General features: G+C 71.9%; 49 protein-coding genes and 1 tRNA gene (1 of these 50 only partly in view). 33 read left to right on the forward strand and 17 right to left on the reverse strand.

The window, feature by feature from the left end; translation table 11 throughout:
• Positions 1-84: 84 nt before the first annotated feature.
• Together LWC33_RS15185 and LWC33_RS15190 are read right to left on the reverse strand one after the other, a co-directional pair.
• The gene (locus LWC33_RS15185; protein ID WP_233305029.1) at positions 85-3,813 is read right to left on the reverse strand and encodes a glycosyltransferase; all 3,729 of its coding nucleotides are present in this window, start codon (positions 3,811-3,813) and stop codon (positions 85-87) included.
• Between the two features lie 243 nt (positions 3,814-4,056).
• On the reverse strand, positions 4,057-4,992 hold the full coding sequence (locus tag LWC33_RS15190) for a sigma-54-dependent transcriptional regulator family protein (RefSeq protein WP_233305030.1): 936 nt from the start codon (positions 4,990-4,992) through the stop codon (positions 4,057-4,059).
• Between the two features lie 285 nt (positions 4,993-5,277).
• Here LWC33_RS15190 and exaC point away from each other — a divergent pair, with 285 nt between their 5' ends.
• Entirely contained in the window at positions 5,278-6,801 is a 1,524-nt protein-coding gene (exaC, locus tag LWC33_RS15195) for an acetaldehyde dehydrogenase ExaC (protein ID WP_233305031.1), read from the forward strand.
• On the forward strand, positions 6,801-7,223 hold the full coding sequence (locus tag LWC33_RS15200; RefSeq protein WP_233305032.1) for a DUF779 domain-containing protein: 423 nt from the start codon (positions 6,801-6,803) through the stop codon (positions 7,221-7,223). The genes exaC and LWC33_RS15200 overlap by 1 nt, the downstream gene beginning before the upstream one ends.
• Before the next feature lie 80 nt (positions 7,224-7,303).
• Here LWC33_RS15200 and LWC33_RS15205 read toward each other — a convergent pair whose 3' ends face one another.
• Together LWC33_RS15205 and LWC33_RS15210 are read right to left on the reverse strand one after the other, a co-directional pair.
• Entirely contained in the window at positions 7,304-8,119 is an 816-nt protein-coding gene (locus tag LWC33_RS15205) for an SIR2 family NAD-dependent protein deacylase (RefSeq protein ID WP_372476612.1), read from the reverse strand.
• Between the two features lie 25 nt (positions 8,120-8,144).
• A complete protein-coding gene (locus LWC33_RS15210; protein ID WP_233305033.1) occupies positions 8,145-8,453 on the reverse strand; it encodes an antibiotic biosynthesis monooxygenase family protein in 309 nt (102 codons plus the stop codon).
• 143 nt (positions 8,454-8,596) lie between these two features.
• On the opposite strand from LWC33_RS15210, the gene LWC33_RS15215 reads away from it, so the two are divergent.
• From LWC33_RS15215 to LWC33_RS15235, 5 genes are all read left to right on the forward strand, one after another.
• The gene (locus LWC33_RS15215) at positions 8,597-8,986 is read left to right on the forward strand and encodes an alpha/beta fold hydrolase (RefSeq protein ID WP_233305034.1); all 390 of its coding nucleotides are present in this window, start codon (positions 8,597-8,599) and stop codon (positions 8,984-8,986) included.
• A 406-nt stretch (positions 8,987-9,392) separates the two neighbouring features.
• Entirely contained in the window at positions 9,393-10,049 is a 657-nt protein-coding gene (locus LWC33_RS15220; RefSeq protein WP_233305035.1) for a sigma-70 family RNA polymerase sigma factor, read from the forward strand.
• A gap of 8 nt (positions 10,050-10,057) precedes the next feature.
• Positions 10,058-12,256, forward strand: coding sequence for a hypothetical protein (locus tag LWC33_RS15225; RefSeq protein WP_233305036.1), 2,199 nt, complete (start codon positions 10,058-10,060; stop codon positions 12,254-12,256).
• Positions 12,257-12,604: 348 nt separating this feature from the next.
• Positions 12,605-14,515 carry an ABC transporter ATP-binding protein gene (locus LWC33_RS15230; protein ID WP_233305037.1) on the forward strand — a complete coding sequence of 637 codons (1,911 nt, stop codon included), beginning with the start codon at positions 12,605-12,607 and terminating at the stop codon, positions 14,513-14,515.
• Positions 14,512-15,756 (forward strand): FAD-dependent monooxygenase, encoded by a 1,245-nt coding sequence (locus tag LWC33_RS15235; protein WP_233305038.1) that lies wholly within the window; start codon positions 14,512-14,514, stop codon positions 15,754-15,756. Before LWC33_RS15230 ends, LWC33_RS15235 begins: the two co-directional genes overlap by 4 nt.
• A gap of 24 nt (positions 15,757-15,780) precedes the next feature.
• Here the strand turns inward: LWC33_RS15235 and LWC33_RS15240 are convergent, their stop codons facing one another.
• Entirely contained in the window at positions 15,781-16,275 is a 495-nt protein-coding gene (locus LWC33_RS15240; protein WP_233305039.1) for a 2'-5' RNA ligase family protein, read from the reverse strand.
• Positions 16,276-16,307: 32 nt separating this feature from the next.
• Positions 16,308-17,222: an iron-sulfur binding domain-containing protein gene (locus LWC33_RS15245; RefSeq protein WP_233305040.1), complete on the reverse strand. Its 915-nt coding sequence runs from the start codon at positions 17,220-17,222 to the stop codon at positions 16,308-16,310.
• 144 nt (positions 17,223-17,366) lie between these two features.
• On the opposite strand from LWC33_RS15245, the gene LWC33_RS15250 reads away from it, so the two are divergent.
• On the forward strand, positions 17,367-18,290 hold the full coding sequence (locus tag LWC33_RS15250) for a hypothetical protein (RefSeq protein ID WP_233305041.1): 924 nt from the start codon (positions 17,367-17,369) through the stop codon (positions 18,288-18,290).
• Here LWC33_RS15250 and radA read toward each other — a convergent pair.
• Positions 18,271-19,683: a DNA repair protein RadA gene (radA, locus tag LWC33_RS15255; RefSeq protein WP_233305042.1), complete on the reverse strand. Its 1,413-nt coding sequence runs from the start codon at positions 19,681-19,683 to the stop codon at positions 18,271-18,273. The two genes, LWC33_RS15250 and radA, sit on opposite strands and share 20 nt — an antisense overlap.
• Before the next feature lie 41 nt (positions 19,684-19,724).
• A complete protein-coding gene (locus LWC33_RS36035) occupies positions 19,725-20,330 on the reverse strand; it encodes a copper chaperone PCu(A)C domain-containing protein (protein ID WP_233305043.1) in 606 nt (201 codons plus the stop codon).
• 230 nt (positions 20,331-20,560) lie between these two features.
• Here LWC33_RS36035 and LWC33_RS15265 point away from each other — a divergent pair, with 230 nt between their 5' ends.
• The 3 genes from LWC33_RS15265 to ispF all read left to right on the forward strand — a co-directional run bounded on the left by LWC33_RS15265 (position 20,561) and on the right by ispF (position 22,313).
• Entirely contained in the window at positions 20,561-21,052 is a 492-nt protein-coding gene (locus tag LWC33_RS15265; protein WP_037045267.1) for a CarD family transcriptional regulator, read from the forward strand.
• A gap of 77 nt (positions 21,053-21,129) precedes the next feature.
• A complete protein-coding gene (gene ispD / locus LWC33_RS15270; protein WP_233305044.1) occupies positions 21,130-21,846 on the forward strand; it encodes a 2-C-methyl-D-erythritol 4-phosphate cytidylyltransferase in 717 nt (238 codons plus the stop codon).
• The gene (gene ispF, locus LWC33_RS15275) at positions 21,843-22,313 is read left to right on the forward strand and encodes a 2-C-methyl-D-erythritol 2,4-cyclodiphosphate synthase (RefSeq protein ID WP_233305045.1); all 471 of its coding nucleotides are present in this window, start codon (positions 21,843-21,845) and stop codon (positions 22,311-22,313) included. The genes ispD and ispF overlap by 4 nt, the downstream gene beginning before the upstream one ends.
• 82 nt (positions 22,314-22,395) lie before the next feature.
• Here the strand turns inward: ispF and LWC33_RS15280 are convergent, their stop codons facing one another.
• The gene (locus LWC33_RS15280) at positions 22,396-22,830 is read right to left on the reverse strand and encodes a VOC family protein (protein ID WP_233305046.1); all 435 of its coding nucleotides are present in this window, start codon (positions 22,828-22,830) and stop codon (positions 22,396-22,398) included.
• 97 nt (positions 22,831-22,927) lie between these two features.
• Here LWC33_RS15280 and cysS point away from each other — a divergent pair, with 97 nt between their 5' ends.
• From cysS to LWC33_RS15295, 3 genes are all read left to right on the forward strand, one after another.
• The gene (gene cysS, locus LWC33_RS15285; protein ID WP_233305047.1) at positions 22,928-24,337 is read left to right on the forward strand and encodes a cysteine--tRNA ligase; all 1,410 of its coding nucleotides are present in this window, start codon (positions 22,928-22,930) and stop codon (positions 24,335-24,337) included.
• A gap of 17 nt (positions 24,338-24,354) precedes the next feature.
• Positions 24,355-25,317, forward strand: a complete 963-nt coding sequence (rlmB, locus tag LWC33_RS15290) for a 23S rRNA (guanosine(2251)-2'-O)-methyltransferase RlmB (RefSeq protein ID WP_233305048.1) — start codon at positions 24,355-24,357, stop codon at positions 25,315-25,317.
• Between the two features lie 72 nt (positions 25,318-25,389).
• Positions 25,390-26,166, forward strand: coding sequence for a maleylpyruvate isomerase family mycothiol-dependent enzyme (locus LWC33_RS15295; RefSeq protein WP_233305049.1), 777 nt, complete (start codon positions 25,390-25,392; stop codon positions 26,164-26,166).
• 7 nt (positions 26,167-26,173) lie between these two features.
• Here the strand turns inward: LWC33_RS15295 and LWC33_RS15300 are convergent, their stop codons facing one another.
• From LWC33_RS15300 to LWC33_RS15310, 3 genes are read right to left on the reverse strand one after another with little or no spacing between them, the layout of a single operon-like run.
• A complete protein-coding gene (locus LWC33_RS15300; RefSeq protein ID WP_233305050.1) occupies positions 26,174-27,016 on the reverse strand; it encodes a metal ABC transporter permease in 843 nt (280 codons plus the stop codon).
• Positions 27,013-27,885 (reverse strand): metal ABC transporter ATP-binding protein, encoded by an 873-nt coding sequence (locus LWC33_RS15305; protein WP_233305051.1) that lies wholly within the window; start codon positions 27,883-27,885, stop codon positions 27,013-27,015. The genes LWC33_RS15300 and LWC33_RS15305 overlap by 4 nt, the downstream gene beginning before the upstream one ends.
• Positions 27,886-27,896: 11 nt before the next feature.
• Positions 27,897-28,877, reverse strand: coding sequence for a metal ABC transporter solute-binding protein, Zn/Mn family (locus tag LWC33_RS15310; protein WP_233305052.1), 981 nt, complete (start codon positions 28,875-28,877; stop codon positions 27,897-27,899).
• A gap of 125 nt (positions 28,878-29,002) precedes the next feature.
• Here LWC33_RS15310 and LWC33_RS15315 point away from each other — a divergent pair, with 125 nt between their 5' ends.
• Positions 29,003-30,106, forward strand: a complete 1,104-nt coding sequence (locus LWC33_RS15315) for a LacI family DNA-binding transcriptional regulator (protein ID WP_233305053.1) — start codon at positions 29,003-29,005, stop codon at positions 30,104-30,106.
• Positions 30,107-30,160: 54 nt separating this feature from the next.
• On the opposite strand, the gene otsB is transcribed toward LWC33_RS15315, so the two are convergent.
• Genes otsB through LWC33_RS15330 form a run of 3 tightly spaced genes read right to left on the reverse strand, consistent with a single transcriptional unit; the run spans position 30,161 to position 33,886 of the window.
• Positions 30,161-30,958, reverse strand: coding sequence for a trehalose-phosphatase (gene otsB, locus LWC33_RS15320; RefSeq protein ID WP_233305054.1), 798 nt, complete (start codon positions 30,956-30,958; stop codon positions 30,161-30,163).
• Positions 30,951-32,378: an alpha,alpha-trehalose-phosphate synthase (UDP-forming) gene (locus LWC33_RS15325; protein ID WP_233305055.1), complete on the reverse strand. Its 1,428-nt coding sequence runs from the start codon at positions 32,376-32,378 to the stop codon at positions 30,951-30,953. The genes otsB and LWC33_RS15325 overlap by 8 nt, the downstream gene beginning before the upstream one ends.
• A gap of 56 nt (positions 32,379-32,434) precedes the next feature.
• Positions 32,435-33,886, reverse strand: a complete 1,452-nt coding sequence (locus LWC33_RS15330; RefSeq protein WP_233305056.1) for a threonine/serine exporter family protein — start codon at positions 33,884-33,886, stop codon at positions 32,435-32,437.
• Positions 33,887-33,951: 65 nt separating this feature from the next.
• Here LWC33_RS15330 and LWC33_RS15335 point away from each other — a divergent pair.
• From LWC33_RS15335 to LWC33_RS15350, 4 genes are all read left to right on the forward strand, one after another.
• Positions 33,952-34,023, forward strand: a tRNA-Thr gene (locus LWC33_RS15335).
• Positions 34,024-34,115: 92 nt separating this feature from the next.
• Positions 34,116-35,624: a tyrosine-type recombinase/integrase gene (locus LWC33_RS15340; RefSeq protein ID WP_233305057.1), complete on the forward strand. Its 1,509-nt coding sequence runs from the start codon at positions 34,116-34,118 to the stop codon at positions 35,622-35,624.
• A gap of 964 nt (positions 35,625-36,588) precedes the next feature.
• Positions 36,589-40,185 carry a P-loop NTPase fold protein gene (locus tag LWC33_RS15345; protein WP_233305058.1) on the forward strand — a complete coding sequence of 1,199 codons (3,597 nt, stop codon included), beginning with the start codon at positions 36,589-36,591 and terminating at the stop codon, positions 40,183-40,185.
• Between the two features lie 247 nt (positions 40,186-40,432).
• Positions 40,433-40,849 carry an NUDIX hydrolase gene (locus LWC33_RS15350; protein ID WP_233305059.1) on the forward strand — a complete coding sequence of 139 codons (417 nt, stop codon included), beginning with the start codon at positions 40,433-40,435 and terminating at the stop codon, positions 40,847-40,849.
• On the opposite strand, the gene LWC33_RS15355 is transcribed toward LWC33_RS15350, so the two are convergent.
• Complete coding sequence (locus LWC33_RS15355) at positions 40,835-41,938, reverse strand: helix-turn-helix domain-containing protein (protein ID WP_233305060.1); 1,104 nt, start codon at positions 41,936-41,938, stop codon at positions 40,835-40,837. The two genes, LWC33_RS15350 and LWC33_RS15355, sit on opposite strands and share 15 nt — an antisense overlap.
• Positions 41,939-42,153: 215 nt before the next feature.
• On the opposite strand from LWC33_RS15355, the gene LWC33_RS15360 reads away from it, so the two are divergent.
• The 8 genes from LWC33_RS15360 (at position 42,154) to mobF (ending at position 51,001) form a co-directional block, all read left to right on the forward strand.
• Entirely contained in the window at positions 42,154-42,393 is a 240-nt protein-coding gene (locus tag LWC33_RS15360) for a helix-turn-helix domain-containing protein (protein ID WP_233305061.1), read from the forward strand.
• The gene (locus LWC33_RS15365; RefSeq protein WP_233305062.1) at positions 42,393-42,620 is read left to right on the forward strand and encodes a hypothetical protein; all 228 of its coding nucleotides are present in this window, start codon (positions 42,393-42,395) and stop codon (positions 42,618-42,620) included. The genes LWC33_RS15360 and LWC33_RS15365 overlap by 1 nt, the downstream gene beginning before the upstream one ends.
• Positions 42,617-43,012 (forward strand): WhiB family transcriptional regulator, encoded by a 396-nt coding sequence (locus LWC33_RS36530; RefSeq protein WP_372476614.1) that lies wholly within the window; start codon positions 42,617-42,619, stop codon positions 43,010-43,012. Before LWC33_RS15365 ends, LWC33_RS36530 begins: the two co-directional genes overlap by 4 nt.
• A complete protein-coding gene (locus tag LWC33_RS15380; protein WP_233305063.1) occupies positions 43,009-43,530 on the forward strand; it encodes a hypothetical protein in 522 nt (173 codons plus the stop codon). The genes LWC33_RS36530 and LWC33_RS15380 overlap by 4 nt, the downstream gene beginning before the upstream one ends.
• On the forward strand, positions 43,530-45,344 hold the full coding sequence (locus LWC33_RS15385; RefSeq protein WP_233305064.1) for a type IV secretory system conjugative DNA transfer family protein: 1,815 nt from the start codon (positions 43,530-43,532) through the stop codon (positions 45,342-45,344). The genes LWC33_RS15380 and LWC33_RS15385 overlap by 1 nt, the downstream gene beginning before the upstream one ends.
• The gene (locus LWC33_RS15390; RefSeq protein ID WP_233305065.1) at positions 45,341-45,958 is read left to right on the forward strand and encodes a hypothetical protein; all 618 of its coding nucleotides are present in this window, start codon (positions 45,341-45,343) and stop codon (positions 45,956-45,958) included. The genes LWC33_RS15385 and LWC33_RS15390 overlap by 4 nt, the downstream gene beginning before the upstream one ends.
• Positions 45,955-46,641 (forward strand): helix-turn-helix domain-containing protein, encoded by a 687-nt coding sequence (locus LWC33_RS15395; RefSeq protein ID WP_233305066.1) that lies wholly within the window; start codon positions 45,955-45,957, stop codon positions 46,639-46,641. Before LWC33_RS15390 ends, LWC33_RS15395 begins: the two co-directional genes overlap by 4 nt.
• Before the next feature lie 97 nt (positions 46,642-46,738).
• Positions 46,739-51,001, forward strand: coding sequence for a MobF family relaxase (mobF, locus tag LWC33_RS15400; RefSeq protein WP_233305067.1), 4,263 nt, complete (start codon positions 46,739-46,741; stop codon positions 50,999-51,001).
• A 5-nt stretch (positions 51,002-51,006) separates the two neighbouring features.
• Here the strand turns inward: mobF and LWC33_RS15405 are convergent, their stop codons facing one another.
• A complete protein-coding gene (locus LWC33_RS15405; RefSeq protein ID WP_233305068.1) occupies positions 51,007-51,423 on the reverse strand; it encodes a hypothetical protein in 417 nt (138 codons plus the stop codon).
• Between the two features lie 76 nt (positions 51,424-51,499).
• Between LWC33_RS15405 and LWC33_RS15410 the strand changes: the two genes are divergently transcribed.
• The 6 genes from LWC33_RS15410 to LWC33_RS15435 all read left to right on the forward strand — a co-directional run.
• On the forward strand, positions 51,500-51,991 hold the full coding sequence (locus tag LWC33_RS15410) for a bifunctional DNA primase/polymerase (RefSeq protein WP_233305128.1): 492 nt from the start codon (positions 51,500-51,502) through the stop codon (positions 51,989-51,991).
• Positions 51,988-52,905, forward strand: a complete 918-nt coding sequence (locus LWC33_RS15415; protein WP_308190951.1) for a bifunctional DNA primase/polymerase — start codon at positions 51,988-51,990, stop codon at positions 52,903-52,905. The genes LWC33_RS15410 and LWC33_RS15415 overlap by 4 nt, the downstream gene beginning before the upstream one ends.
• Positions 52,906-52,980: 75 nt before the next feature.
• Positions 52,981-54,249: a tyrosine-type recombinase/integrase gene (locus LWC33_RS15420; protein ID WP_233305070.1), complete on the forward strand. Its 1,269-nt coding sequence runs from the start codon at positions 52,981-52,983 to the stop codon at positions 54,247-54,249.
• A complete protein-coding gene (locus LWC33_RS36040; protein ID WP_233305071.1) occupies positions 54,246-56,519 on the forward strand; it encodes a tyrosine-type recombinase/integrase in 2,274 nt (757 codons plus the stop codon). Before LWC33_RS15420 ends, LWC33_RS36040 begins: the two co-directional genes overlap by 4 nt.
• A 2-nt stretch (positions 56,520-56,521) precedes the next feature.
• The gene (locus LWC33_RS15430) at positions 56,522-56,980 is read left to right on the forward strand and encodes a DUF6262 family protein (RefSeq protein WP_233305072.1); all 459 of its coding nucleotides are present in this window, start codon (positions 56,522-56,524) and stop codon (positions 56,978-56,980) included.
• A gap of 114 nt (positions 56,981-57,094) precedes the next feature.
• A protein-coding gene (locus LWC33_RS15435; protein ID WP_233305073.1) for a bifunctional DNA primase/polymerase crosses the window boundary here: on the forward strand, positions 57,095-57,201 show its 5' end (the start). It continues 472 nt past the right edge of the window; the window shows 107 of its 579 coding nt (coding positions 1-107); the start codon lies at positions 57,095-57,097; its stop codon lies beyond the right edge, outside the window.

Here is a 57,201-nt window from a genome sequence, read left to right on the forward strand (position 1 = left end):
CGACTCGCGGGAGCCCACAGCGCGACTCGCGGGAGCCCACAGCGCGACTCGCGGGGCCGGAACTACCGACTCGCGGGACGGGGCTCAGCTACGACGTTGTGGCGGGGGCCACTCCTGCGCCCGAGTGCGGGGCTGGGGGTTGCCCCGGCGGGGCCGCAGAGAGTCCTGAGGCCGGTCCTGCGGGCCTCCGGGCCACTCCTGTGGACCGGCGTCCCAGCCTCGAGGAGCGGGCCGCCTGGGACCGGGCACGGTGTCCATCCGTGTGGCGCCAGGATCGGCGACCCGGACGCCGCTGGGCACCGGTGCCGGCGCCCCCTGCTGCGGCGCCCCCTGCTGTGGCACTCCCTGCTGCCGCGCTCCCTGCTTCGGCACCACCGGCAGCACCTCGGTCGCCGGCAGCTCGGCGATCCGGCGGGCGGTGGCCTCGGCGAGCGTCCGCGGCCGCAGGACCGGGCCCTGGGGCACGGCTTCGTCGGCCTTCTTCCGCCGGGCCGCCGCGGCCCGCTTCCCGCCGGGCAGGATCTGCAGCGGCCGTCGGGCGGCCAGGTCCTCGACCCAGCCGAAGCAGGCCACCCCGATCAGGACGACCACCACCGCGCTGAGGATCAGCCAACCGTTCGAGTCGGGGAGGCCGAGCTTGTCGTTGGCCCAGGCCGCGATGTCGATGGCCGGGTTGTTCAGCAGGTAGATCGTGATCGCCCGCGCGTTGACCACGGAGATCAGCCGGCCGAGCCCGGGCACCTTGTCGACCCAGCCCATGGCCGGGTTGACCCGCAGCGCCAGCAGTACGAACCCGGCGGAGACGAGGGCCTGTGCCATCGGGATCTCGTTGAGGTCCAGCCCCGCCTCGGCCGACGGGTGCCCGACGGCCCAGAACATGCCCGCCGCGATGCCGGCCGCGGCGAGCCCGAGCAGGGCGGGCAACGGGAGCTTGCGGATCATGCCCTCGCGGTGCGCGAAGCCGAGCATCCAGCAGGCGCCGAAGGTCACGAAGTCGAGCAGTCCGGCGCCGAGCCCGCTGGCGCCGGACAGCGGCGACCCGAGCAGGCCGTCGCCGACGACGAGGACGAGCGGGACCAGCACGCTGATCACCGGTCTCTTCCGGAAGGCCGCGAGCATCACTGGCGTGAGCAGCACGAACCACAGGTAGGCGCGCAGGTACCAGAGCACCTCGACGGTGTCGAAGCCCCACTCGCTGCCCGGCGGGTCCATGATCGGGAAGACCCAGAAGACCAGGTCGCTCCACGGCACGCCGTTGCCGGCAGTGCCGGCGTCGGCGCCCTCGGAGCCCCAGCCCTGCCACACCATGAGCGGCACGAGGACCACGGCCATCAGCCACAGCGGCGGCAGGAGGCGCCGGATCCGCTGCCCGATGACGTCGATCGCGGGGGTCTTCCGCATCGACTGCACCATCAGTGACCCGCCCAGCGCGAACATCACGCCCATCGACGGGAAGGCGATCGACAGCCAGCCGAGCCCCAGCGCGTGGTAGACGACCACGCGGACCAGCGCGAGCCCGCGCAGGGAGTCGAGCCACCGCTCCCGGCCCCGCGGTCGCGCGACGGGGGCGGGGAGCGGTGACCCGGGGTCGTCGGCGGCCCGGGGCACGGGGGCGACGGCGGTGGGGGCGGGGCCGGCCACGGCCGGCATGCTCGGGAACGACGGGTGCCGCTCGGCCGTCCCCGGCGGCGGGACCGGTGCGGGGGACGCCTGCGGCGAGAGCAGCGCATCGACTGCGCCGGTGCGCTTGAGCTTCTGCCAGCGCACCCGGACGCCGCTGATGGCGCTCACGACGGACTGCACGAGCACCACGTACATGAGCTGCCGGTAGACGAACTGCTGCACCGGCAGCACCCACAGCGCGCCCTTGGGCTCGCCATCGACGTGGAAGGCGTAGATGCCGCCTGTGACCTGCAGCCCCATCATCAGGGTCCAGAGCAACAGCGTGGTCGCCGGATCCTCGAACAGCAGCCCGTAGAGCAGGAAGATGTCGACCAGCGGCGCGGAGAGCGGCAGCATGATCTGGAACAGCATCACGTGGGCCAGGCCCAGCCAGCCGAACGAGCCGGGCTCGCGCACCGCGCGCCGGTGCTTCCAGATGGCCTGCATGGTCCCGTAGCTCCACCGGTACCGCTGCCGCCAGAGCTGGCCCGCGGTGGCCGGCGCCTCGGTCCAGGCCAGCGCGCGCTCCTCGAACACGACCTTCCACCCGGACCGGCCCAGGGCGATGGTGAGGTCGGTGTCCTCGGCGAGGGTGTCGTCGGACAGCCCGCCGACCTCGCGCAGCGCCTCCTTGCGGAAGGCGCCGGCGGCACCGGGGATCGTGGTGATCGACGACGTCGTGTCCTGCACGCGGCGGTCGATCCCGAAGCCGACGACGTACTCGACGTGCTGCAGCCGGCCGATCAGGGTGTCGGTGTTGGCGACCTTGACGTTGCCCGCGACCGCGCCCACCCGCGGGTCGGCGAAGGGCTGGGCGAGGTGGCGCACGGTGTCCGGCTCGAAGACCGTGTCGCCGTCCATCATCACGACGACCTCGTACCGCGCGTTCGCCGTGCCGGTGTTGAGCGCCGCCGGCTTGCCCGCGTTGAGCTGCCGGATCACCCGGACGTTCGGCAGGTTCAGCGACTCGACGAGCTCGGCCGTGCCGTCGGACGAGCCGTCGTCGACGACGATCACCTCGAGCGGATGGTCGTTCGCGAGGATCGACCGCACGGTCGCCTCGATGTTCTTCGACTCGTTGTACGCCGGGACGATCACCGAGACGGGCTGGGTGTACGTCGGCCCCCAGGCCCAGTCGGGGTCGCGGCGCCGCTTGTCGTGCCTGCGGGCGGCGATGAGCATCAGGACCAGCCGCAGGATGACCAGCGCCGCGACCCCGGCGAGCAGCCAGCGCGCGGCGTCGGAGATCCACCAGGCCGCGCCGATGACCCCGAGCAGGAGCTTCCCGAACATGACGTCCGTGCTGCTCGCGGCCGGCGCGGGCGGCAGGTTCATCGCCTGCTCGACGGTCTTGAACGTGTAGCCGGAGGCCTGCAGCTGGGGGATCAGCTTGTCGAGCGCGGCGATCGTCTGGGTCCGGTCACCGCCGGAGTCGTGGAGCAGGATGGTGCCGCCCGTGCCGTCCTTCGGGGTGGCGTTGCGGACGATCTGGTCGACCCCGGGCCGCTTCCAGTCCTCGCCGTCGACGTCCGTCAGCACGGTCAGGTAGCCCATGGCCCCGACCCGCTTGACGGTCTGGTAGTCGATGTTGTCCAGCGCCCCGGCGCTCGAGGAGTACGGCGGCCGCATGAGGTAGCTCGAGGTGCCGGTGGCGCCCTGGATCACGAGCTGGGCCTCGGCCATCTCGCGCTCCACCCGCCAGGCGGGCGACGTGCCGAGGTCGGGGTGCGAGAAGGAGTGCACGCCGAGCTCGCCGCCGGAGTCGTGGATCTCCTTGACCAGCTCGGGGTAGCGGCTGGCCATCGAACCGACGACGAAGAAGGTGCCCGGGACGTTGTGCTTGCGCAGGATCGAGAGGACCTGCGGCGTCCATGTGGGGTCGGGCCCGTCGTCGAAGGTGAGGACGACGGTTCCCTTCGGGATGCTCGTCGACCGCACCGGGTCGTGCTGACCGTCGATGATCGGGCCACCCGTGAGGATGTCCTCGGGCACCTGATCCGACGAGACCGCCTCGTGGGCGCCGACCGCGTCGTTGCCGATCTTGCCGGCGGTCAGGCCGCAGACGACGAGCACGACGAGGAAGGCGGCGAGGAGCGAACCGACCAGCAGCCACGACGGCGCGGGCCGGACCGTCGCACGAGGGCGGGGCACGGCGAACCTTTCCCGACAGGGGGGAGCGCCGCGCCGGCGGGGTCCGGGCAGCGGCCTGTCATTCGGCTGTCGACGGCCCGCCGTGCCTTGTTACAGGCCGTGACCTGAATCCCGCCGGAGCTGCGCCGGACAGGCGAGTGCTTCTGGTCCGTTCCGCGGTCAGGGCGAGAGCGAACTGGACAAATCAGTCACCAAGCGTGGGGCGACGACGGTAGGCGTGACCGGTGGCCGACCTCGCAGGCCTCACCGAGGGTCGAGCCCGAGCCCTGCCAGGGTCCGGCGCGGGTCGCCGCCGGGCAGCAGCACCGCGAGCCGCTCCCGCACCTCCTCGTCCGTCCTCCCCTCCTCGGTGCGGGCGTAGGACCACAGGGCCTCGGCGTCGCCGCTGCGCAGCACGAGCGACCGGAGCGCAACGGCGAGGGCGTCGCGCTCCTCGCGGACGGCCGGGGCCTCGGAGGCGGGCAGGAGCTCGCCCCGGTGCAGGTCGGCCGCCCGGCGGGCGCGGCCGAGACGCAGGGCCTCGCGCAGGGCGAGGAAGTCGGCGTCGACGGCGGCCTGGAGGCGGTAGGGCTGGGTGCGCACGATCCCGGCGTCGAGCTGCACCCGCAGCCGGTGCATCTCCGCCCGGACCGTGACGGACTTGCCGGCGTCGCCGTAGAGGGCGGTGGCGAGCCGGTCGGCGGTGAGCCCCTCCGGGTGCAGCGCCAGCAGCATGAGCAGCTCGGCGTGCCGCGAGGAGAGCCGGATCGCCCGGCCGTCGAGCCGCGCGACGGGGCGCTCGGCCCCGAGGAAGCGCAGCGCCAGCGAGGGCCGGCGGCGGGCGCCGGGGCGGTGCAGGCGCAGCAGGTAGCCCTCCGCCAGCTGCTCCAGGACGCCCTCCCCGCGGGCGCCCAGCGCCACCCGCATTCCGTCGGCGGGGTCGAGGCCGAGGTCGACGCGCTCGGCGAGCCAGCCGTCGGGCTGGGCGGCGAGGACGCGCCCGCGCGGGCTCAGGAGCGCGCCGGGTTCGTCCCGGAGCCCGACCAGGTGCGGCAGGTTGCGGACGAGCAGCCGCTCGTCGCGCACCGCGATCCGCGTCTCGAGGTGCTTCTCGGCCAGCTTCGCCGCCGCGCCGACCAGCGCGAGGGTGGTCGGGTGGAAGGTGCGGGCGGGCCCGGTGATGTCGACGGCGCCGATCATCTCGCCCGAGTCGGGGCAGCCCGTGGTCGGGATCCACCCGGGCCGCGTTCGAGCGGCGCCACGAGTCCGACACCACATCACGGACCTGCTCGCTCATGTCCGCCCTCCGCCGACGCGTCGTCCCTCTCGATCGTCCTCCCACCTGCGAGGGCAGGCAACCCAAAGGCGTCTCCGCCCGTTCGGACTATCCGATCGGAGAGGTCCGCATCTGCGTGCAACGCGGCTGCAACCCTCAGGTTCCTAGTGTCCGGCGTCACGAGCTCGACCCAATGTGGAAGGACGGACATGGCCAAGTACGCCAACCCCGGGCAGCCGGACAGCGTCGTCAGCTTCAAGCCGCGCTACGACCATTTCATCGGCGGCGAGTACGTGGCCCCTGCGAAGGGTCAGTATTTCGAGAACCCGACTCCCATCACGGGGCAGACGTTCACCGAGGTCGCGCGCGGCACGTCCGAGGACGTCGAGAAGGCCCTGGACGCGGCGCACGCCGCCGCTCCGGCGTGGGGCAAGACCTCCGTCACCGAGCGCGCGAACATCCTCAACAAGATGGCCGACCGCATCGAGGCCAACCTCGAGAAGATCGCCGTCGCCGAGTCCTGGGAGAACGGCAAAGCGGTCCGCGAGACCCTCGCCGCGGACATCCCGCTCGCCATCGACCACCTGCGTTACTTCGCGGGGTCGGTGCGCGCGCAGGAAGGCAGCATCTCCCAGATCGACGAGGACACCGTCGCCTACCACTTCCACGAGCCGCTGGGCGTGGTCGGCCAGATCATCCCGTGGAACTTCCCGATCCTGATGGCGATCTGGAAGCTCGCGCCCGCCCTGGCGGCCGGCAACGCGGTCGTCCTCAAGCCGGCGGAGCAGACCCCGGCGTCGATCCACGTGCTGCTCGAGACGGTCGCCGACCTGCTGCCCCCGGGCGTGGTCAACATCGTCAACGGCTTCGGCGTCGAGGCGGGCAAGCCGCTGGCCTCGTCGAACCGGATCCGCAAGATCGCTTTCACCGGTGAGACCACGACCGGCCGGCTGATCTCGCAGTACGCGTCCGAGAACCTGATCCCGGTCACCCTCGAGCTGGGTGGCAAGAGCCCCAACATCTTCTTCAACGACGTGGCCTCGGCCAACGACGCCTTCTACGACAAGGCGCTCGAGGGCTTCGCGATGTTCGCGCTCAACCAGGGCGAGGTCTGCACCTGCCCGAGCCGCGCGCTCATCCAGGGCGGCATCTACGAGGAGTTCCTGCAGCAGGCCGTCAAGCGAACCGAGCAGATCAAGCAGGGCCACCCGCTCGACACCGACACGATGATCGGCGCGCAGGCCTCGAACGACCAGTTCGAGAAGATCCTGAGCTACATCGACATCGGCCGTCAGGAGGGTGCGAAGGTCCTCACCGGTGGTGACCGGGCCGACCTCGGTGGCGAGCTGTCCGGCGGGTACTACATCAACCCGACGGTGCTCGAGGGCAACAACGCGATGCGCGTCTTCCAGGAGGAGATCTTCGGGCCGGTCGTGTCCGTCGCTCGCTTCGAGGACTACGACGACGCCCTCAGGATCGCCAACGACACGCTCTACGGCCTCGGCGCCGGCGTGTGGTCGCGCGACGGGTCCGTGGCCTACCGCGCCGGCCGCGACATCCAGGCGGGTCGTGTGTGGGTGAACAACTACCACGCCTACCCGGCGCACGCGGCGTTCGGTGGCTACAAGCAGTCCGGCATCGGTCGCGAGAACCACAAGATGATGCTCGACCACTACCAGCAGACCAAGAACCTGCTGGTCAGCTACTCGCAGAACGCCCAGGGCTTCTTCTGATGGGTCAGTCCGCCGCGGAAGCAGCCGAGGTCCCGGGTTCCGGCACCGAACGCGTCGCCCTGACGCAGGCGGCGGCGGATCTCCTGGTCAGGCTCACCGAGGTCCACGGCCCGTTGATGTTCCACCAGTCCGGCGGGTGCTGCGACGGCAGCGCGCCGATGTGCTACCCGGACGGGGACTTCAGGATCGGCGGGCAGGACGTCCACCTGGGCGACCTGACCGTCGAGGGTCTGGAGAAGCCGGTCGGTTTCTACATGTCGGCGTCGCAGTACGAGTACTGGAAGCACACGCACCTCACCGTCGACGTGGTGAAGGGGCGCGGGAGCGGGTTCTCGGTCGAGGCGCCGGAGGGCGTCCGGTTCCTGATCCGCTCCCGGCTGTTCAGCGACGAGGAGTACGAGCGGCTCAGGGCCGAGCCGTGACCGTCTGAGAACCCATCGGCCACGGAAGCCCGAGGCCCCTTCGGGCGGAGGGGGCAATTCGCCGATTCCCTTCAAAGACGTCAGAGGAGGGCGTCGAGTCCACGCAACGTGGTCTCGGCGCCCTCTGCTATCCCCACCCCGCGACCGTGCCGGACCTGAGGCTCGCGGACGTTGATCCTGATCAGCGCGCCCGTCGCGGCGCTCGCCAGTTCGGCCTCGCGGCGCACCGTGGGCACGGCCGTGCCCGCCCCGATCTCGACGACCGCGAGCTCGCGGCGGTGCGCGCGAAGCCATTCGTGCAGGTCCTGGAGGACGGGCCCGGAACGGGTCGGGTCCCAGCCCCAGTCCCCGAACATGAGGATGTTCGGCCTGGCCAGGGCACCGCAGCCGGGGCAGCTCGGCAGCGGGTCACACGCCCGCATCGACTCCTCGTCGATCTCGGGGACGGGACCGGCGGGCCAGATCTCCTGCCCGCAGCCCGCGAGGCACTGCAGGTGGTGGATCGAGCCGTGCACCTCGGCCACGTCGTGGACGGCGGAGAACCCGGCGAGCTGGAACTGCCCGTCCACGTTCGAGGTGAAGACGCGGACCGGCATCCGGTCCGCCCACCGGCGCAGCACGGCGAACCCCGCGTGCGGCACCGTCCGCCGGTACAGCGCGAGCCGGTGGCCGTAGAACCCCCACGCCAGCGCGGGGTCGTCGGCGAAGTGGGCCGGATCGGCCAGCTCCTCGAACCGCAGGCCCAGACGCGCGTACGGCGGGTACGCGCGCCAGAAGCCCTCGGTGCCGCGGAAGTCCGGCAGGCCGGAGTCGACGCCCATGCCGGCGCCCGCGCAGACGAGCAGGGCGCCGGCGCCGCGGATCAGCTCCGCGGCCTCCTTGAGAGGGTTCAGCACCGGGCGTTCGCTCCGCGAGCTCCGCTCAGAGATCCACGACCTCGAACTCGAGCAGGTCCGCCCCGTGCGCGACGGGCTTGCCGCCGGCGTCCGGGGCACGCGAGCCGGCGTGCGCCTCGACGGCCGGGCCCGTGCGCCACGCCTCGAACGCCTCGTCCGACTCCCAGGTGGTGACGACGAAGTAGCGGTCGTCCCCCTTCACCGGGCGGAGCAGCTGGAAGCCGAGGAAGCCGGGCTGGTTGTCCACCGCGTGCTTGCGGTTGGCGAATCGCTTCTCGAGCTCGGGGCCCGCGTTCTCGGGCACGTGGATTGCGTTGATCTTCACGACGGCCATGTGCCCACGTTAGCCTCACCGGCGATGGAGGGGCGGCGATCGGTGCGGACGTCCGACGGGACCTCCCTCGCGGTCGTCGAGTTCGGGGGCGAGGGCCCACCCGTCCTGCTGCTGCACGGGCTCATGGGCCGCGGCTGGCGGACATGGCCGCATGGTTCGGGGCCGTGCCGCAGCCGTTCCCCTGTCGCGAGGCCGTGCGGGAGGCGTTCGGGCACCCCCGCCCGGAGCTGGGCGACTACATGGCCGAGTGCGTGGACGAACGGGCAAACGGCCTGCACCTGCTCACCCGGGTCCGCGACGCCCTGGAGATCGCCACCGGTTGGACGCGCGAGGCCCGGTGGGCCGACCTCGACGCCGTCCGTTCTCCCGCGCTGCTGGTCGAGGCCGAGGAGTCCGTCGCCCCGCCGGGGCAGATGGCGGCGATGGCGGAGCGGCTGGGGGCCGAGCACCGGCTGCTGCCCGGAACGGGACATCTGGTGCACGCGGACGAGAAGGAGTTCCTCGAGGTGGTCGAGCCCTTTCTCACCCGATGACGGTGACGCCCGGATCGGCGGGCACGGAGCGTTTCGGCCGACCTCGTCCCGTCGGTCGTTCCGGGGCTCTGCTCCGAACGGCGGTTCCTGAAATACGTACGTGGGGTTCACGACCATTTCGATCATTGTTTCCGCAGGTCACCTAGATTTTCGTTGCCGAAAGTGACTCCGGTTCACCGCATCGTCACCGGCTTGCTGAGACACACTCAGAAATGGCCTTGTGGGTCGCGTCGGCGCTGTGCAAGCCTCTGGCCACTCCATTCGGGAGCCGCGAATCCGCCGGGGCGCAGGCGAATTCCGGGTACAACGTCGAGAGCTGCGCGCCGCCGGCCAACCCGCCGACGAGGAGCGGGGTCCCGGGTCGCCGAGCCGGGACACCGGTGGGGGACGCGCCCGAGGTGTGGGGATGTACCAGGAGCGGAGAAGCGTCCTGGCCGCGGATGATGCGCCCGCGGCGGAACCGGACCGGGCCGGGGGGCCCGGGGCCCGGATCGACGAGCTGGTCGCGCCGGCCCGCCGGGGGGACGAGCGCGCACTGACGGAGCTGCTCGAGCTGGTGCGGCCGCTCGTGCTGCGGTACTGCGAGAACCGGCTGCACGGGTCGGCGGTCTCGGCCGAGGACGTCACGCAGGAGGTCTGCATCGCGCTCCTGCGGTCGTTGCCCTCCTACCGGGACCGCGGTCGGCCGTTCCTCGCGTTCGTGCACACGGTGGCCAGCCACCGGATCGCGAGCGCGTGCACCACGGCGGTCCGCACGCACGAGCGGGCGGTGGCCGAACCGCCGGAACCGGGCGGCGGGTGCGAACGCCGCGACCAGCCGGAGCTCAGCGCCCTCGACCGCGCGGCCGCCGCGGAGGTCGACGTGCTCTTGCGCCGGTTGCCCGGGCAGGCCCGGGAGATCCTGCTCATGCGGGTGGTGTGGGGGCTGTCGGTGCGGGAGACGGCCGACCATCTGGCACTGAAACCGGAGTCGGTGCGGCTGCACCAGCACCGCGCCCTCCAGGCGCTGCGCCGGATGCTCGCAGGCGGCGCGGCCTGGCAGCTCCGGCCGGAAGCGGGCTGAGCCACACGATGACCCCCGACGGCGACGGCACTCCCGCCGGCCGCCGGCCCCTCGACGAGGAGCCTGCGGCGGGTGGGTGCTGCCCGCGCGCCCCGGACCCGGTCGACCTCTCCGCCATCCTCGCCGACGACGCACTGCTCGACGCGCTCGGTCGGCACGCCCTCTCGGAGGACCGGATCCGGGAGTGCTACGGCTCCGATCCGGTCCTGGACCTGTTGCTGGAGTGGCGCGGTGTGCGGTGCGGTGGCGCGCCGCCGCCCGAGGAGGAAGCGCCTGCCGAGTCTCTCGTCGCCCCCGCGCGACCGCCGGTCGAGGAGGCCCGCCGCGCGCGTCGGCTCCCGATGGCCGCCGCCGCGGCGCTCGTGGTCGGCTGCCTGCTCGGCGCTGGGCTGGGCCAGGGGCCCGGAACGCTCGCCGTCGGGTCGGCGGACGCCGCCCGCATGGTCACCGCACGACTCGACCGGGCCGCGGCCGAGCTGGCCGTCGGGGACCGCGACAGCGCCCGCGTCGAGCTCGCGGGTGCGCGCCGGATGCTGCTCGGGGTCCGCGCCGAGGACGGCCGCGACGCCCTGGACGCGCGGCACGAGTCCCTCGCCCGCGCGGCCACCGGACCGAACACCGCCGCCGACCCGGCGTCGCCCGTGCCGGACCAGTCGGCACCCCCCGCCCGCGACGCGCAGGACGACGCCCCGCCCCCGAGGACGCCCGTCCGTTCGACGCCCAGTTCCGTCACCCCGCCGCCGGGCCCTGCTCCCACCCGGGACCGGTCGCAGCCGAGCTCTGCTCCCACCCGGTCGCGGCCGCAGCAGTCCGACGCCGACCGGCAGCACCCCGCACCCGGTCAGGGGCCGGTGACGTACGGCGGCGCCCGTCAGCGCACGGACAGCACGGACAGCACGGACAGCACGGACAGCACGGACAGCACGGACAGCACGGACTCGAGCCTCGCCGACACGGACCGCCACACCACGAGCAGTCCAGCGCCGCAGCGGCGCCAGGAGGTCCGCTACTCGGACCAGGCGACGCAGGACGACCGCAAGGTCCACGACACGGACCGGGACCCGCAGGAGAATCGCGCGGTCCGCGACACCGTTCCGGCCGCTCGGCCGCCGGCGTCCCACGACGTCCGCGACCGGCGCGGGGACACCACGAGCACCCGCGCGTCGGCGCCGGACACCCGGCACGCCCCGAACGACGACTCCTGGTCCGGGCAGAACGCGGACCGGGCCCGGTCGGGGCAGAACGCGGACCGGGCCCGGTCGGGGCAGCAGGAGGACCGGGGCCGCGAGGCCGCGTCCTGGGCCTCCGCGGACCGGACGTCGTCGACCGAGCGCGACGCCGTGGCGCGGAGCGACGACCGGAGCGGTACGGACTCCTCGTCGCGCCCGGGTGAGGATCGCGTCGTCGTGAGCGAACAGCGCAACGACCGGTCCTCGTGGCGATCCGGCGACCAGGGCCAGGGGTCCGACGCCACCAGTGACCAGCGCCGCGACACCGGGCGGAGCGAGGCGGCGGACAGTCTTCCCGAGACCGGCCGCGGTACCTCGTCGCAACAGGTGCGGCGGACCGACGGGTCCCGCGACCGGGCGTCGTGGTCGAACGGGACACGCCGACACGACGACGGCGGACAGGCGGCCGCCCGGACCGCCACCGAAGGACGCTCGGACGCCCGCTCCGGTTCGGACCGTGGATCCGGGCTGGACAGCGGGTCGCGTTCGGACACGCGCTCCGGCGCCGGCTCGACTTCCGATATCCGTTCCGGTTCGGACTCCCGCTCCGGCTCCGGTGCCCGCTCGGCCTCGGACTCCCGTTCCGGCTCGGACTCCCGCTCGGGTTCGGACTCCCGCTCCGGCTCCGGGAACCGGTCCGGGAGCCGCCCCGACAGCAGCGCCGGCTCGCAGAACGGCGCCCGGTCCGACTCCGGGAGCAGCGGGCAGCGCGGTGACTCCGGCGGACGGTCCGGGAACGGCTCGAGCGACCAGGGCGGACGGTCGGGCAGCGGCTCGAGCGGCTCGAGCAGCGACCACGGCAGCCAGGGCGGCCAGGGATCCGGTGACGACGCCACCGGCTCCCGGACAGGGCCCGCCGGCGACCAGGTCGCCATCGGCGGGCCCGACCGGACGGACCCGGCCGCCGGGCCCGGCCGCCGCGGGGACGAGGGGTCCCGCGACGGTGCGGACCCGGCGACGGGGTGGCAGCAGGCCTGAACCTCCGCTGCTCCTTCCGAGTGAAGAGGAGCGCCGGGTGCAACAGGCGACCGTTGGCCGTAGCTCTCCCTCGGTCCTCTCGTCCGAGAGGGCACACCATCCGAAGTGGAGCGGGCACGCGTCCGATGTGGACGGCTCCACACAAGGAGGAGGAATTCGACATGGGTTGGGGTAACGACGACTGGGGTGGCTGGGGAGACGACGACTGGGGTGGCTGGGGCCATGACGACGACTGGGGCGGCTGGGGCCACGGCTGGGGCTGGGGCGGCTGCTGACAGCGACTGACCGATCCGACGGCGGCGGTCCCGTTCCGCGGGGCCGCCGCCTCCTTCCCCAGGAGGTCGTCCGGTGCGCGACGTGCTGCGGTCGCTGGTGAGGCCCACTCCGTCCGAGGAGGTCGGGCTGGTCGACGCCGCGCCCGCGGTCGCCGTGCGCGAGATCTTCCGCCGGTTCGGGCCGGACGCGCGCCCCTTCCGGCGCCGGATGGCGGTCGTGCTCGTGCTCGTCGTCGTGACCCCGTTCCTCGACGCCGCCGTCGTCTGGCTGTACAAGCTGCTGATCGACGACGTCCTCGCCCCCCGGAACTTCGCCGCCTTCCCCCCGCTCGCGGCGTACTACCTGGGCCTCACGATCGCGATCGGGGTGCTCGGCGTCTTCACGACCTACCTCACCGCCTGGATCGGCGAGCACTTCCTGCACCGCCTGCGCGTGCGCGTGTTCAGCCACGTACAGACGCTCTCGCTCGGCTTCTTCGACCGCCGCAGGCTCGGCGACACGCTCAGCCGGCTGACCGGCGACCTCTCACAGATCGAGAGCCTCGTCCTCTCCGGCGTCACGCAGGTGGTGTCCTCGGTCGTCACCATCGCGGTGTTCAGTGCCGTGCTGTTCTACCTGAACTGGCTGCTGGCGCTGGTCGCGCTCGCGGCGGTCCCGCTGTTCGGCCTGGTGGCGAAGTGGTACTCGACGCGGATCCGGCACGCCTCGCGGGAGGTGCGTCAATGGTCGGGCGGCATCAGCGCGGTCACCGAGGAGAGCCTCGGCAACGCGATGCTGATCCAGGCGTACGGCGGCGAGCGGACCGAGGTGCGCCGCTTCGCCCGGCAGAGCAAGGGGGCCATCGAGGCCGTCCTGCGCATGACCCGGCTGCGCGCGATGTACTCGCCGTCGGTGCGGACGGTCGAGGTCCTCGGCGTGATGGCGATCATGGGCGTCGGCATCTGGCAGCTGAGCGCGGACAACCTCAGCCTCGGGGGGCTGCTCGCGTTCCTGGTCTACCTCTCCCAGCTGTTCTCGCCGGTCCGCGGCCTGAGCGGCTACTCGAACTCGGTGTACTCGGCGGCCGCCGCGGCCGAGCGGATCATCGAGATGCTCGACCAGCGGACCTCCGTCCCGGCCCCGGAGCACCCCGTGCGGCTGGCGCGGCCGGGCCCCGGCCCCACCCCGGCCCACCGGGTGCGCGGGGAGCTGCGGCTGGAGGAGGTCTGCTTCCGCTACCCGGAGAAGACCGTCCACGTGCTCGACGACCTGTCGGTCACGGTTCCGGTCGGCGGCACCACGGCGCTCGTCGGGGCCAGCGGGGCCGGCAAGACCACCCTGGTCAAGCTGCTCCTGCGGTTCTACGACCCGACCCGCGGCCGGATCCTGCTCGACGGCCGGGACCTGCGCGCGCTCGACCCCGCGGACCTGCGCGAGAACATCGCCGTCGTGCTCCAGGAGACCCTGCTGCTCGACGGCACCATCGCCGAGAACATCCTGGCCGGCCGGCCCGACGCGAGCCGCGAGGACCTGGTGCGCGCAGCGCGGGCCGCCGACGTCGACGACTTCGTCGACGCCCTTCCCGAGGGCTTCGAGACCCGCGTCGGCCAGCGGGGCCGCCTGCTCTCCGGCGGCCAGCGGCAGCGGATCGCCGTGGCCCGCGCGATGATCCGCGACGCGCCCGTCCTGCTCCTCGACGAGCCGACGACCAGCCTCGACGCCGAGTCCGCCGAACGGGTCCTCGGCCCGATGCGCCGGTTGATGGCCGGCCGCACCACGATCGTCATCTCGCACAACCTGCTCACGGTCACCGACGCCGACCAGATCGTCTACCTCGAGGACGGCCGGGTGACCGAGGCCGGCACCCATGCGGAGCTGCTCGCCCGGGACCGGCGCTACGCCCAGCTGTACCGGATGCACCACGACTCGGCACCGGTTCCCCTCGACCTCGCGGCCCGCCGGGCCGGCGGGTCCGGGGTCCGCGACAGGAAGGCGGCACGATGAGGATCGTCTGTGTCGGCGGTGGCCCCGCCGCCCTCTACTTCGCCATCTCGGCCAAGCGGCGCGACGCCGGGCACGAGATCACCGTGCTGGAGAAGGACCCGCGCGGGGCGACGTACGGCTGGGGCGTGGTCTGTCACGACGCGCTGCTCGACCGTCTCTACCGCAACGACCGCGAGTCCGCCCGCGCAATGATGGCGCGGTCCTACCTCTGGCAGGAACAGGAGGTGCACCTGCGAGGAGCGGAGACCGGGTACCTGCCCGGCTACGGCTTCAGCATCCCGCGGGCCGGCCTGCTGGAGGTGCTCGCGAACCGCGCGACCGACCTCGGCGTCGAGGTCCGCTACGAGGCCCCGGTCCCGGACACCGCGCTGGCCGACGGCACGTTCGACTCCGGCGAGCTGGCCGCCGACCTCGTCGTCGTGGCGGACGGGGCGCGCAGCCGGCTGCGCGACCACGTGGCCGACGACTACGGCACGACCCTGCGGACCGGGCGCAACCCCTACATCTGGCTCGGGACCCGCAAGGTCTTCTCCAGCTTCACCTTCGCCTTCGAGGAGACCCACGCCGGCTGGGTCTGGTGCTACGGGTACCCCACCAGCGCGGGGGTGAGCACCTTCATCGTCGAGTGCTCGCCCGAGACCTTCACCGGCCTCGGCCTGGACACCCTGCCGCACGAGGACGGCATCGAGCTGCTGCAGAAGATCTTCGCGCAGACGCTCGACGGGCAGGCGCTGATCAGCAGCTCCCGTGGCCGGCCCTCACCGTGGCTGCGGTTCCTGGAGGTGCGCAACGAGACCTGGCGGCACGCGAACACCATCCTGCTCGGCGACGCCGCGCACACGACGCATTACACGATGGGCCAGGGCACCCGGTTCGCGATGATGGACGCGATCATGCTGGCGCAGGCCCTGCAGGAACAGCCGTCGCTGTCGGCGGCGCTGGGCACGTTCGACCGGAAGGGCCGCGAGGCCCTGCGCACTGCGCAGGCCCAGGCCCGGACCGGATCGGCCTGGTTCGAGAGCGTCGACCGCTACCTGGACCGGGACGCCGTGGAGTTCGCGTACGCGCTGTCCTTCCGCTCGGGGGGCCAGCCGCCCTGGCGGTACCAGTGGCACATCGCCACCCAGTTCACCCCGGTGCGCAAGGGGCGCAGGGTGGTGCACAGCGGGCGACGCTGGTGGCGGGCCCGCAAGCGGGGCGACCAGGCCTTCGTGCCGCGTGGTCTGCTGCGCGCGAGCTGACCGCGCTCGGCCCGGCCCCGCTGCTCAGGCGAAGAGCGGCTCGCTCGACCCGTCCCGGGTGTCGGCGATCTCCACGCCCTCGATCGAGGCCCGCACCGGGCGGACGGGGTGCAGGAGCGCGAACGCGTCGGCGGGCCGCTCGTGCGCCAGCACGACGTGCGGGAGCCACGCCCCGGGCAGGTAGGAGCCGAAGGGCGAGCGGACCTTGCCGGCCAGCGCGTCGTGCACCGCGCTGTGCACGGCGAGCAGCTCGGTGTCGACGATCGCGGAGAGCACCAGGTCGTCGTCGTGGCCGGCGACGGAGCCGAGGGTCGGCAGCCACAGCGAGGGCAGGGTGAGCCCGCGCAACGCCTCGGTGAGCTCGACGCGCGCGGCGGCCGGGATCAGGGCGGCGGCCGCGAAGGTGAGGGTCGGGAGCTCGTGCGGGACGCGCAGCCCCTCGGCGGCGAGCCGGTCCCGGAGCTCGACCACGCGCTCCTCGGCGGCCATGTCGAGCCGGAAGCGGACGATCTGCGCCATCGAGCTCCTCGTACCCAGGGACCTTCGCGCGGTCAGTCTGTCGTATGCGCGGCCGTACCGCCCAGCACGAAGCGGCCGTCCGCGGTCTGTTCCGCCAGGCCGTCGATCAGCAATGACTCCAGACAGCGGTCCCGTTGCCCCCCATCGGCCCAGACGGCGTCGAGCGCGGCCTTGGACACCGGGTGCGCAGTCGCGCGCAGCACGTCCATCAGCTTGCCCCGCACCTGGCGGTCCGTCCCCGCGAAGCCCTGGACCGGACGGCGGGGCCCGGTGTAGTCCGGCCGGCCCGCCGCGACCCAGGCGCACTCCGCGTGGACCGGGCACACCGCGCACCGCGGCGACCGGGCCGTGCACACCACGGCGCCGAGCTCCATCAGGGCGGCGGAGACGACCGCGGCCTCCGCGTCGTCCGCGGGCAGGAGGGCGTCGACGTCGGCCAGGTCGGCCTTCACGCGGGCGGGGCCGGCGTCGCCCGCCCCGTGCACCGCACGCGCGACCACCCGTCGGACGTTGGTGTCGACGACCGGGGCGCGCAGCCCGTAGCCGAACGCGGCGACGGCCCGGGCCGTGTAGCTGCCGACGCCCGGCAGCGCCTCGAGTGCCGCGACGTCCGACGGCACGCGGTCGCCGTGCTCGGTCGCAATGGCCTGCGCCGCGGCGTGCAGCCGCATCGCCCGGCGCGGATATCCGAGCTTCCCCCAGGCGCGCACGACCTCGGCGCGGGACTCGGCGGCCAGCGCCGAGGGCGTCGGCCACTGCTCCATCCATCGCAGCCACACGGGCTCGACCCGCGACACGGGCGTCTGCTGCAGCATGAACTCGCTGACCAGCACGCCCCAGGGGGAGGTCCCCGGCAGCCGCCAGGGCAGGTCGCGGGCGTGCGCCCGGAACCACTCCGCGGTGCGCACGCCGAGCACGGAGGCGGGGCGGGGCAGCACGGACGTCATGCGGCGATCGTCGCACCGCCGGTCCGGGGGCGGCGTGGCCGGGTGGGTGATCGCCCGATACGGTCCCCCACACCGGTGGATCCGGCGCGCCGCGCCGCGCGAGGTCCTGCGACGTGTAGTAATCACGCATCTACTCTGCGTGACATGTGGGAGCCGGTCGGACCGCTGCCCGCGCACGTCTACTGGAAACGGCGCTGGCTGGCGCTGTTGTCCGTCATCGGCTTCTTCGTGGTGATCGGCTTCTCCGTCGCCGCGTTCACCCGCCCCACGCACGACCCCGGTCCGATCGACGAGGCCACGAACCGCGCGGCCAACAGCTCCGCCCTGCCGTCGGGGTCGGCGTCCGGGACCCTGCCCGGGTCCGCCGGGTCCGCCGGGTCCGCGTCGGCCGCGGCGCCGTCGACCGGCGCCCACCTCGACCCGACGACGGGCGACCCTTCGGCCGGGCCCGGCACCTCCGTCGACACGCCGCTGTCGGCCACGGGGGTGCCGATCGGGACGTCCGCCCCCGGCGCGACGACGTCGGGCGGGGACCCTGCCGGTGCGTTGGTCAAGGGTGGACCGGCCATGACCACCGCGACCACCACCGACGAGTCGAAGCGTCCCGACGACACTCCGCGTGCCTCGGTGCCGGTGCCGCCGACCGAGCCCGCGCCGCCGACCGGGCCGCCGCCCTGCACGAACGACATGATCGCGGTCGGCGCGGAGATCGACGCCCCGCAGCACAGGGTCGGCGACCGGCCGGAGCTGCGGCTCACCGTCGTCAACATCAGCAACCAGGCCTGCGTACGGGACCTGGACGGCGCACTGCAGGAGATCGTGGTGTGGGACCGTCCGATCACGACCCGGCTGTGGTCGAGCAACGACTGCGTGAACCCGTCCACACAGGACCTGCGAACCCTCGTGCCGGGTCAGCCGGTGGCCTTCGCGGTCACCTGGTCGGGGCTGTCGTCGAACCCCGGCTGCACGGCGGCCCGGACCCGGCTGCCGGCCGGCGACTACACCCTGCTGACCCGGGTCGCCGACAAGATCAGCGGCCCGACCTACTTCACGCTGACGCGCGCCTGATCCGCGCCAGCACCTGCGACACGTCCGAGACCTCGGTGACCTTCATCCCGGTCCCGGTGCCCGCGTCGCTGTCCGGCGGTACCAGGGCGTGGGTGAAGCCGAGCCGGGCGGCCTCGGCCAGCCGCCGGCGGACCCCGGAGACCCGGCGCACCTCCCCGGCCAGCCCCAGCTCACCCAGGACCACGAGGTCCGGAGGGAGGGCGACGTCGTTCTTCGCGGAGGCCACGGCCATCGCCAGGGCCAGGTCGGCCGCCGGCTCCGTGACCTTCATCCCGCCGACCGTGGCGGTGTAGACCTCGGAGTCCTGCAGCCGCACGCCGCCACGCCGCTCCAGGATCGCCAGCAGCATGGCCACCCGCGAGCTGTCCAGCCCGCTCACGGCCCGCCGGGGAGTGGGCATCGACGACGACGCGACGAGCGCCTGGACCTCGGCCAGCAGGGGCCGCCGCCCGTCCATGACGACGGTGACGGCGGTTCCCGGCACGACCGACGCCTGGGTGGCCCCGAACCGGGCGAGGAACAGCCCGGACGGATCCGGGAGGCCGACGATGCCCTCGTCCCGCAGCTCGAAGCAGCCGACCTCGTCCGCCGGCCCGAAGCGGTTCTTCACCCCGCGGACCATCCGCAGGGTGGAGTGCTTGTCGCCCTCGAACGCCAGCACCACGTCGACGAGGTGCTCGAGCGCCCGGGGACCGGCGATGTTGCCGTCCTTCGTCACGTGCCCGACGAGCAGCACGGGCAGCCCGCGCTCCTTCGCCAGAGCGGTGAGCGCCACGGTGACAGCGCGGGTCTGCGTGACGCCGCCGGGCGATCCGTCGACCTCCGGCGAGGTCATGGTCTGCACCGAGTCGACGATCAGCAGGTCGGGGCGCAGCGCGTCGACGTGCCCGAGGATCGACGAGAGATCCGACTCGGCCGCCAGGAACAGCCGGTCGTGCAGGGCCCCGGTGCGCTCGGCCCGCAGCCGGACCTGGCCCGCGGACTCCTCACCGGTGACGTAGAGGACCGAGCCGCCGCGCAGGGACGCCGCGGCCTTCGCGGCCACCTCGAGCAGGAGTGTGGACTTGCCCACGCCGGGCTCGCCGGCGAGCAGCACCACCGCGCCGGGGACCAGGCCGCCGCCCAGCACCCGGTCCAGCTCGTCGACCCCGGAGGGCCGGGCCCGGGCGGAGTCGAGGGCGACCTCGGCGATCGGGCGGGCCGGGGTGCTCGGCGCCCCCGCCGCGACCCTGCGCAGGCCACCGCCGGTCGCCGCGGTGCGGACGGGCTCGGCCTGCTCGGTCAGCGTGCCCCAGGCCTGGCAGCCGGGGCAGCGGCCCACCCACTGCGCGGCGCGGTGGCCGCACTCGCTGCAGACGTACGAGCTGCGGGCGGCGCGGGTCCTCGTGGTCATGGCGGGTCAGCGCCGGACGACGCGCGCCGGTGGGCGCGGGCTCAGTGGCCGCCGCCCTCGGCGGCGCCCTGGGCCGGCGCCTCGTCCTGGCGCGGCGTGGTCGGGTTCGCCACCGGGAGGTCGACCGTCAGCGGGCCGGCCTTCTCGAAGACGAGCGTGAGCGGGTAGGTGCGGCCGGCCACGATGTCGTCCTGCAGGCCGGTGATCTCCACGGTGACCCGCTTGGCGCCCGGAATGGCGGTGACGTCGCCCTCGGTGCCCGAGACCAGCGGCAGCCGGGGGGCGAGGGTCTGCTCGCCGGTGACGGTGACCTGCGTGCCGACCGGGCTGGAGGCCGAGACGAGCCGGTCGGCCGCCCCGCCGTCGTTCACGATCACCATCTCGACGAGGGCCTGGCCGCCCTTCTGGTAGACGGTCCCGGTCGGGGCGAGGCCGGTCGGCCAGGCGATCTCGGCGTTGCGCACGGCCACGTCGCCCACGACGCCGCCGGTCCCGCCGACGGCCGAGACCTGCTCGGAGGTCTGCGCGAGCTGACCCGCACCGCAGCCGGACAGGACGAGGGCGCCCAGGGTGGCCGTGCCGGCGGCCAGGACCTTCCACGCGCCCGGGCGCGTGGCGGAGCGTCGGGGGGAGGTCGCGCGGCTCACGGTTCGGGTGTCCTTCCTGACGGCCGGTCGTGCGGGTGCAGCCTAGTCGCCGGGTCCGACAGTCCGTGCACTCGGCTCTCGTGGCGTGCTCCCACGGACCCCCGCGTACCCGCGTCTGCACGTTTTACGCGCGTTGTCAACCCCGTGACCTGCGACGATGTGCCCTCCCGTCCGACGGGGGGCGGGTCGGGCGTGTTAACCTGGGTGCAGCGAAAGGGGCCAGAGGACACATGGTTTTCAAGGTCGGAGAGACCGTCGTCTACCCGCACCACGGTGCCGCTCTCATCGAGGCGATCGAGACCAGGACGATCAAGGGCGAGGAGCGCAAGTACCTCGTCCTGAAGGTCGCCCAGGGAGATCTGACGGTTCGCGTTCCCGCCGAGAACGCAGAGGTCGTGGGCGTTCGCGATGTCGTGGGCCAGGAGGGGTTGGACCGGGTGTTCGAGGTGCTGCGCACCCCGCACACCGAGGAGCCCACCAACTGGTCGCGCCGGTACAAGGCGAACCTGGAGAAGCTCGCGTCGGGCGACGTGAACAAGGTGGCCGAGGTCGTCCGCGACCTCTGGCGCCGGGAGAAGGACCGCGGGCTGTCCGCGGGCGAGAAGCGGATGCTGGCGAAGGCCCGGCAGATCCTCGTCAGCGAGCTCGCGCTGGCCGAGGGCACGGACGAGGAGCGGGCCGAAGCCCTGCTCGACGAGGTGCTGGCGACCACCAACGCCTGACCCGCCCCGCGATCGGCACGGTACGGCCCCATGGTGCCCACGGCCCGGCCGGCGTACGCGCCGGCGCGGAGGATGCGGTGAGTGTCGCGGCGGTCGTGCCGGCCGCCGGATCCGGCACCCGCCTCGGCGCCGGCGTGCCCAAGGCCTTCGTGCCGCTGGCAGGCGTGCCGATCGTGGTCCGGGCCGTCGACGGTCTGCTGGCCTCCGGCGCGGTCGACGAGGTGCTCGTCGCCGTGCCGGCCGACCTGCTCGACCACGCGCGGTCGCTGCTCGACGGCCGCCCCGTCACCGTCCTGGTGGGGGGCGGCGAGCGCACGGCGTCGGTGCGCCTCGCGCTCGACGTGCTGTCCGGTCCCCACGGCTGTGAACGACGGAGGGGACCCGCAGGTGACGGGCCACCCGAGGTCGTGCTGGTGCACGACGCCGCGCGCCCGCTCACACCGCCCGCGCTGGTCGCGGCGGTGGTGGCGGAGGTGCGGGCCGGTCACCCGGCGGTCGTACCCGCGCTCCCCCTGGCCGACACCGTCAAACGGGTGCGAATCGCCGCCGAGGTCGAGGCGACCGTCGACCGGTCCGAACTGCGCGCCGTCCAGACCCCGCAGGGCTTCGCGTGGGAGACGCTGCGCGCGGCCTACGAGAAGTCCGGTGTGGACGCCGTCGCCACGGACGACGCCGGCCTGGTCGAGCGGCTCGGCGAGCCGGTCGTCACCGTGCCGGGCGATCCCGCGGCGTTCAAGGTGACCACGCCCTGGGACCTGCGGATCGCGGAACTGCTGCTGGAGGACAAGGCGTGAGGACCGGGATCGGCACGGACGTGCACCCCGTCGAACCCGGGCGGCCCTGCTGGATCGCCGGGCTGTGGTGGGAGGGCGTCGACGGGTGCGCCGGCCATTCGGACGGCGACGTCGCCTGCCACGCCCTCTGCGACGCCCTGCTCTCCGCCGCCGGGCTCGGCGACCTCGGCGCGGTGTTCGGCACCGGTCGCCCCGAGTGGTCGGGCGCGAGCGGCGTCGCGCTCCTCGCCGAGGCCCATCGGCTGATCACCGCCGAGGGCTGGCGGGTCGGCAACGCCGCGGTGCAGGTGATCGGCAACCACCCGAAGATCGGCACCCGCCGGGACGAGGCGCAGAAGGTCCTGTCGGAGGTCGTCGGCGGGCCGGTGTCGGTCTCCGGCACCACCACGGACGGGCTCGGACTGACCGGCCGCGGGGAGGGCATCGCCGCGATCGCCACGGCCCTCCTCCTCCCCGCGTCGGCCTGAGCGGGCGGCGCTCCCGATCAGCGGGTCCGAGCCGGAGCGCCGACCGCCCGTCGGGCCGCCCTCCCCCGCTGTCACTCCGCTCTCATTCCGGGAACATCGCCTTGGTCCGCTCCTCGACCTCCTCCGGGGTCAGGTCCTCGGTCCGCTGGGCGACCATCCACTGGTGGCCGAACGGGTCGGTGAGCCGGCCGCCGCGCTCGCCGTAGGGCTGGTCAGCGATCGGGAACCGCACGGTCGCCCCGTTCTTCTCCATGAGCGCGCCCACGGCGTCGGCGTCGGCGACGTAGAGGGCGAGGATCGCCGAGCCGCCGCCGTCCGGCGGAGCGGGGTCGTACTCGTCGCCGTCCTTGACCGCCCACACGACATCCCCGGCGCGCAGCAGGGCGTGCACGACGTTTCCGCCGGGGGTCGCGTACCGCTCGACGAGCTCGGCGCCGAACGCCTCGCGGTAGAAGGCGATCGCCGCGTCGGCGCCCCGGACGGGCAGGCGGGGGTAGAGCTGCTCGATGCGTGTCATGCCGCCCAGCGTGCCCGGACGGCCGTCCGGCGTCTTGGAGGAATGTGATGCAGCCCTGCCGCAGTCCCCGGACCAGGGCGTCCGTACCCTGGGGAGGGTGAGCGTCCGACTCTTCGACACCCTGACCAGGACGCAGCGGGACTTCGTGCCGCTGCGGGCCGGAGCCGTGTCGATGTACGTCTGTGGCGCCACGGTGCAGGGACTGCCGCACATCGGGCACGTCCGCAGCTCGCTGAACTACGACGTGCTGCGCCGGTGGCTGGGCCGTTCGGAGCCCGGCCGCGAGGGCCTCGACGTCACGCTCGTGCGGAACGTCACCGACATCGACGACAAGATCCTGCGCAAGGCGGCCGAGGCAGGCCGACCCTGGTGGGAGTGGGCCGCGACGCACGAGCGGGCCTTCTCCGCGGCGTACGACGCGCTGGGTTGCCTCCCGGCGTCGCTCGAGCCGCGGGCCACCGGGCACGTCACGCAGATGGTCGCCTACATCGACCGGCTGATCGAGGGCGGGCACGCCTACGCCGCGGGTGGCGACGTCTACTTCGCCGTCCGCACGTTCCCGGACTACGGGCGGCTGTCGGGCCAGAAGGTCGACGACGTCGCGCAGGGCGAGGGCGACCAGAACGCCAAGCGGGATTCGCTGGACTTCACGCTGTGGAAGGCCGCCAAGCCGGGTGAGCCGTCGTGGCCCACCCCGTGGGGGCCGGGCCGGCCGGGCTGGCACCTCGAGTGCTCGGCGATGGCCACCACCTACCTCGGGCCGGAGTTCGACATCCACGGCGGCGGGCTCGACCTGGTGTTCCCGCACCACGAGAACGAGCGCGCCCAGTCCTGCGCGGTGGGCGACCGGTTCGCGCGGTACTGGCTGCACAACGCGTGGGTCACCATGGGCGGCGAGAAGATGTCGAAGTCGCTCGGCAACACGTTGTCGATCGACGCGTTGCTCCAGCGGGTCCGCGGCGTCGAGCTGCGGTACTACCTCGTCGGCCCGCACTACCGGTCGGCGATCGAGTACTCCGACGCCGCACTGTCCGAGGCGGTCGCGGCGTTCCGGCGGATCGAGTCGTTCCTGCACCGCACCGGCGAGCGGGCCGGTGCGCCGGGAGTCGCCGACCGGGTGCCGGCGGAGTTCGCCGCCGCGCTCGACGACGACCTGGGCACGCCCGGCGGCCTCGCCGTGCTGCACACCACGGTGCGGGAGGGAAACGCCGCGCTCGACTCCGGCGACAGGAAGGCGGCGACCGCGGCGGCCGAGTCCGTCCGCGCGATGGCCGCCGTGCTCGGCGTCGACCCGCTCGACCCGCGCTGGCGCGGCGGTGACCGCGCCGACGAGGCCGCGCTCGGCGCACTGACCTCGCTCGTCGAGGAGCTGCTGGAGCGCCGTCAGGCGGCCCGCAAGGCGAAGGACTTCGCCGAGGCGGACGCGCTGCGCGACCGGCTGCTCGCGGCGGGCATCGCCGTCGAGGACGGCGCCGACGGCCCCACGTGGTCGCTCAAGAACGCCTGAACCAAGAGACAGGGAACATGGCCGGCAACTCCAAGCGCCGCGGTGCGGTGCGCAAGGAAGGCACGAAGAAGGGCGCCGTCGTCGGCTCCGGGGGCCAGCGCCGCCGCGGGCTCGAGGGCAAGGGGCCGACGCCGCCCGCGTCCGCGCGCAAGGGGCACCCGGCCCAGCGCCGGGCGGCGGCGAAGGACCGCCGCGCCGCCGCGGGCACCCGCGGGCGCCGTCCCCAGGACGGCGACGTCCCGGAGACCGTGCTCGGTCGCAACCCCGTGCTGGAGTGCCTGCGGGCCGGGGTCCCGGCCACGGCGCTGCGGGTGGTCGTCGGCGCGACGTCGGACGAGCGCGTGGCCGAGTCGGTGCACCTCGCGGCCGACGCCGGGCTGTCGATCCTCGAGGTCGAGCGCGGCGAGCTGGACCGGATCTCCGGCGGCGCCCTGCACCAGGGCATCGCGCTGCAGATCCCGCCCTACGAGTACGCGCACCCGGACGAGCTGCTGGAGGCGGCGTCGGAGTCCGGGCAGCCCGCCCTGATCGTCGCGCTCGACGGCGTCACGGACCCGCGCAACCTGGGCGCGGTCGTGCGCTCGGTCAGCGCCTTCGGCGGGCACGGCGTGGTCGTGCCGCAGCGCCGCTCGGCGGGGATGACCGCGGTGGCCTGGCGGACCTCGGCGGGCACGGCCGCGCGGCTGCCGGTCGCCCGCGCCACCAACCTCACCCGAACCCTGCGCGAGTACGCGCAGACCGGGCTGATGGTGGCCGGTCTCGACGCCGAGGGCGACGTCTCGCTCGACGAGTTCGACCTCGCCACCGACCCGCTGGTGATCGTGACCGGCTCGGAGGGCAAGGGCCTGTCCCGGCTCGTCCGCGAGTCCTGCGACGTCACGGTCTCGATCCCGATGGCCGGCGAGGTCGAGTCGCTCAACGCCTCGGTGGCCGCCAGCGTGGTGCTGGCCGAGGTCGCGCGGCGCCGCCGCCAGGCCTGAGCGCCGGGCCGGTCCCACGACGGCCGGCCGCTCCGGGCTGTGGACGGCCTGCCGATCGTCCACACTGTCCGGATGACCAGGAACGACACGTCCGAGACGCTCCCGTGGATGCGCGCGGGCACCGAGCACCTGCTCGCCGTGGTCGAGGGGATCCCGGACGCCGAGCTCGGCCTCCCCGCCGCGCTCCCCGGCTGGACCCGCGCGCACGTGGTGGCCCACGTGGCGCGCAACGCCGAGGCCCTGGTCCGGTTGGCGACCTGGGCCCGCACCGGTGTCGAGACGCCGATGTACCCGAGCCCGGAGGCCCGGGCCGAGGAGATCGAGGAGACCTCCGGCCGGCCGCCGGAGGTGCTGCGCTCCGAGCTCACCTCCACCGCCCGGGAGCTCGACGAGGCGCTCGGCGCGCTCACCCCGCAGCAGTGGGAGACGACGATCCGCAACGCCCGGGGCCGGGAGATCCCGGCGACCGAGATCCCCTTCATGCGGATCCGCGAGGTCTGGATCCACGCGGCCGACCTCGGCACGGGTGCCTCGCTGGCGGATCTGCCCGCCGGCGTCGTCGACCTCCTGCTCGACGACGTCACGGCCACCCTGTCCGGACGGGAGGGCTGCCCGACCCTGCTGCTCGCCCCGACCGACCGCGAGCGGGTGTGGCAGCTGGGCGACCCGGGGGCGACGCCGGCGCCGGTCGTGTCGAGCCCAGGCGAGTCGATCCCGGCCGAGTCGGCGCCGCTGGGGGAGATGGAGACGACGAAGGCGCCGGCCGTGGACATCGTCGGCTGGCTGACGGGCCGGGCCCCGGCGAGCGTGCTGCCGGGGACCCCGCCCGAGCTGCCGCGCTGGCTCTGACCTCGGCTCAGCCGGCGCGCACGCGCCCGCGGACCCGGCCCACGAGCCGGCAGACCAGGTAGGCCAGGAACGCGATCGTGGCGACGTAGCCCGAGATCGGCAGGCCCGGCGCCAGGCTCAGGAAGGTGCCGCCGAGCAGCGCGAGCTCCGCGATCCCGATCGCCAGGAGTGTGGCCGCCAGCGGGTTCGACGTGACCCGCGCGGCGGCCGCCCCCGGGATGATCGTGACCGAGAGGACGAGGATCGCGCCGACGATCGGCACTGCCAGCGCCGTGGTCAGGGCGACGAGGACCGCGAACAGCGGCGACAGCAGGCGCGTCGGCACCCCGCGGGCCACGGCGACGTCCGGGTCGGCGCTGGCGAACAGCAGCGGCCGGTAGACCACCGCCAGAACGGCCAGTACCACGATCGTCACACTGACGAGAACGGCGATGTTGCTGGAGTCGACGGACACGATCGAGCCCGTGAGCAGGCCGAACTTGTTCGACGCCCGGCCCTGGTAGAGCGCCAGCAGCAGCACCCCGAGACCCAGCCCGAAGGCCAGCACCACGCCGATCACCGAGTCCCGCTCGCGCTGGCGCAGGCCGAGCACGCCGAACACCAGGCCGGCGACCACCGCCCCGACGACCGCCCCGACGCTCACCGAGATCCCGACGAGCAGCGCCGCGGCCCCGCCGGTGAAGGCGAGCTCCGCCGTGCCGTGCACCGCGAACCCCATGCCGCGGGCGACGACGAGCGGGGCCAGCGCGCCCGCCACCAGGCCGAGCAGCGCGGCGGCGACGAAGGCGTTCTGCACGAACGGCAGGCCCAGCAGCTCGCCGACGCCCTCGAACCCGAACAGCCGGCTCACGTCACGGACTCCAGCGCGTCGTGGTGGACGTGCTGGTCCTCGGCGCCGACGACCACGAGCCGGCCCTGCACCCGCACGACCTCGACGTCGGTCCGGTACAGCTCCGAGAGCGTCGCCGACGTCATCACCTCGTCCGGCGTGCCGATCCGGAACCGGCCGCCGACGAGGTAGAGGACCCGGTCGACGAGCGGCAGCACCGGGTTGATCTCGTGCGTGACGAACACGACCGCGCTGTCCGCGGTGCGTCGGCGCTCGTCGATCAGCCGGCTCACCGTGCGCTGGCGGGCGAGGTCGAGCGAGAGCAGCGGCTCGTCGCACAGCAGCACACGCGGATCGCCGACCAGCGCCTGTGCCACGCGCAGCCGCTGCTGCTCGCCGCCGGAGAGCCGGCCGACGGGGGAGCGGGCGTACGAGGTCGCCCCCACCGCCTCGAGCGCCTCGGCGACCTTCCGCCGCCGGTCCGCCCGGCCGCGCAGGCCGGGACCGAACCGGTGCCCGTCCAACCCGAGCCCGACGAGGTCGGCGCCGCGCAACGGCATGTCCTCGGGCAGGGACTTCTGCTGCGGGATGTACCCGATGCCGCCCGCCCCGCGCCGGGCCGGCTCGCCCGCGATCCGGACCTCCCCGGCGTCGAGCGGCTGGAGGCCGAGCAGCACGCGCAGCAGCGTGGTCTTCCCGGAGCCGTTCGGGCCCAGGACCGCGAGGAACTCGCCGGGCCGGACGTCGAGGTCCAGGCCCTCCCACAGCACCCGCCGGCCGAACGCGACCCGGGCACCCCGCAGCGCGACCGCCGCGGTCGGCGCGGTCGGCGCGGCGGAGGACGCTGCCGAGGACCTCTCGGCGGACCCTGCGGGGGGCGTCGGGGTCATGACCTCATTGTTCATGCCGCGGCGTTCAGAGCGCCCGCCAGGGCGTCGAGTTGGGTGCCCTGCCAGGTGACGTAGGAGTCGACCCCCTCGGGCAGCGTCTCGCTGACGTCGACCACGGGCACGCCCTTGGCCTTGGCCGCCTCCTCGACCTTCTGGGTCGACGGGCTCTCGGTCTGACTGTTGGACACCACGGCCTCGACCGGGTTCGGTCCGTCGACGACCTGCAGAGTCGAGGCCAGGACGGCGGCCGCCGGGTCGCTGCCCTCCTCGACGGCCGAGCTGAACTCCTCGGGGGTGGCGTTCTGCAGGCCGGCGGCCTCGGTCAGGTAGAGCGGCACGGGCTCGGTGACGGCGATCCGCTGACCGGAGTGCGCGGTCTTGATCGCGTCGACCTTCTGCTGCAGCCCGTCGAGGCCGGTGCCGAACTTCTGCGCGTTCGCGGTGTAGGTCGCGGCGTTGGCCGGGTCGGCCGTGCCGAGGTCCTTCGCGATCTCGTCGGCGACCTTCTGCACGGTCGGCAGGCTGTACCAGACATGCTCGTTGAAGTCGCCGTGGTCGTGGCCGTCCCCGTCCACATGCCCCGCCTCGGGGGCCCCGGGCAGGCCGGAGACCTGCACGGCGTCGATCACCGTGGCCTTCGTGCCGGAGGACTCGACGAGCCGGGAGGCGAAGTCGTCGTAGCCCCCGCCGTTGACCACGACGAGCGCCGCCCGGGCCACGGTCGCGGCGTTGGCCGGCGTGGACTCGTACTCGTGCGGGTCGGCATTCGGCGAGTCGATCAGCGAGGTGACCTGCACGTGGTCGCCGCCGACGGCGGAGGCGATGCTGCCGTAGACGTCGGTCGAGGCGACGACGGCGACCTTCCCGCCCCCGGCGGACGGTGCGGACCCGGTGCCGCCGGCGTCGGATCCCGAGCCGCAGGCGGCGAGGGAGAGCAGGCCGGCCGAGCCGAACAGAGTGGCGAGGAAGGTGGTGGCGAGGCGCGTTCTCATCGTGGGGTCGTGCTCCGTATCAGGCTGTGCGCATGCTTTTATTGAAAACCGTTGTCACTTCACTCTAGCGGGTGGTGGCGGGCCGGGCTACCGGGTGGCCGCCACGGGCGGCTACCTTTCGTGACATGACCGGTTCACCCCACGTCAGACGGCCCGCGACGCTCGCGTCGCTCGCCGCGGAGCTGGGCGTGTCCCGTACCACCGTCTCCAACGCGTACAACCGCCCCGACCAGCTCTCCGCGCCGCTGCGGGAGAAGGTCCTCGAGGCCGCGCGGCGGCTGGGATACCCCGGCCCGGACCCGGTGGCGCGCTCGCTGCGCACCCGGCGCGCCGGCGCCGTGGGCCTGCTGCTCACCGAGGCGCTCTCCTACGCCTTCCGCGACCCGGTGGCCACCGGCTTCCTCGAGGGGCTGGCGCTGGCCTGCGAACAGGCCGGTCAGGGGCTGCTGCTCGTCCCGGTCAGCCCCGAGCACGCCGACGTCGCCGCGGTGCACCAGGCGGGCGTCGACGGGTTCGTCGTCTACTCCGTCAGCGAGGACGACCCGCACTTCCGCGCCGTGCTGGAGCGACCGGTGCCCACGGTCGTCTGCGACCAGCCCGTCGGCGTCGAGGGCGTCGACCGGGTCAGCGTCGCGGACCGCGAGGGCATGCGCGCGCTCGGCGCGCACCTGACCGCCCTGGGGCACCGCGAGATCGGCGTGCTCTGCATGCGGCTCGGGCCGCAGCGGCACGACGGGCCTGCCGACCTCGTCCGGCAGGAGAACACGTCGTACCCGGTGCAGCGCGAGCGCATCGGCGGGATCCGCGACGCGCTGGTCGACGCCGGCGTGGACTGGACCGCGGTGCCCGTCGTCGAGCGGTTCGAGCACAGCCCGGAGGCCGGGGCGTCGGCCGCGCGGGAGCTGCTGGCCTCGCACCCCGACGTCACCGCGCTCGTCTGCACCTCGGACGTGCTGGCGATCGGCGCGCTGCAGCACGCGGCCGAGGCCGGGATCCCGGTGCCGGACCGGCTCACCGTCACCGGGTTCGACGGCGTGCCCGAGGCGGAGCGGGTCGGCCTGACGACCGTGCGCCAGCCGGTGCGCCGCAAGGGGCAGGTGGCGGGAGAGCTGCTCCTGCAGCGCGGCGAGCGCAACAAGCCCAAGCAGATCGTGCTGCCCACCGAGCTCGTCGTCGGTTCCACCAGCGGCCCGGCCACGCGGACGGAGAAGTTCTTCTCGGGCTGGTGAGCGCGCCCGCTCAGCCCGCCCGGCCTACGGCGTCGGCCGTCGGGAGCTCGGTCTTCACCCGGGCCGGCGGGCGCGCGCGAGCGTCCGCAGCACGGTCGTGACCGCCTCCGGATCGGCGACGCGGTGTTCCGCCGCCGTGTCCCCCTCGCCGACCTTCACCCCGACGTCGCCCGGGCGGAGGCGGGTGAACACGGACTCGTCCGTCACGTCGTCGCCGGTGAAGAACACGGCGTCGGCACCGAGCCGTTCGCGCAGCACCTCGACCGCCGCGCCCTTGCTGACCTGCAGGACGGCGAGGTCGATGACCGCCTTGCCCTCCGTGGAGTCCACGCCCTCCCACGCGCCGGGCCCGGCCCGGACGGCGTCGAGCACCCGGGTGCCGACCTCCGGTGCGGCGTTGCGCACGTGCACCGCGACCCCGGCCGGCTTGTGCTCCAGGGTCACGCCGATCTCGCCCTCGACCAGGTCGACGAGGGCGAGGGTGAGCTTCTCCTTCAGGTCCTGCTGCTCGGGGCCGAGGAGGGAGCCGTCGCCGTCGGTGAGGCCCGGCCCGTACTCGCCGCCGTGGCTGCCGACCATGTGGACCGGCTCGGTGAAGCCGGAGACGGCGCCCAGGTCCGTCAGGCCGCGTCCCGACAGCAGGACGACGGTGGTGCCCGGAGCCCCGGCGAGCTCGCGGACCGCGGCGGCCGAGTCCGGCAGGGGCCGGGCGTCCGAGGGCACGGGCACGATCGGGGCCAGCACGCCGTCGAAGTCCAGGGCGACGAGCAGGGTGCCGGCCTCGCCGAGCCGGTCGAGCGCGGCGGACAGGGCCGGGTCCAGCCCGTCGGACGGCCGGGCAGGCTCAGCCATCGGCGGGCTCCAGGCCCAGCGCGGCGAGGAACGACCGGGCCCACCGGTCCACGTCGTGCGTCATGACCTGCTTGCGCAGTGACCGCATCCGCTTGCGGCCCTCCTCCGGCGGCATCGTCAGCGCCGCGTGGAGCGCCTCCTTCACCCCGTCCGTGTCGTGCGGGTTGACCAGCAGGGCGCTGGTCAGCTCGGCCGCGGCGCCCGCGAACTCGGACAGCACCAGCGTGCCGCCGAGGTCGTGGCGGCAGGCCACGTACTCCTTGGCGACGAGGTTCATCCCGTCGCGCAGGGGCGTGACCAGCATGACGTCCGCGGCCAGGAAGAAGGAGGCCAGCTCCTCCCGGGGGAGGGACTGGTGCAGGTAGTGCACGGCGGGGTGGCCGACCTTCGCGAACTCGCCGTTGATCCGGCCGACGGAGAGCTCGATGTCGTCGCGCATCCGCTGGTAGTGCTCCACACGCTCCCGGCTCGGCGTGGCGAGCTGGATCATCACCGCGTCCTCGGCGGTGATCCGGCCCTCCTCCAGGAGCTCGTGGAAGGCGCGCAGCCGGACGTCGATGCCCTTGGTGTAGTCCAGCCGGTCGACCCCGAGGACGATCTTCTTCGGGGTGCCCAGGTCCTCGCGGATCTGCGCCGCCCGCTTGACCACGGCGTCCGTGCGGGAGAGCTGGTCGAGGTGCGCCGAGTCGATGGAGATCGGGAAGGCGCCGAGCTTCACGGTGCGCCGCCCGACCGTGACCTCGTTGCGGTTGCGGACGGCCCCGGCGCCGGCGAGGCGCGTGGCGAGCCAGCGGAAGTTCCGCACGCCGCCCGCGGTGTGGAAGCCGATGACGTCCGCGCCGAGCAGGCCCTCGACGATCCGGGTCCGCCACGGCAGCTGCATGAACAGCTCGGTGGGCGGGAACGGGATGTGCAGGAAGAAGCCGATCCGCAGGTCGGGACGCAGGTCGCGGAGCATCCCCGGCATCAGCTGCAGCTGGTAGTCCTGGATCCAGACGGTGGCGTTCTCGGCGGCGACCTTCGCGGTGTAGTCGGCGAAGCGCCGGTTGACCTTCAGGTACGCCTGCCACCAGTGCCGATGGAATGCCGGCGGGGCCACGACGTCGTGGTACAGCGGCCAGAGCGTGCCGTTGGAGAAACCCTCGTAGTAGTTCTCGACCTCCTCCGCCGAGAGGCCGACGGGGTGCAGCTGCAGGCCGTCCTCCACGAGCGGGCCCACGTCCGCGTCGGGCACCCCGGGCCAGCCGATCCAGGCGCCGTCCCGGGCGCGCAGCATGGGCTCGAGGGCCGTGACCAGGCCGCCGGGGCTGCGCTTCCAGCGCTTGCTCCCGTCGGGCAGCTTCTCCAGGTCCACGGGCAGCCGGTTCGCCACGACCACGAAATCGGGCGGGGGAAGCTCGGACGTACTGTTGCTGGCCACCTGATCCTCCTCGCGCCGCCGGCGCGGCCGGCGCCTGCGGATCCTCGTGGAGAACCCTACTGACCGCCGGGCAGGTTCGCGGGCTCCGATTCGTCGACGTCGGCGGTCGTCGCGGGCTCGGTGTCGTCCGTCGCCCTGCGCAGCCGTGGCCGGGCGAGGAACTCCCCGAACGTCACGCCGGCGGCCAGCGCCAGGCCGATGGCCAGTGCGAGCGTGACGGTGACCAGGCCTTCGGACAGCCCCTCGACCGCGAGCTGGTAGAAGCCGCGGTAGGCGGTCAGACCGGGCAGCAGCGGCGTGACACCGGCGAGCGTCACGACCAGCGAGGACACCTGACGGGTCCGGCGCAGCAGCCCCGCCCCGATGCCGATCACGATCGCCGAGATCCCCGTCGCGGCCACCGGCCCGATGCCCGAGTACTGGTTCAGCGCGCTGTAGACACCCCAGCTGAGCGCACCCGTCCCGGCCGCGAAGAGCAGGGCGCGCAACGGCGCGTAGCCCGCCAGGGCGTAGCCGGCGGCGGCCACCGCACCCGCGAGGAGCGCCAACGTGAAGCGCCCGACGCTCGCCGACACGGTGCCCGCGACGTCGAGCGCGACGCCGACCGCGAAACCCAGCTTCAGGCCCAGCACGACTCCGGTCAGCAGGCCCGCCGACAGAAGTGTGATTTCCGCGACCCTGCCGGCCGCGGTGACGTAGTAGCCGGAGATCGCGTCCTGCACGGTGCCGACCACCGACAGCCCGGACAGCAGCACGGTGATCGACGACGCGACGACGAGCGACGGCCGGGTGCCCGGCGGGAACAGCCCCAGCGCGAACAGCCCGATCGTCACGGTCGTGGCCAGCAGACCCCCCGTGACCTGCTGGAAGAAGGCGGGCAGGCCCCACCGGTTGAGGATCCGGCCGATGCGGTCGATCGCGCCCGTGACCAGGAAGGCGGTGATCGCCGTCACGACCCCGCCCCCGAGCAGGATCGCGATCGAGCCGGCCAGCGCGCCCCAGCCCGCCGTCGCCGTCCAGCGCGGGTAGGGGTGGCGGGCGTTCACCGCGTCGTCGAGCTCGCGGGCCGCGGCCCGCACGTCGAGCCGGCCCTCCACCACGGCGTCGACCACGGCGTCGACGGCCGCGAGCCGGGTCAGGTCCAGCGTCTTGTACTTGACCAGCCGCATCGACGTGACCGGCGAGGCCGCGTTGCCGCGGTGGCAGCAGATCGTGATGGACGTGAACGTGATGTCCACGTCCACCGCCGGCAGGCCGCAGATCTCCGCGAGCCGCAGCATGAGGTCGGTGACCACGCCGACGCTCTCCCCGCTGGACAGCTGCACCTCGCCGACCCGCATGCAGAAGTCGAGGACCTCCTGCGTCCGGGCGTCGTCGGGCACCTGCGGCCCGACCATGAGCATGGGCAACGTCGGCGGACCCGCCGCGAGAAGTCGACGGGCGTCGCGTTTCAGCGTCGCCCGGAGCCGGTTCGCCAGCCGCTCGGCGGGGTTGAGCTCGTCCACCACAGGGCAAGGCTGCCAAACGACCGCGGCGCTCTACGATGTGGGCTGCCGGGCGTGAGTCCGGTGGTGCCGGTGTAGCTCAGTGGTAGAGCAACTGTCTTGTAAACAGTAGGTCGTCGGTTCGATCCCGACCTCCGGCTCAGCGCCTGACCAGCAGCGTCGCTTCGCTCAGCCAGAGCCGGACCGACGTCATGACATCATTCGTGACGCGAGTCGTGCTTAGTTGCTCTGCATGACGCGGGCGACGGGTGGGAAGCGGCGAGCACGCGGCGGCATCGACACGTTGCCAAGCGGGGCCCTCCGGGTGCGGGTCTACGCCGGTATCGACCCAGTGACGAAGCGACGTCACTACCTCACCGAGATCGTCCCGAGGGGTCCTCGCGCGGACCGCGAGGCCGAGGCCGCACTCAACCGGCTGCTCGCGGAGGTCGACGAGCGGCGGAACCCGCGGACGGGCGCCACCATCGACCAGCTCCTCGAGAAGTACATGGCCCAGTTCGACGGAGCGCCCAACACCTTCGAGCTCTACACCGGGCACATCAAGAACCACATCTCCCCGCTGCTCGGATCGACGAAGGTCGGCTACCTCGACCCGGAGATGCTGGACGCCCTATACGCCGAGCTGCGTCGCTGCCGGCTGCACTGCAAGCGGCAACGGGGCCTCATCGACCACCGGACAGCGCGGGAGCACACCTGCGACGAGCGCTGCAAGCCCCATCGCTGCAAGCCGCTCGCACGGTCGACGGTCCGGCAGATCCACTTCATCCTCTCGGGAGCTTTTCGCAAGGCGAAGAGGTGGCGCTGGGTCGCGGTGAACCCATGCGAGATGGCCGAGCCGCCGCCGGCTTCCGCTCCCAACCCGCAGCCGCCTACGGCGGCGGAGTCCGCAGCCATCGTCAGCGCCGCGTGGGAGGACCCGGAGTGGGGAATCTTCGTCTGGGTGGCCATGACGACCGGGGCGCGCCGCGGCGAGCTCTGCGCGATCCGCTGGTCGGCAGTGAACCTCGAAGAGGGCCGGGAGTCGATCTGGCTGCGCCATGCCGTCCGCAAGGAGGGTGACGTCCTCGCTGAGGCGGAGCTGAAGACCCACCAGCAGCGTCGGATCGCGCTTGACGCTGAGACCGCGATGCTCCTACGCGAGCTCCGCGACCGGCGTCAGCAGCAGGCGCGAAGCCTCGGCTTCGAGCTCCCACGAGACGCCTTCGTCTTCTCCCACGACCCAGACGGCTCGACGCACCTCCGACCGGACGGAGTGACGCAGCGCTACGAGCGCCTCGTGAAACGCCTCGGTATCCACACGACCATCCACAAGCTGCGCCACTACTCCGCGACCGAGCTCATCCTGGCCGGTGTCGACGTCAAGACGGTCGCTGGCCGCCTTGGCCATGGCGGAGGCGGCACTACGACGCTGAAGACCTACACCGCCTGGGTGGCGGAAGCAGACCAGCGCGCGGCAGGCGGCTTCGCGGCCCGCATGCCGAAGCGTCCTGTCGAGTTGAGTGAGGCTGAACGCATCATGTCCCGGCCGCGGTTCCCGTATGAGCGGGTCGCAGCGGACGTCGTGAGCCAGATCCTGCGCGGTGAGCTTCTCCTGGACCAGAGCCCCGCCCTTGACGCCATGATGATTCGCCACCGCGTCTCGCTAGCCACGGCCAAGCGTGGAGCCGTCCTTGCGCGAGCGTCAGCGCCGAACATCATCGCTGCCCGACGCGAAGGCCAGGACGATCTCGAGGCGGGGTAGCCGGCAGACAAGATACCGGGCGGGGCGGTACACCAGGGACCACGGCGACCTCGGGGTTGGGGCTCAGCATGGGCTCGGTCTGTTCAACTGAGCTGGACAGAAGTTGGAAGAGGTGCGGGGACACCGAACCATGTCATCCCCTGCTGGCGTCCGGGGACGAGTCAGAGCCTCTGGACCGCCGCTCGAGCGGCGTCCGTCGCGGCGAACTCTGGGGGTCTGCGTCGAGTCGGTAGGCTTCACCCCAGCTTGCGAGACCCCCGGCTCCAGGGTGCCGCGAGCCCGGCTGAGCATGGGCGACTGTGCCCTGGAGACCCACCAGCAACGGCCCCATCGGCCTCGACGCCGAGACCGCACCTCTTCGGAAGGAGCAGATGGCCCGCCTCAGGCCTTCTGCCAGCAGCTGGCACGAGGCTGTGCCCCGACGCCTACTCCTTCTCGGGCGCCCAACCGGCTCGACATTCATAACCCCGGACAGCGTGACCAGGGGCATGCCCGCAGTGTGACCGCCTCGGCATCGACACCAGCCTCCAGGAGTTCGCCGGTGACTCGGCGACGAACTCATCGCTGCCGGGGCGACCCTCGAACCGTGGCCGGTCGACTGGCCCATGGAGAGAGGTAAGACAACACTCACGACGAACACCGCCTGGTGTCTGAGGCACACCAGCGAGCCGCGCACGGCTTGGGGTCCGGGATGCCGAAGCGGCCCGAGCGACCGCGGGATCCCAACCTGGTCCTCCCGCACATGCGACAGCTCGACATAGTGAGGCGCGAGGCCAACGGGGACTGGCTGACCGAGGGGAGGGGGATACGGGGCGGTCGAGCACTTCGACTACGCCGTCCCTGCGGCTCAAGTTCTCCTGGTCTCGCCGAGCCACCCGACTCCTGGCCCTTCCGACCAGGCGCCGCCCACACAGTTTCATCCGGTTGATACCTTGCGGCTCTGGCACGGGGAGGAGTCGACCGGTTGGGCAAGACAGAACGGCCACCGAAGCAGTCGTGCGCGTACTCCGCAGTACTTAAGCCTGACGATGTACTTCCCGACTCAGCCCTGGCTAGCGGTGAACGTGATGAGTTCGACCACCGGTCGATCGCCAGCAAGCTGGCGCAGTTGGCTCTTGCAGTACAGGCGCCAGCGAATATCGCGTTATTCGGCCCCTGGGGGTCAGGGAAGTCTAGCGTTTACGATTCGATACGAACTACGGTCAACGCGAACCCGAATCAAGCTGCAATAGCTCGCTACGACGCATGGAAGTACGGCGGGAAGTCGCTCAAGCGCAACTTTGTTGCGAGCATCTCGGAGCAGCTGGGAACTGGATCGTCTAGAGATCCGGAACATCTCTACAGGAATGAGGAACGTAACGAGCTCCAGCTCGGTCTATGGCTGCGAAAGAATTGGGCATCAATCCTGATAGGACTGGCTCTCGCAGTCGGGTTGGCAGCTGGCTGGCTGGTGCTGATCTCCTGGATCGGCATGCTGCTCAGGCAAGAGGCTTTCAAGGCGCAGGTCGCCTTCAATCTGGCAGGGGCTGGCTCATTCCTCGGCATCACGCTGGCTGCTCTAATTGTTGGGCCTAAGGTGCTGGAGTCCGTCAACGTCAAGTTGACGCGGCCTGCTCCTGAGGGTGACGATGAGTTTTCAAAGGAGTTCGAAAATCTCGCAAGCAGGATCACTAAGAGCGGGAAGCGGCGGCTCATCGTCTTCATAGACGAGCTGGATAGATGCGCACCCGCGGACGTCGTCTCGACCCTGATCGACCTTAAGACGTTCCTAGATCAGCCAGGCTGTGTATTCGTAGTTGCCGCCGACCGCGACGTTCTCGAAAAGTCATTGCAAGAGGTCCCCCAGGCTAAGCCTGTAAGGCCTAACGATCCGTACTACTCGACCCCAGGGGAGTTTATTGACAAGATTTTCCAGCATCAGGTCGCTCTGCCGCCTCTCAGATCGTATACCTTAACTCGATTTGCACGGTCTTTGGTTTTGGAGCGCGCAGGGCTATGGGCGGAGCTCCGTGCTCTCAAAAGTCTTGACGAGGTCGTCTACACACTCGTTCCTAAGCATGTCCGAAGTCCGCGCCGCGTGAAAGTTCTTCTTAATGCCTTCGCTACTAATGTGCGAATCGCTCAGGCGCGAGGAATCGACGGTCTCGGGCGCGCTACTGAGATCGCAAAGCTTACGGTACTGCAGACCGAGTTTGCTAGCTTCGCCACGGAATTGCAGCGATTTCCAAAGCTGGCGGGATGGCTGCTGGAAGCAGATGTAGAGGGCGGAGACGAAGCCCTACGTGAAGCTGTAGAACGATACCTACCCCGATTCACCGTTGCCACTGATTCGGATCTTGCCGACCCAGGCAGCCCTTCGGGCGAGTTGATCGCGAGCCCAGGAGACTCCAATCAACAAGAAGCGGAGAATCAGCTCAAAGTTCGCCTTGTTGCGTACCTGCGACGCGCGCGAGCTGCAGGGATCCCGGACCCGCGGCCGGACTTGATCTATGTTCAGGGTGCGGGTCCAAGTGAAGGGCTCGACGATCCCCGATTCGGGGAAGCTATCGATCTCGCAGCTGATACCGATCCGGCAGAGGTTCTGCAAGAACTTGACGGCGCGAAGACGGCGGACATCATTACTGCAGTTCGATTGCTCGCCGAGAAGTCGGACTCCGAGTTCGGGCCTGGTCGAACGAATCTGATCGAGATCGCCTGCAGGCTTGCAGAGAAGCTTGGAGCGGACGAACTACGCGGTATTTCGCGAGTAGCGTCTCCGAGCGTGTTCGTCGTGGTCAACGACGACGAGCGCGCTGAGATGCTCCCGGGAGCTTTGCTCATCGGAACGGCCGCAGGGGCGTTCGAGCTGGTGAATCGTGTTTTGGCGAAAGTGGAGAACACGACGCTAGACAATAATCTGCAGGGCCGCCTGCTCCCAGCACTTCTCGAGCTTCCGGCGGAGAAGATGGAAGTAGTCGGTAGGATTCTGCTCCAGTTCGGCCCAGTGGACCAATTTTGTTCGGCATTGAGACAACTGCCCGAGCAGAAAGCGCTGCTGCTCTGGGAGTCCACCAAGTCCAAGTTCAATGATCTGCTCGTCGAGATCGCGACGCCGCCTGCCGCCTCTACTGACCCCTCGACTCCGAGTCGAGCCACTGGTTCTCCCGCTTCCTCTCGAACTCGCGAGGAAGGCGACACAACGCCTGCCGAAGCGGCCGACATGTACGGCAGCGTGCTGCGTAGTGCAGTCGGGCGGGATGAGTCGAGCAGTGCGTTGCTCGAAGCTGTCGTGGAGTTTGGGCAGGATTTCGAGCGCAGCCCGGCCGAGCCTTTAATTCAAGGTGTTCTTCGAGCCCAGGCTGAAACCTTCATGGCTCGGCTGGACGTTGACGCCAGGGATGAAGTTGCGACGAAAGCGATCGCATATGGAGATGCTGCCGACTGGGACTGGTGGCTAGGGCATCTCACTCATGGACAGGAGCGTGACGACCGGCTACTGAAGACAGTATCCAAGCGAGGATACGCTGAGCTGGAAGACGAAAACTCGGCGCATCACGAATCGGTCATCAAAGTCTTCAGCGCCTTAGAACTTTCGGGAGGCCTTTCGGCCGAGGCAACTGGTGTCGTGGTTTCGGACCTCGTGGGACTGCTTCTGGGAATAGGTTGGAATAGTTCGACCGTGATTCGTCGTCGGGCTGTCTGGGAGTCTGTCTCGTACCTGGCTGACGGCTCCGACGCGGTCACGATGAGTGCTTTGGCAGATGATGTCGTCCGAGGCGCCGGTCAGGTAGGTGCGGGCTCAGCGAACGTGTTCAGCCTGATCGACTCGGTTGGAGTCCTGGCGCAAGAAGCTGCTGAGGTCGCGGAGCCCAAGGTCGCCTCTATGACGACCGAGGTCGTTCCGGCTGTGCTGAAAGCTAGGATTCAGATCGCCTTACGAGTCCGGGCGCGGATGGTTCCGTTGCCAGCCTCAGCTGTCGTCGAGGTGGGATCGGCAGCAGGGGGGCGCCCAGCCGAGGAGCTAGTTTCGGAGTGGCTTAACAGTGTCCCGCCCATCGACTCGGTCGTAGAAATTGCAGGTTCACCTCTAGGGCTGCCAGAGGGCGCAGTCGGCGACTTCGTCGAACGAATTTCGCAGTCTGATGCTACTCGTCTTTGGATAAGTCTGGCCGACGCCGATCGCCCACCAAGCCTGCTTCGGATTGCTGGATCCTTAGGAATCGGTGTTCCTGAAGTGGAGAAAATCTCGGCTCGCGTTGAATCTCAGGCCCGTCAAGCCGACAGGGATCGCACGATCGATCAGCTCCGGACCGCAGCGATTGAGGACCCGAAGGCGCGAGTCGCAGCTGGTGAGCTCGCGATTCATTTGTTGGATGACTCGGTGCAAGGGAACATTCGATTGGGTGTGAAGATTATCGAGCATCTTAATGGTGCGCCGAGAGGTTTGACCGATCAAATTCGCGCATCGCTAGAGTCAGCAGCAGAGCGAAGTCCTGAAGTATTTAAGGGTGCGATTGGCAGTCGTTTGCGGGAGTTGAATCTGTTGCGGAAGAAGAGCCTCCTTGATCGAATTTTCGGTTAATCAGAACGAGGGTTCCCTCCGTGAAGGCGGATCCGCCCGTCGAGTCGTCGTGAGTGAGACTTCGGGTAAGCGCCATGGGCGCTAGGCTTGTCAGGTGACCGGTGGTCCGAAGGCAACAGCAGCTTGGGTCGTCCACGGTCAGCGTGATGTCTACTCGTCAGATTGGGTCACCGTTGGCCTGGCAGATGTTGAAATGCCGACTGGTGAGCGGTTCGAGCATCACACGCTGACGCTTCCACCCGCAGCGATGACGGTCGTCCTGGACGGCGTGGCACAGCACGTCCTGCTGTCTTGGCGCCACCGCTTCGTGCCCGATATCTGGAACTGGGAGCTGCCCGGCGGCCTGCTCGACGAGAACGAGGAGCCCATCGACACCGCGGCGCGGGAGGTGCTCGAGGAGACCGGGTACCGGGTGCGGAACATTGAGCACCTGGTGACCTTCGAACCCATGATCGGCATGGTCCGCAACGCCCACCACGTCTTCCTCGCCCGGGGGGCGGAGCTCGTCGCGGACCCGACGGAGCTGAACGAGGGCAAGTTCCAGTGGGTGCCGCTCAGTGACGTCCCCGAGCTGATCCGGACGGGCAAGATCGTCAATTCTGGCTCGCTGGTCGGGCTGCTCCACCTGCTGGCGCTGGGCGGGTCGAAGTCAGGCGACGAGTAGGTCCTTGATCCTGCGGCGCTGACGCTGCGAGCCCGTGCGGCCCGCGAGTTCGTTGGCGCGGCGCGCGTGGAGGCGGGCCTCAGTGAGGTCGCCGCGGGCGCGGAAGGCGAGGGCGAGGTCGACGCGGAGGCTGACCTCAGCGCGGCCGTACTGCCCTTCGCCCATCGCCTGGAGTGCGGAGGTGAGGTCGTCGATTGCGCTGGTCTCGCCGAGGCGGGCCAGGCAGTTGCCGCGCCAGCGGGCCAGGTGGCCTGCGTCGAGCATGACGTAGGGGAGTTCGTCGTCTGGGACGTCAGGCATGACGTCTGCTGCGGCGTCGAGGGCCCGGAGCGCGCCGTCGCGGTCTCCGAGGTGGGCCAGGGACTCGCCCTCGGCGGCGAGGAGCCAGGCGGTCAACGCACCAGGGACTGACGACGCCGCTTCGGCGCGGGCTGCACTGATGAGTTGGTGTGCCGCGGCGTGCTCGCCGGCGTCGATGAGGACGTAGGCCTGTTGCGCCCGGGCGTAGCCCAGCTCGGCGGCGACGCCAGACTCACGGGCCGCCCTGACCGCGGTCTCGTGAAGCTGCCAGGCCTCGTCGAGACGGCCATTGTCGAGAGCCTGCCAGCCAGCGAGGGCGGCGGCCTGGCTCAGCGCGTCGGCTGCGGCCTCCCGGTGGGTGCCGGGCATGGCGTAGCGGAGGAGCGACTCGATTTGGTCAACGTGCGCGCGGGTCTGCCGGAAGATCGCGTCTCCGCCGAGTCGCCGGTCCATGAGGCGGATGTTGTGCGTCTGGTCATGGAGCAGCCCGACGAGGCCGTCGTCGAGCCGCGTGAAGGTCGGGATCGACTCGAGCTCGACAACCGGCGCCTCGACCTCTGCGACGAGGCCGAGCTCGAACGGCGTCCTGCCGTAGACCTCGCTGAGCAGCTCGACGTACTGCTCGCTGATGCCCTTGCCCTGGTTCTCCCATGCCGCGATTCGGCGCTTGAGACTCGCCGACGCCGGCAATTCACGATTGTGAATTCGGGCGGTCTCGCGGAGGGCGTGAATGAGTCGCTCCTGCGTCCAGCCGCGCTCGCGTCGAGCCTGCGCAAGCCTGTTGCTCATCGCGCCCCCTGATCGACTCCCGCTCCACGATGACGCTCTGAGCTGCAGAAATCAACCCTGATCCGCCGGGCGCGTCATCCCGTGTCACCCCGAGTCATCTGTCGCAACTCCTGTCCACAGGGAGACGCTCTGTCCACAGCACGAGGCAGGGCGACTGGATCGGAATCGCGGCCGGCTCCTTACTGAGTTGGTCAGCTTGCACAGATGAGGTGGACATGTCTGGGACCAATTCAGACGGGGCGCGTCCCCGCTTCTACAGCGTGGCGGAGGTCGCCCGCATCTTCGGGATGTCGCGGGTGACGGTCTACCGCGCCATCGCCGACGGCGAGTTCCCAGCCGTCAAGATCCGCGGCCGGCTGATCGTCCCGGCCGCCGCGGTGGACGCGATGGCCGAGGCCGCCGTGACCGCACAGAGCGTCGTCGACGCCGCCGTATTCACCGCCGAGGGGGCGTGATGGAAGCCGTCGGAGTTCTCATCTTCTTTTCGATCGTCGGTGCGTTCCTCTGCGCCAAGGCCCGGTTCCCGGGCGGAGCGATCGTCTTCTCGCTCGTGGCGCTCGTCCTGTTCGTCGCGACTCCCGCGGGCTCGGCCCTGCCGGGCGCCGTCGCCTCGTTCATGTCGACGCTCAACGACACCACCACGCCGGTCCTCACCGACGCGACCCAGACAGGCCAGGGATGAGCGCCGACTGGAGGGCGCAGGCCGCGTGCGTCGGCGAGGACCCGGAGCTCTTCTTCCCGGTCGTCGAGGAGGGGCCGCTCTGCGAGGACCAGGTGACTGCCGCCAAGAAGGTCTGCGCGCGGTGCCCCGTGCGGGACGCGTGCCTGGAGTGGTCGACGCTCTACATCCACGTGGGCATCGCGGGCGGGCTCACGGCAGAGGAACGCCGCTGCGCGCGAGTCGAGTCGCTCGAGCCGCTGAAGGGGCGCGTGCGCCGTCCGTCGCCGCGCGACGACATCCGCGCGGCCGGGTTCGCGCTCATCGCGCAAGGCGAGTCGACGCAGGACGTCGCGGCCCGGTGCGGGGTGACCGACCGGACCGTCGAACGCTGGCGGGCGGCGATCTCGGCATGACCCGCTACGACATCACGCCGGGTGCGCGCGCCGTGCTCGTCGTCCAGGACCAGATCCGACGGGCCGCGTGCGAGGTGCACGGCGCGAGCACCGTCGAGACCCACCTCGAAGGACTTCCGTTCATAACCAGAACCGATATCGACGACCCGCTGGCCGGGATCCGGGCCGCGGTCGCCGCACGCAACGTGGCCAACGCCGAGATCCGCCGCTACGCCGAGCAGGCTCGCGGTGCCGCCCGAACCTGGGACGAGATCGCCGAGGCCCTCGGGATCCGAGCTGCGGACTTTGAGGAGCTGCCCGCGATCCTGGCCTTCCTGCTCATCGCCGAGAACCGGCCGTTGCCGTTCCGTGAGTCCTTCCACCGTCTCGACGCCTGGTGGCGCTGCGAGTCCTGTGGGAAGCGGGTCCGCGATCACGGGCCGTTCGACGGCCACCCCGCGAACAACGAGACCGGTCACGACCGGCTGTGCCGGCGGCACGCCGCAGACATCGCCGCGTCCCGGATCGAGGAGGTCTGATGCTGACCGTCGGTCTCCTGGTCTGCGGTCTTGTCGGCGGCGCGTTGATCGCCTGGCGCCGCGGGAGCAGAGCGATGGCCTCGGTGCTCGCGCTCCTCACAGTGCTGCCAGGCGTCGGGATGCTCCAGGCACTGGCTTGGCCGATCGTCGCGGTCGTCGGGGCATCCGCCCTCGGGTTCGCGGTGCATCGTTGGACCCGGTCCGCAGCGACGGTGTCGCGCTGGGGCGCCCGCAGCCGCCGGAAGGTCGGCGTGGCATCGACGCTGGACATCGCCCGCGTCGCCTCCGGACCTGCGATGCGCTGCCGAGCGTCGACCGTCCGGCCGAGGCTCACCGGCCGGTTCCGCGTCGTCGACGTCGCAGTGCGGCTGTGCCGATCCGGGCTGCTCTGGGTCTGGGCGTCGATCGAAGACGTCGTCGTCATCTTCGGCGGCCCACGCACCGGGAAGTCCGGGTGGCTCGCCGGCCGCATCCTCGACGCTCCCGGCGCGTGCCTGGTCACAAGCACTCGCACGGACCTCCACGACCTGACGGCACCGATCCGCGCTCGTCGCGGCCCGGTGTACGTGTTCAATGCAGTCGGACTGGGCGAGCACCCGTCCACGCTCACCTTCGACCCGCTGACCGGATGCTCCGACGCCGTCACCGCGGCCGAGCGGGCGACGGACATGCTGGGCGCAACCCCGCGCGGTGGTGGCGACCGGGAGTTCTGGGACGCACAGGCCCGGCGGATCCTGGCCGGTCTGCTGCACGCCGCAGCCCTCGGCGACCGGCGGATGCGAGACGTGCTGGAGTGGGTCGCTGACCCCGAACGCGCCCAGCGCGAGGTGGCCGGCCTGCTGCGCCAGAGCGCGGACCCGGCGTTCGAGCAGGACCTGGCTCAGTTCGTCTCGACCAACGACCGCACCCGGACGTCGATCACCTCAACGATCATGCCCGCGCTCGGCTGGCTCACCTCGCCGGCGGCGTCTGCGGCGGCCGAGCCCGGTGGCCTGGACATCCGGCAGCTGCTCGACGAGCGCGCCACGATCTACCTGCTCGGCGCCGAGGAGTCCCACGCCGCACCGCTCGTCTGTGCGCTGACCGGGCACATCGCCCGGGAGGCGCGGCGACTCGCGGCCCGGGAACCGAGTGGCCGCCTGGACCCGCCGCTGACCCTCGCGCTCGATGAGGCGGCGCTGATCTCGCCGGTACCGCTGCAGTCCTGGACCGCGGACATGGGCGGCCGCGGCGTGACGATCCTGGCGGCCTTCCAGTCCCGCGCGCAGCTGCTCGCGCGCTGGGGCGAGTACGACACGGCGACGATCCTGAACAACACCGGCGCGGTCATGGTCTTCGGCGGCACCCGGGACAGGGAGGACCTGCACTTCTGGTCGACCCTCACCGGCGAGCGCGACGAGCCGGTGACCACCACCGACGTCCACGGGCGCGGGACGAGCCGCAGCGTGCGGAAGGTCCCGGTCCTCGCTCCGGCCCAGATCGCCAACCTCCCCGCGGGACGCGTGCTCGTCATCCGCCGCGGAATCCCGCCGGTCATCGGACGGGTCCAGATGGCATGGCGCCGCCGCGACGTCCGCGCGAACCGACGTGCCCTCGCGCGGCTCGACAGCGCGGCCCGGTGGCGGGAGCGGCTCGACATCGCGACCGAGTGGCGCGACGACGTCCTCGAGCGCGTCCTCGTCCAGCTCGCCCGACGCTGGCCGGACCGCTTCGACGAGCCCGCCCGCCGCGTCACCGACGCCAACCGCATGTTCCGCGAGCTCCGCCAGATCCGGCACAACCCCGAGCTCGTTCCGGCCAAGGAGGACTCGTGAACGACGATGCCGTCGCCGGGCTGGCCCGCGAGGTCGACGGAGTCCGGCGCCTCGTCCAGCCACTGGCGGTCCGGGTAGAGGACCTCGCCCAGCTCGTTGCCCGTCTGTCCTCCACCGTCGCGTCGCGTGGGCAGTCCGTGCCACCGAGGTCGTGGGTGAGCGCGCCGGTCGACGAGGAGGAGGTCCATCGCCTGCTCGACGACGTCGGCGACTGGCTAGGTCGGGTGTACCTGCGGTACGCCGACGCGCGGCAGACCTTCCCGGACTGCTGGTGCTGGCATCCCGAGGTCGTCGAGGAGCTGGCCTGGCTCATGCAGGCCTGGGACGCAGCCTACTGGGCGGACGGCGCCTCGGTGGTCCTGGCGGGCGACTGGCACGAGCGGCTGCGCCCGGGGGTGGTGCGCCGGATCCGGCAGTACGCGGGCACGTGCTCTCGGGACAACCACCGGACGCGACCCGGCTGGCCTTCGATCGACGGGTCGGCGGCGAAGGTACCGAGCCTCGACGACCTCACGGCGATCAGCGAGTGGTGGGCACACCGCCGGAACGGAGTCGCCCCGGAGCCCGAGCCGACGGCGGCGGCGATTCGTCAGGCCCTGGACGGCCAGGCGTGACGGCTCGCGCGATCTGGCTGCCCGGCCTGGCCGTCGCCATCGGCGCCGCGGCCGCGACGGCCCACGGGCTCTACGAGGTCGCGATCGCCTCCCGAGTCCCGTCCGGGATCGCGTGGCTCTACCCGCTGATCACCGACGGCCTCGCGCTGGTCGCCTACGCCGCGACGGCGCGGCTCTCGGGTTCGGCGGCCCGGTACGCGTGGGCGGTCGTGGTGGTGGCGGCCGGGCTGTCCGGGTTGGCACAGGCGGTGTACCTCGCCAGTGAACAGGGACTGGAGGCGTCACCGGCCGTTCGGTTCGGCATCGGCGCCTGGCCGGCCGTGGCGGCGGCGGTGGTGGCACACCTGCTGTACCTGTTCGCCGAGGACAGCGCTGTTCAACGGCCCGCTGAACAGTCGGGTGTGCAGCCCGAGCCTGTACAGGCGCCCGCTGTTCAGTCGCAGGTCGAGCTACCGCCCGCGGAGCCGGCGCGGCCGGTGGAGTCGCCACAGCGTGACCACGCCCGGGCCGAGGCCCGCGCGCACGAGGCCGAGCACGGCCGTCTCCCGACGGTCTCCGAGCTCCAGGAGCGTGCCCAGGTCTCCCGAGGCACCGCCGCCAAGGCCCTCAAAGCCCTCCGAGACCAGACCAAGTCCCTCCACCTCGTCCCACGTCCCCAGGACGACGACAGGACCTCCTCATGATCACCACCGAGCTTCAGAACCAGACAAAACCACCACGACGAAGAGCCGCACACCTAGGCATCGTGATCAACGGGGCCGGTTCCCGGCGGTGGTCGCCGTGCTGAGCATCGCCGTCGGCTACAGCCCGGAGTACCTGCTCCGCGAGGTCGCGACGGGCCGCGAGAACTACTACACGGGCGCGGTCACCGAGGGCGAGCCGCCCGGGCGCTGGTGGGGCCGCGGCGCCGAGCAACTCGGGCTGCGCGGGCTCGTCGACGCCCAGGACATGACCGGCCTCTACGAGCACTTCCTCGACCCGCGTGAGGAGGGTTTCCGCGACAGGTCGCGCTGGGACGAGGTGTTCACCCTCGGCCACACCGGCCGGAGGTACCAGTCCGAGGACACGCTGTACGCGGCGGCGCTGGCGCGGGAGCCGAAGGCGAGCCCTGAACGCCGCGCTGAACTCCGGGTGGAGGCGGGCAAGGCCGCGCGCCGGAACGTCGCGTTCCTGGACGTCACGTTCAGCGTTCAGAAGTCGGTCACGCTGCTGCATACAGCTTTCGAGGCTGAACAGGTCAAGGCCGCGGCGGCCGGTGACACGGAGTCCGCGGCGGCGTGGGAGCGCTATCGGCAGGCGGTGGAGGACGCGATCTGGGCGGGCAACAACGCCGGCCTGGAGTACCTGTCGGCCAAGTCGGGCTACTCCCGCGTCGGGCACCACGGCGGTGCCGCCGGCCGCTACGTGGACGCGCACGACTGGGTCGTCGCCTCGTTCTTCCAGCACGACTCCCGCGACCACGACCCGCAGCTGCACATCCACAACGCGGTCCTGAATCGCGTCGAGTCCCCGGACGGCGCCTGGCGGACCCTCGACTCCCGCGGCATGCATCGGTGGCGCGCGGGCGCGGCGGCCGTCGCGGAGCGGACGACGGAGGAGCGGCTCACCCACGCCCTCGGCGTCTCGATCGCCACCCGGCCGGACGGCAAGGCGCGCGAGATCAAGGGCATCGCCCCCGAGGCGATGGCGCTAATCTCCTCCCGCCGTCGCGACGTGACGGCCAAGGCCGCCGAGCTGATCGCCGACTACGAGCAGCGGTTCGGCCGCACCCCGAACGGGCTGGAGCGGGACCGCCTCGCCCGACAGGCCACGCTCATGACCCGGCGGCGCAAGTCCCACGAGGGCCAGACTCGCGCTCAGGTCCTCGACCGCGTCGACGCCCAGCTGCGTTCCGAGGTCGTCGACGGGCTCGCCGGAGTCGCGCGGTCCGCGCTCGAGGCGCGGGACTCCTCGGCTGCACCGCAGAGTTGGTCGCCTCGCGCGGTGATCGAGACTGCTCTGGCCGACGTCCAGACCCGCAAGGCCGGCTGGACGCGCTCCGACCTGACCCGCGCGATCAACGCCGCGCTCCCGGACTACCTCGGCACCCCCGACGGGACCGACATCGCCACCGTGCTGGACGACCTCACCGACCAGGCCCTGACCTACGCGGTTCCCCTGGACACCGATCGTCCCGCTGCCGACTCACTCCCGGCCGAGCTGCGGCTGGAGAACGGCGAGTCGGCCTACCAAGCACCAGGCGGCCGGCTCTACGCGACACCCGGCCAGCTCAAGACCGAGCGGATCCTCGTCGCCTCGACGACCGAGCGAGACGCCGCCGCGCTCGCTGCGCAGCAGGCCCAGCGGTTCCTCGAGGGGCTGCGGGAGTCGGGGATCGAGCTCGGCGTCGACCAGGCGGCCGCGGTGCGCGGCGTGCTGACGTCGGGGGCTCGCGTCGAGTCGTTGGTCGGGCCGGCGGGAACAGGGAAGTCGTTCGTCGTCGGCGCACTCGCCCGAGCCTGGGCCGATCCGGCGCTGCACGGTGATCCCGGGGAGCGGCGGGTGTTCGGACTGGCGACCTCCCAGGTCGCCACCGACGTCCTCGCCGGAGAAGGGCTCACCACGCGCAACGTCGCACGGTGGCTGGCCACCCAGGACCATCTCGCGGCGCCGGTCTCGGAGGACACCGTCCGGGACGAGGACCGGCCGTGGCGGCTGCGCGCCGGGGATCTGGTCGTGGTCGACGAGTCCGCGATGACCGACACCCCCGCGCTCGCGGCGATTCACCGCCACGTGGATGCCGCCGGGGCGAAGTTGCTGCTGGTCGGGGACCACAAGCAGCTTGCCGCGGTCGGCGCGGGCGGTGGGATGGACCTGATCGCCGCGTCCGGGGCCCGTTACGAGCTCGCCGACGCCCGACGCTTCACCCACGACTGGGAACGCACCGCCTCGCTGCGACTGCGCAGCGGCGACGAGGCAGTGCTGCGCGAGTACCACCGCCAAGGTCGGCTGCTGGACTCCGGCGCCGTCGAGCAGGCCGAGACCGCCGCGGCGCAGGCGTGGCTGGCCGACACCCTCGCCGGGAAGCGATCGCTGCTGGTCGTCGACACCAACGAGCGGGCCGCCGCCCTCTCCGCGTCCCTTCGAGCCGAGCTGGTCCGGCTCGGCCGAGTCCAGGAGCACGGGGTCCCGCTCGGGCGGCAGGGCACCTACGCCGGCGTCGGCGATCTCGTCGAGGCCCGCGCGAACGGCTGGCACCTCGCCGGGATGGAGGGCAACCGCCGCGGCCCGATCAACCGCGAGACCTACACGGTCACGGCGGTGCGCGAGGACGGCGGGCTCGAGGTCGCCGTCGGCGAGGATCGAATGGTCCTGCCCGCGGCCTACGTCGCCGAGAACCTGGCCCTCGCCTACGCCTCAACGGTGCACTCGGCTCAGGGGCGCACGGTCGACACCAGCCACATCGTCGTCACCCCACGCACCAGTCCCCAGGCGCTCTACGTCGGCATGTCCCGCGGCCGGGACAGCAACCTCGCCCACGTCGCCACCGAGAGCACCGTCGCTGATCCCGCCGACGGACGCGACGACCAGACCATCCGCCGCGACCCGGTCGCCGCGGTCGCGCTCGTCCTCGACCCTGACGACCGCGCCGGGGCGCACTCGGCCCTCGCCACCGCGACCCGATCCGCCGAGGAGGCCGAGAACGTCCGGACCCCGGCCGAGCTCCTCGCCGACGCCGCCCACCTCGCCGCCACCCAACGCACCGCGACCTGGCTCGACGAACTCACTCTCGCCGGCGCCCTCAGCCTGCGCGACCGCTCCCGCATCGCGGCCGAGGACGGCGCCGCCTCGCTGACCCGCGTCCTGCGCAGCGCGGAGCTGGCGGGGCTCGACGCCCGCCAGGTCCTCCACGACGCCGTCGCCGACCGCTCCCTCGACGGCGCCCGCAACGCCACCAACGTCATCTACAGCCGGATCACCGACAGGCACCGCTTCGACCCCATCGGCCAGACCTGGGCCGAGTGGACACCGCGCGTCGACGACAGCGAGTGGCAGACCTACCTCGACAAGCTCGCCCAGGCCGCCGACGACCGCGCCACACAGCTCGGCGAGACAGCCGCGACCGAACCCCCGTCCTGGGCTGTCGAGGCATTCGGCCAACCACCCACGGAGATGACGGAACGCGAGACGTGGGTGGCCGCCGTCGGTGCCGTCGCCGCCTACCGCGAGCTGCGCGACCACCACGACGACACCGACGCCCTGGGCTCGGCACCGACGCCCGGCCAGGTCGAGGCCTTTGCCGCCTACCGGGCGGCCTGGCGCGCACTCGGCCGCCCCGAGATCGACCGCGAAGAGATCGAGATGTCCGACGGTCAGCTGCGCGTGCGAGTCCGAGCCGCCGAGCGCGAGGAGAACTGGGCACCCCGCTACGTCGCAAACGAGCTCGCAGGCACCCACCAGTCCGCCGACGCCCACCGACGCACCGCCGCCCTGCGAGCCGCTGAGGCGGAAACAGCCGACGAACCAGCCGCTCTGCTTCGACAGAGCCGGGAAGCCGCGGCCCTCGCCGACGTCCTCGACCGCCGAGCCGAGGAACTCCAGCAGGTCGACGACGCCCGCGCCCGCTGGCTCGCCCACACCGCCGCAACCCGAGCCGCCGGCGAACGCGCGCAGGCGGAACTCGCCCTGCGGCACGCGGGGGAGGAGCCCGAGCCGGCGGTCACCGCCGAGGAGTGGCTGGCAGCGCACCGCGCCGACCAGGCCGTCGAGGACCGGCACCGCGAGATCACCGAGGAGTACGAACTCGACGCCGAGCCGCGCGAGCGGGTCCGCCCGGACACCGACATCCGCGAGCAGAACAGATCAGACGACCACTCGGTCGACACGGTCCGAGTCCCCTCCGCCGACGAGACGGCAGTCGCCATCGAGCAGGCCCACCGCGCCCTGGCCGAGATCGAGGCCCGCGACGCCTACGACGCCCATCAACAAGAGGTCCTCCGAGCCCAACCGGTCGCCGACCTCGACCTCGACCTCACGAACGACGACGCCCTGGAGCGAGCATGAGCAGGTCAGGACGCATCCCACGTCGGCGCCGCACCGCGACCGCGCCACGCCCAGCGAAGCGTCGCGCACACCGCCGCCAGGTAGCCCGGTCGCGCCACCAGCCACTCCGGCGGCGCGGCCCGCGCGGCCAACGTCTCCGCCGCCAGGTACTCGGCCTCGATCAGCTCCTCGCGCGCCAGCCGCGCAGACTTCGTGATCGGCGCATGAGCGAGCCGACGACGCCCACCCGGCCCGTCCACCGAGGCGCGGGCGAGCCAACGACACGTGATCGCGACCGCACCCGCCTCGTAGTCGGTGACACCTCGACCGCCCTGCGCCTCGGACCTCTGCTCGGCGGCGATCCAGAGCACGCCGAAGTCCCGCCGGGGCACGTGCAGGTTGCCCGGTGGGACGCGGTCGACATCGCGCTCGGTGACGCGCATGCCTGCAGAATCGCACGCCGCCCCGACCAGGCGGATCGGCCGATGCGCGGGAGCCGTCATGGCCTCCGATGAGCTGATGCGCGCCGCGCTGTCCCACGCCGCTCGCGGCTGGCACGTGTTCCCTCTGCGCCCCAACGACAAGCGCCCCGCGATCCGAGACTGGGAGACGCGGGCGACGACCGACCCGGCGAGGATCAGAAAGGCGTGGACGCGGGGGCCGTTCGGAATCGGCATCGCCTGCGGCCCATCCGGGCTCGTGGTGCTGGACCTTGACCGACCCAAGCCCGACACGGTCCGCCCGGCCGAATGGGACCGGCCCGGCATCCGGGACGGCGCGGACGTCCTGGTCGCGCTCGCCGACGACCACGGTGTGGAGCCGCCGCTCGACACACTTGCCGTGCAGACCGGTAGCGTTATCCACGGGTGGTACGGAGGGTCTCAGCCACGGCAGGGACGAGGCTCAGGTGGTGGGCCCGAGTTCGTGGTTGCCGGGTTATCTGCGGGTCGTCAGCGACGAGGAGCGGTGGCGGGTCGGTCGCCGTCGCGGCGGCTGGGGGGCTCGCGGTGAGGACGAGGAGTTCGTTCCTGCGGGCGGCGTTGGCTGCAGCGTCGCGGGGTTGGTGCGTGTTCCCGGTGGCGCCGGGCGGGAAGACGCCGCTGGTCGACAGGTGGGAGCTGCGGGCGACGACGGATCGGGCGCAGATCCATCGCTGGTGGGGTGGTGGGGCACCGTTGAACATCGGCGTGGCCGCTGGGAGGTCCGGGCTGGTCGTCGTGGATCTCGACGGCGGTCACGGCGACACGGCGCCTGCCGAGTTCGCCGGGGCGGAAGACGGGGCGGAGGTCTTCGAGATCCTTGCGCGCCGGGCCGGGAGCGAGCCGCCGTGGGACACCTACTCGGTGGCGACGCCGAACGGGCGGCACCTCTACTTCCGCGCCCCAGAGGGCCTGGAGCTGAGGAACACGGTCGCTGCTTTGGGCTGGCGCGTGGACACGAGGGCGCATGGCGGCTATGTCGTCGCGGCGGGATCACGGCGCGCGGAGGGCTCTTATCGGCTGCTGCATCGCGGTCCGGTCGCCGAGCTGCCGGAATGGCTGGTCGAGGCTCTGCGGCCTGCGCCATTGCAGATCCCGTCTTCTCCCGCTGGCGGCGGGGAGGCGCTCGAACTGTCTCGTGGCCGCGCTGGGGCGTATGTCCGGGCGATTGTGGAGGGTGAGGCGGCGCTGGTCGCCGCTGCGCGCACCGGGACCCGGCATGACACGTTGCTGAAGGCGGCCAGGACGTTGGGGCGTCTGGTCGGGGGCGGCGAGCTGGAAGAGGAGACCGCGCGCGAGACGCTGCGCGATGCTGCCGCGGGCCACATCGGGGTGGACGGGTGCACCGCGGCGGAGGTGGCGCGCACGGTGGACGACGGACTGGCCTACGGACGGCGGATGCCGCGGCGCATCCGAGGCGGGGCCACCGGTGAGCGCTGGTGTTGATGTTGGTCGGGTCGAGTGGCGCCGTTCGTGTCGTGTCCGCCAACCCGTCGGTCATCGACGTTGGCATGTCGGGTCGTGGCGAGCAGCATCGCGGTCCGGCCGGCGTCGGGGGAGCGGACATGGTCGGTGATCGACGAGCAGTACGCGACCGTGTCGCCGGTCGAGGTCTGGTTGGAGGCGCATCGGCACTTGTGGTCGCCGAACACGGTCCGCGGCTATGCGACGGCGCTGGCGCAGTGGTGGACATTCCTCGAGCAGCGGGGGCAGGTCGAGGGCTGGGGCGAGGTCGGAGTGCCCGCGGTGACGGCGTTCGTGTCCTGGCAGCGGACCGGGCGCGCGACGAGCGGACCGGTGTCGTCGGCCGGGCCCTCGGATCGGACGGTCGCGGCGAGGCTGGCGGCGGTGGTGTCGTTCTATCGGTGGCAGAAGGCGGTGTTCGACGTCGGAGTGGCCGATCGACTGCTGCGCGGGACGCTGCGTCGGGCGAGCGGGCGGGAGTTGTTGGCGCACTTGGACCGGCGCACCGGCTCGCGCAGCTCGTCGGGCCGGGGGTCGGGCTGGGGCGGCAGGTCGTCGTTGGTGCGGGTGCGTCCGGTCCGGTCGACCGATCGGCCGCCGTTGCTGTTGCCCGAGCAGGTTCAGGCGGTGCTGGACGGCTGCGCGGTCCTCGACCGCCAGACCGGGTTCTGGCGGGGGAGCCTGCGGGACCGGCTGCTGTTCGCGGTCCTGGCCGAGACCGGGATGCGGCTGGGCGAGGTGCTGGGGCTGCGGATCAGCGACTTCGTCATGGGCCGCGGCGGGACACCGTTCGTCGAGGTCGTTCCGCGGGCGGACAACCCGAACGGGGCGCGGGTGAAGATGATGCGCCCACGACGGGTCTATGTCGGGACGGATCTAGAGAGGCTGTTCGTCGACTACCTCGCCGAGCTGGCTTGTCGGGCCGACGAGCTCGGCGTCGTGCTCTGTCCCGACGGGCCGCTGCTGGTCAACCTGACCCGCGAGCCGCTGCTGGGGATGCTGCGGGAGGGCACGGTCCGCGACAAGGTCACTGCGCTGCGACGGCGCGGGATCGGGCCGCCCGGCTGGACCCCGCACTGGCTGCGCCACACCCACGCCACCGCGCTGCTGCTGGCGGGCACCCCGGACTGGGTGGTGTCGCGGCGCCTGGGGCACGCACACGTGCAGACCACCCTGGATCTCTACGGCTGGGTCTGCGAGGACGTCGCGCTGCGCGCCGCGGCGAACTGGACCCGCTACGTCACCGGCTGGTCGCTCGACCCAGCAGGCGTCGCCGCAGGTGTCGGCGCGGATGCCGCTGCGAGCGGCGGGCAGGAGCAGCGGTGACGGCGATCGGCCCGGGACCCGAACGTCTCACCGAGAGCGCGGTGGAGCTGCGGGTCAGCGCGGCGGACAGGGCGGAGGACGGCGCTGGCGATGGGTGGGTCGACCCGATCTGGGCGCTCTGGGAGGCGCTGCCGCAGCGTTGGCGGGGCCCGAGGATCGCCGGGATCCCGGAGTGGGACGGCCTGCCGGGCTGGACCGAGCCCCCGGTGCTGCGGCTGGCCGGTCTGCCTGAGCCCTTCGCCGCCGAGCTGGCCTGGATGGCGCACTGGCAGCAGCACGTCGACGGGGCCCGAGTGGCGATCCAGCCGATCAACCAGCTCGCTTTGGCCATTCGTCGCGCGCACCGACAGAACCGGTCGATCCCGACGTCGATGCGGACGATGACCCCGCAGGCTGCGGAATGGCTGCTGGGCTGGTTCTACGCCGACCGGTGGGGGCGGCTGCCCTCGCCGCCGGCCCGGGCCCGGTTGCGGTCGTTGATGCAGATCTCCCGCTGGGCTCTGGTCGCGGCCTGCCACCGCGGGGCGTGGTGGGAGCTCGACGACTGGGTGCCGCGCTGCGACCCCAGGATCCCGTTGGGCGACCGCGAACCGCGCGGGCAGGTCCGGATCACCCCGGCGCGGGTGGAGCTGGCCTGGCTGCGCACCGCGGTGAAGTGGCATCTGGGCGTCCGCCTGCAGGCCGGGACGTTGCGCTGGTCGACGATCGGGCAGGCCCGCCAGCTCGTCCGGTTCGACCGCTGGCTGCGCACCACCTTCGACGACCCCACCCAGGTCATCTCCAGGGCGGACGAGGCGGGACGGTTCTCGGCCGCGTTCGCCCGCTGGGTCGCCGACCCGGCCCATCGCTCCGAACGCCCACAGGACCACCGCGCCCGAGTGCAGCCGCGACAGGTCAACTCCGACCTGCAGGCGGTGGCAGAGCTGTTGGAGTTCATGGCCGACAACCGCCGCGAGGCCGTCGAGGTCTTCGCCCGGCTCGGTGTCGGGATGGGTCCCTGGCCACACGTCGGCGACACCGCGTCGGCTTGGCTTCGAGCGCAGCATCGGGTCGCGCGAGCGCCCGATCTGAACCCGAACCACTACATCGACGACCACGCCCTGGCCCAGATCACCGCGGCGGTCCCGCTGCTGGGCCTGCCCCGCAGCCAGCAGATGCTCATCCGGCGCGGGGACGGCAGCGAGGTCCTCGCGCACGGGTTCGGGGACCCGCAGGCCATGCGCATGTTCCTGCTCCAGATCCTCACCGGGCGCCGGCAGAACGAGATCCGCGCCTGCGAGTTCGACTGCCTGTCCGCCGCATCAACCCCCGGCGCCACCTCGGGCGCCACACCGGGCCCCACGTCGGGGCCGGGCGGGGCGGGTGAGGTGTTCCGGTTCCGCTACGCCCAAAGCAAGATCGAGATTGCGCCGGACACGATCCTCGTCGACGCCGAGGTCGCCTCCGTCATCGGTGAGCAGCAGCGTTGGATCAGGGACAACGTTCAGGTCGCGCAGCCGCGCTATTTGTTCGCGCAGCGCATCAGCAACGCCCACGGCGCCAAGCCCTACCCGCCTGGCACCTACAACCGGTGGCTGCGCGAGTTCAGCGACCTGGTGAAGATCACCGATGCGGCTGGGCGACGGGTGGCGCTCAACCACACCCACCGGTTCCGACACACCCGACTGACCCGCCTCGCCGAGCTCGGGCTGCCGATCAAGGTGCTGCAGCGCTACGCCGGGCACGCCACCCCGACCATGTCGATGCACTACGTCGCCGCCCGCGAGGAACACGCCGAGCAGGCCTTCCTCGCCACGGCGAAGTTGCGAGCCGACGGCACCCGGGTCCGGTTCTCCGCAGAGGACCACGACCACTTGCACCTGTTCGAACGAGCCGACCGGTTCCTGCCGAACGGGTGGTGCATGCTCCCGCCCCTGCAGAACTGCGACAAGGGCAACGCCTGCCTGACCTGCTCGGTGTTCGTCACCGACGACACCCACACCGAGTCGCTGCGCCGCCAACTCGAGGAGACCACCGCACTGATCGAGCGCAGCCGGACCAGGTTCGCCCAACGCCACGGACGCGAGATGGGCGAGGACAACGTCTGGCTGCGGCAACGACGCGCCGAGCAGCAGGCCCTGACCAGGCTGCTCGCCACCCTGGACGAGACCCCCGCAGGCGGTGCCTTGCAGGGCGGAGGCTGCGCTGGGGCTGCGACCGGGCCGGTCCCGCTCGAGCTTGACCTCACCCGCGTGCGCAGCACCCCCGAGACAGCTGCGGAGTCGGACTGATCATGACAGGCCCGACGATCGAAGATCCGGGACGCGCACGCCGGACTGACGTCCTCACCGCGGCAGCCCGGGCTCGCTCGGCAGCCAAGTTCGCCGCGGCGGAGACGGCGATCCGGGCGCTGCGCAAGCGCGGCGAACCGGTCACCTTTCAAGCGGTCGGGCGCGAAGCCGCGGTCTCCCACACGTTTCTCTACGGGAACGCCGAGCTACGCCGCCGGATCGAACACCTGCGCGGACAGCGTCGGCGACCGGCACAAAGCCCTGCACCGTCCTCACCCGGCGGCGGGTCGGCCGACGAGAACTCCCAGACCTCGACTCTGGTCGCCGCGCTAAGCGCCGAGCTCGCCCGGCTTCGCAAGGCCCACCGCGACGAGGTCACCGCCCTACGAGCCGCTCTCGAACGTGCTCACGGAGAGAACCTCGACCTGCGCCGCGAACTACAGAACCGCGCGCCCTTCTGACAGCGCTCACGACCACCTCAAGCGGCCGCGACAGCAGGCACGCGACGACATCCGATCGCTCCCGCCCCTGCTATCGAAGGCACGTCTGACAAGCACAAACAGGAGAAGCTCAGGATGCATCGGCAGATAACGTCCGGGGGAGAGCACCTCTACTTCACCGCCCCGAAGGATGCGCGGATTAGGAACTCGGCCGGTCGCCTCGGCTGGCTGGTGGACGTGCG

This window comes from Pseudonocardia terrae (assembly GCF_021343995.1).
Taxonomy (GTDB): domain Bacteria; phylum Actinomycetota; class Actinomycetes; order Mycobacteriales; family Pseudonocardiaceae; genus Pseudonocardia; species Pseudonocardia terrae.

Excerpts from the sequence above, each read along its gene's own strand:
- LWC33_RS15190 (WP_233305030.1), bottom strand. The coding sequence starts at position 4,992 with ATGATCGGCGCCGTCGACATCACCGGGCCCGCCCGCACCTTCCACCCG.
- exaC (WP_233305031.1), top strand. The coding sequence starts at position 5,278 with ATGGCCAAGTACGCCAACCCCGGGCAGCCGGACAGCGTCGTCAGCTTC.
- LWC33_RS15200 (WP_233305032.1), top strand. The coding sequence starts at position 6,801 with ATGGGTCAGTCCGCCGCGGAAGCAGCCGAGGTCCCGGGTTCCGGCACC.
- LWC33_RS15210 (WP_233305033.1), bottom strand. The coding sequence starts at position 8,453 with ATGGCCGTCGTGAAGATCAACGCAATCCACGTGCCCGAGAACGCGGGC.
- LWC33_RS15215 (WP_233305034.1), top strand. The coding sequence starts at position 8,597 with ATGGCCGCATGGTTCGGGGCCGTGCCGCAGCCGTTCCCCTGTCGCGAG.
- LWC33_RS15220 (WP_233305035.1), top strand. The coding sequence starts at position 9,393 with ATGTACCAGGAGCGGAGAAGCGTCCTGGCCGCGGATGATGCGCCCGCG.
- LWC33_RS15225 (WP_233305036.1), top strand. The coding sequence starts at position 10,058 with ATGACCCCCGACGGCGACGGCACTCCCGCCGGCCGCCGGCCCCTCGAC.
- LWC33_RS15235 (WP_233305038.1), top strand. The coding sequence starts at position 14,512 with ATGAGGATCGTCTGTGTCGGCGGTGGCCCCGCCGCCCTCTACTTCGCC.
- LWC33_RS15240 (WP_233305039.1), bottom strand. The coding sequence starts at position 16,275 with ATGGCGCAGATCGTCCGCTTCCGGCTCGACATGGCCGCCGAGGAGCGC.
- LWC33_RS15245 (WP_233305040.1), bottom strand. The coding sequence starts at position 17,222 with ATGACGTCCGTGCTGCCCCGCCCCGCCTCCGTGCTCGGCGTGCGCACC.
- LWC33_RS15250 (WP_233305041.1), top strand. The coding sequence starts at position 17,367 with ATGTGGGAGCCGGTCGGACCGCTGCCCGCGCACGTCTACTGGAAACGG.
- radA (WP_233305042.1), bottom strand. The coding sequence starts at position 19,683 with ATGACCACGAGGACCCGCGCCGCCCGCAGCTCGTACGTCTGCAGCGAG.
- LWC33_RS15265 (WP_037045267.1), top strand. The coding sequence starts at position 20,561 with ATGGTTTTCAAGGTCGGAGAGACCGTCGTCTACCCGCACCACGGTGCC.
- LWC33_RS15280 (WP_233305046.1), bottom strand. The coding sequence starts at position 22,830 with ATGACACGCATCGAGCAGCTCTACCCCCGCCTGCCCGTCCGGGGCGCC.
- rlmB (WP_233305048.1), top strand. The coding sequence starts at position 24,355 with ATGGCCGGCAACTCCAAGCGCCGCGGTGCGGTGCGCAAGGAAGGCACG.
- LWC33_RS15295 (WP_233305049.1), top strand. The coding sequence starts at position 25,390 with ATGACCAGGAACGACACGTCCGAGACGCTCCCGTGGATGCGCGCGGGC.
- LWC33_RS15305 (WP_233305051.1), bottom strand. The coding sequence starts at position 27,885 with ATGACCCCGACGCCCCCCGCAGGGTCCGCCGAGAGGTCCTCGGCAGCG.
- LWC33_RS15310 (WP_233305052.1), bottom strand. The coding sequence starts at position 28,877 with ATGAGAACGCGCCTCGCCACCACCTTCCTCGCCACTCTGTTCGGCTCG.
- LWC33_RS15315 (WP_233305053.1), top strand. The coding sequence starts at position 29,003 with ATGACCGGTTCACCCCACGTCAGACGGCCCGCGACGCTCGCGTCGCTC.
- otsB (WP_233305054.1), bottom strand. The coding sequence starts at position 30,958 with ATGGCTGAGCCTGCCCGGCCGTCCGACGGGCTGGACCCGGCCCTGTCC.
- LWC33_RS15340 (WP_233305057.1), top strand. The coding sequence starts at position 34,116 with ATGACGCGGGCGACGGGTGGGAAGCGGCGAGCACGCGGCGGCATCGAC.
- LWC33_RS15350 (WP_233305059.1), top strand. The coding sequence starts at position 40,433 with ATGACGGTCGTCCTGGACGGCGTGGCACAGCACGTCCTGCTGTCTTGG.
- LWC33_RS15355 (WP_233305060.1), bottom strand. The coding sequence starts at position 41,938 with ATGAGCAACAGGCTTGCGCAGGCTCGACGCGAGCGCGGCTGGACGCAG.
- LWC33_RS15360 (WP_233305061.1), top strand. The coding sequence starts at position 42,154 with ATGTCTGGGACCAATTCAGACGGGGCGCGTCCCCGCTTCTACAGCGTG.
- LWC33_RS15365 (WP_233305062.1), top strand. The coding sequence starts at position 42,393 with ATGGAAGCCGTCGGAGTTCTCATCTTCTTTTCGATCGTCGGTGCGTTC.
- LWC33_RS36530 (WP_372476614.1), top strand. The coding sequence starts at position 42,617 with ATGAGCGCCGACTGGAGGGCGCAGGCCGCGTGCGTCGGCGAGGACCCG.
- LWC33_RS15380 (WP_233305063.1), top strand. The coding sequence starts at position 43,009 with ATGACCCGCTACGACATCACGCCGGGTGCGCGCGCCGTGCTCGTCGTC.
- LWC33_RS15385 (WP_233305064.1), top strand. The coding sequence starts at position 43,530 with ATGCTGACCGTCGGTCTCCTGGTCTGCGGTCTTGTCGGCGGCGCGTTG.
- LWC33_RS15405 (WP_233305068.1), bottom strand. The coding sequence starts at position 51,423 with ATGCGCGTCACCGAGCGCGATGTCGACCGCGTCCCACCGGGCAACCTG.
- LWC33_RS15410 (WP_233305128.1), top strand. The coding sequence starts at position 51,500 with ATGCGCGCCGCGCTGTCCCACGCCGCTCGCGGCTGGCACGTGTTCCCT.
- LWC33_RS15430 (WP_233305072.1), top strand. The coding sequence starts at position 56,522 with ATGACAGGCCCGACGATCGAAGATCCGGGACGCGCACGCCGGACTGAC.